This is a genomic window from Paraburkholderia phenoliruptrix (assembly GCF_019511605.1).
In the GTDB taxonomy this organism is placed as follows: Bacteria; Pseudomonadota; Gammaproteobacteria; order Burkholderiales; family Burkholderiaceae; genus Paraburkholderia; species Paraburkholderia phenoliruptrix_A.
In genome coordinates, this window is the sequence record NZ_JAEUAV010000001.1 from 343,143 (window position 1) to 400,813 (window position 57,671).

General features: G+C 60.6%; 51 protein-coding genes (1 of these 51 only partly in view). 27 read left to right on the forward strand and 24 right to left on the reverse strand.

From position 1 onward, the window contains the following. Positions 1-153 precede the first annotated feature (153 nt). Positions 154-816, reverse strand: a complete 663-nt coding sequence (locus JNB89_RS01455; protein WP_220360971.1) for a LysE family translocator — start codon at positions 814-816, stop codon at positions 154-156. Between the two features lie 155 nt (positions 817-971). Here JNB89_RS01455 and JNB89_RS01460 point away from each other — a divergent pair, with 155 nt between their 5' ends. Together JNB89_RS01460 and JNB89_RS01465 are read left to right on the forward strand one after the other, a co-directional pair. Further along, positions 972-1,439, forward strand: a complete 468-nt coding sequence (locus JNB89_RS01460) for an Lrp/AsnC family transcriptional regulator (protein WP_135891868.1) — start codon at positions 972-974, stop codon at positions 1,437-1,439. 66 nt (positions 1,440-1,505) lie between these two features. Beyond that, positions 1,506-1,748, forward strand: coding sequence for a hypothetical protein (locus JNB89_RS01465; protein WP_013341404.1), 243 nt, complete (start codon positions 1,506-1,508; stop codon positions 1,746-1,748). Between the two features lie 238 nt (positions 1,749-1,986). On the opposite strand, the gene JNB89_RS01470 is transcribed toward JNB89_RS01465, so the two are convergent. Together JNB89_RS01470 and JNB89_RS01475 are read right to left on the reverse strand one after the other, a co-directional pair. After that, positions 1,987-2,463 carry an OsmC family protein gene (locus tag JNB89_RS01470; protein WP_220360972.1) on the reverse strand — a complete coding sequence of 159 codons (477 nt, stop codon included), beginning with the start codon at positions 2,461-2,463 and terminating at the stop codon, positions 1,987-1,989. A 103-nt stretch (positions 2,464-2,566) separates the two neighbouring features. Continuing rightward, complete coding sequence (locus JNB89_RS01475; RefSeq protein WP_013341406.1) at positions 2,567-2,950, reverse strand: hypothetical protein; 384 nt, start codon at positions 2,948-2,950, stop codon at positions 2,567-2,569. Between the two features lie 210 nt (positions 2,951-3,160). Between JNB89_RS01475 and JNB89_RS01480 the strand changes: the two genes are divergently transcribed. Continuing rightward, a complete protein-coding gene (locus tag JNB89_RS01480; protein ID WP_220360973.1) occupies positions 3,161-3,886 on the forward strand; it encodes a glycine zipper 2TM domain-containing protein in 726 nt (241 codons plus the stop codon). Positions 3,887-4,025: 139 nt separating this feature from the next. Beyond that, positions 4,026-6,029, forward strand: a complete 2,004-nt coding sequence (locus JNB89_RS01485) for a bifunctional DedA family/phosphatase PAP2 family protein (RefSeq protein ID WP_220360974.1) — start codon at positions 4,026-4,028, stop codon at positions 6,027-6,029. 6 nt (positions 6,030-6,035) lie between these two features. Here JNB89_RS01485 and JNB89_RS01490 read toward each other — a convergent pair whose 3' ends face one another. Further along, positions 6,036-7,052, reverse strand: coding sequence for a SphA family protein (locus tag JNB89_RS01490; RefSeq protein WP_223216667.1), 1,017 nt, complete (start codon positions 7,050-7,052; stop codon positions 6,036-6,038). Between the two features lie 68 nt (positions 7,053-7,120). Then, positions 7,121-7,570: a YMGG-like glycine zipper-containing protein gene (locus JNB89_RS01495; RefSeq protein WP_220360976.1), complete on the reverse strand. Its 450-nt coding sequence runs from the start codon at positions 7,568-7,570 to the stop codon at positions 7,121-7,123. A 593-nt stretch (positions 7,571-8,163) separates the two neighbouring features. Here JNB89_RS01495 and JNB89_RS01500 point away from each other — a divergent pair. The 7 genes from JNB89_RS01500 to JNB89_RS01530 all read left to right on the forward strand — a co-directional run bounded on the left by JNB89_RS01500 (position 8,164) and on the right by JNB89_RS01530 (position 16,036). Next, positions 8,164-9,435, forward strand: coding sequence for a DUF3300 domain-containing protein (locus JNB89_RS01500; protein ID WP_220360977.1), 1,272 nt, complete (start codon positions 8,164-8,166; stop codon positions 9,433-9,435). Between the two features lie 19 nt (positions 9,436-9,454). Next, complete coding sequence (locus JNB89_RS01505; protein ID WP_220360978.1) at positions 9,455-10,399, forward strand: DUF2950 domain-containing protein; 945 nt, start codon at positions 9,455-9,457, stop codon at positions 10,397-10,399. A 110-nt stretch (positions 10,400-10,509) separates the two neighbouring features. Next, positions 10,510-11,190, forward strand: a complete 681-nt coding sequence (locus tag JNB89_RS01510) for a paraquat-inducible protein A (protein WP_220360979.1) — start codon at positions 10,510-10,512, stop codon at positions 11,188-11,190. A gap of 15 nt (positions 11,191-11,205) precedes the next feature. Further along, a complete protein-coding gene (locus JNB89_RS01515) occupies positions 11,206-11,868 on the forward strand; it encodes a paraquat-inducible protein A (protein ID WP_220360980.1) in 663 nt (220 codons plus the stop codon). Continuing rightward, positions 11,861-13,489 carry an intermembrane transport protein PqiB gene (locus tag JNB89_RS01520; RefSeq protein WP_220360981.1) on the forward strand — a complete coding sequence of 543 codons (1,629 nt, stop codon included), beginning with the start codon at positions 11,861-11,863 and terminating at the stop codon, positions 13,487-13,489. The genes JNB89_RS01515 and JNB89_RS01520 overlap by 8 nt, the downstream gene beginning before the upstream one ends. Continuing rightward, positions 13,486-14,184, forward strand: a complete 699-nt coding sequence (locus tag JNB89_RS01525; RefSeq protein WP_220360982.1) for a PqiC family protein — start codon at positions 13,486-13,488, stop codon at positions 14,182-14,184. The genes JNB89_RS01520 and JNB89_RS01525 overlap by 4 nt, the downstream gene beginning before the upstream one ends. An 82-nt stretch (positions 14,185-14,266) precedes the next feature. Then, the gene (locus JNB89_RS01530) at positions 14,267-16,036 is read left to right on the forward strand and encodes a methyl-accepting chemotaxis protein (protein ID WP_220360983.1); all 1,770 of its coding nucleotides are present in this window, start codon (positions 14,267-14,269) and stop codon (positions 16,034-16,036) included. 169 nt (positions 16,037-16,205) lie between these two features. On the opposite strand, the gene JNB89_RS01535 is transcribed toward JNB89_RS01530, so the two are convergent. Then, on the reverse strand, positions 16,206-17,171 hold the full coding sequence (locus JNB89_RS01535; protein WP_220360984.1) for a helix-turn-helix domain-containing protein: 966 nt from the start codon (positions 17,169-17,171) through the stop codon (positions 16,206-16,208). Positions 17,172-17,433: 262 nt separating this feature from the next. On the opposite strand from JNB89_RS01535, the gene JNB89_RS01540 reads away from it, so the two are divergent. Together JNB89_RS01540 and JNB89_RS01545 are read left to right on the forward strand one after the other, a co-directional pair. Then, positions 17,434-18,249 carry an SDR family NAD(P)-dependent oxidoreductase gene (locus JNB89_RS01540; RefSeq protein ID WP_220360985.1) on the forward strand — a complete coding sequence of 272 codons (816 nt, stop codon included), beginning with the start codon at positions 17,434-17,436 and terminating at the stop codon, positions 18,247-18,249. A gap of 107 nt (positions 18,250-18,356) precedes the next feature. After that, the gene (locus JNB89_RS01545) at positions 18,357-19,889 is read left to right on the forward strand and encodes an amino acid permease (RefSeq protein WP_220360986.1); all 1,533 of its coding nucleotides are present in this window, start codon (positions 18,357-18,359) and stop codon (positions 19,887-19,889) included. A 120-nt stretch (positions 19,890-20,009) separates the two neighbouring features. Here the strand turns inward: JNB89_RS01545 and JNB89_RS01550 are convergent, their stop codons facing one another. The 4 genes from JNB89_RS01550 to JNB89_RS01565 all read right to left on the reverse strand — a co-directional run bounded on the left by JNB89_RS01550 (position 20,010) and on the right by JNB89_RS01565 (position 24,893). After that, positions 20,010-21,347, reverse strand: a complete 1,338-nt coding sequence (locus JNB89_RS01550) for an MFS transporter (protein WP_220360987.1) — start codon at positions 21,345-21,347, stop codon at positions 20,010-20,012. Positions 21,348-21,494: 147 nt separating this feature from the next. Beyond that, positions 21,495-23,174 (reverse strand): MFS transporter, encoded by a 1,680-nt coding sequence (locus JNB89_RS01555; RefSeq protein WP_220360988.1) that lies wholly within the window; start codon positions 23,172-23,174, stop codon positions 21,495-21,497. Between the two features lie 120 nt (positions 23,175-23,294). Then, positions 23,295-23,936: a 4-carboxy-4-hydroxy-2-oxoadipate aldolase/oxaloacetate decarboxylase gene (locus JNB89_RS01560; protein WP_013341423.1), complete on the reverse strand. Its 642-nt coding sequence runs from the start codon at positions 23,934-23,936 to the stop codon at positions 23,295-23,297. Positions 23,937-24,014: 78 nt separating this feature from the next. Next, positions 24,015-24,893 carry an NAD(P)-dependent oxidoreductase gene (locus JNB89_RS01565; protein ID WP_220360989.1) on the reverse strand — a complete coding sequence of 293 codons (879 nt, stop codon included), beginning with the start codon at positions 24,891-24,893 and terminating at the stop codon, positions 24,015-24,017. A 253-nt stretch (positions 24,894-25,146) separates the two neighbouring features. Between JNB89_RS01565 and JNB89_RS01570 the strand changes: the two genes are divergently transcribed. Together JNB89_RS01570 and JNB89_RS01575 are read left to right on the forward strand one after the other, a co-directional pair. After that, the gene (locus JNB89_RS01570) at positions 25,147-25,860 is read left to right on the forward strand and encodes a GntR family transcriptional regulator (protein WP_220360990.1); all 714 of its coding nucleotides are present in this window, start codon (positions 25,147-25,149) and stop codon (positions 25,858-25,860) included. Between the two features lie 33 nt (positions 25,861-25,893). Beyond that, on the forward strand, positions 25,894-26,757 hold the full coding sequence (locus tag JNB89_RS01575) for an amidohydrolase family protein (protein WP_220360991.1): 864 nt from the start codon (positions 25,894-25,896) through the stop codon (positions 26,755-26,757). A gap of 341 nt (positions 26,758-27,098) precedes the next feature. Here JNB89_RS01575 and JNB89_RS01580 read toward each other — a convergent pair whose 3' ends face one another. Beyond that, on the reverse strand, positions 27,099-27,950 hold the full coding sequence (locus tag JNB89_RS01580; protein WP_013341427.1) for a LysR substrate-binding domain-containing protein: 852 nt from the start codon (positions 27,948-27,950) through the stop codon (positions 27,099-27,101). A gap of 124 nt (positions 27,951-28,074) precedes the next feature. Here JNB89_RS01580 and JNB89_RS01585 point away from each other — a divergent pair, with 124 nt between their 5' ends. Then, complete coding sequence (locus tag JNB89_RS01585) at positions 28,075-28,779, forward strand: haloacid dehalogenase type II (RefSeq protein ID WP_220360992.1); 705 nt, start codon at positions 28,075-28,077, stop codon at positions 28,777-28,779. A 17-nt stretch (positions 28,780-28,796) separates the two neighbouring features. Then, positions 28,797-29,594 carry an aldolase gene (locus tag JNB89_RS01590; protein WP_220360993.1) on the forward strand — a complete coding sequence of 266 codons (798 nt, stop codon included), beginning with the start codon at positions 28,797-28,799 and terminating at the stop codon, positions 29,592-29,594. A gap of 2 nt (positions 29,595-29,596) precedes the next feature. Here the strand turns inward: JNB89_RS01590 and JNB89_RS01595 are convergent, their stop codons facing one another. Next, complete coding sequence (locus tag JNB89_RS01595; protein WP_220360994.1) at positions 29,597-30,418, reverse strand: TetR/AcrR family transcriptional regulator; 822 nt, start codon at positions 30,416-30,418, stop codon at positions 29,597-29,599. Between the two features lie 91 nt (positions 30,419-30,509). Between JNB89_RS01595 and JNB89_RS01600 the strand changes: the two genes are divergently transcribed. Genes JNB89_RS01600 through JNB89_RS01615 form a run of 4 tightly spaced genes read left to right on the forward strand, consistent with a single transcriptional unit; the run spans position 30,510 to position 35,029 of the window. Continuing rightward, positions 30,510-31,478 carry an HlyD family secretion protein gene (locus tag JNB89_RS01600; RefSeq protein WP_220360995.1) on the forward strand — a complete coding sequence of 323 codons (969 nt, stop codon included), beginning with the start codon at positions 30,510-30,512 and terminating at the stop codon, positions 31,476-31,478. Next, on the forward strand, positions 31,475-32,419 hold the full coding sequence (locus JNB89_RS01605) for an ABC transporter ATP-binding protein (protein ID WP_220360996.1): 945 nt from the start codon (positions 31,475-31,477) through the stop codon (positions 32,417-32,419). The genes JNB89_RS01600 and JNB89_RS01605 overlap by 4 nt, the downstream gene beginning before the upstream one ends. Continuing rightward, positions 32,416-33,558: an ABC transporter permease gene (locus JNB89_RS01610; protein ID WP_220360997.1), complete on the forward strand. Its 1,143-nt coding sequence runs from the start codon at positions 32,416-32,418 to the stop codon at positions 33,556-33,558. Before JNB89_RS01605 ends, JNB89_RS01610 begins: the two co-directional genes overlap by 4 nt. Before the next feature lie 10 nt (positions 33,559-33,568). After that, the gene (locus JNB89_RS01615; protein ID WP_220360998.1) at positions 33,569-35,029 is read left to right on the forward strand and encodes an efflux transporter outer membrane subunit; all 1,461 of its coding nucleotides are present in this window, start codon (positions 33,569-33,571) and stop codon (positions 35,027-35,029) included. Positions 35,030-35,052: 23 nt separating this feature from the next. On the opposite strand, the gene JNB89_RS01620 is transcribed toward JNB89_RS01615, so the two are convergent. Then, complete coding sequence (locus tag JNB89_RS01620; RefSeq protein ID WP_013341435.1) at positions 35,053-35,439, reverse strand: ester cyclase; 387 nt, start codon at positions 35,437-35,439, stop codon at positions 35,053-35,055. 190 nt (positions 35,440-35,629) lie between these two features. On the opposite strand from JNB89_RS01620, the gene JNB89_RS01625 reads away from it, so the two are divergent. Continuing rightward, positions 35,630-36,139, forward strand: a complete 510-nt coding sequence (locus JNB89_RS01625) for a phasin family protein (protein ID WP_220360999.1) — start codon at positions 35,630-35,632, stop codon at positions 36,137-36,139. Positions 36,140-36,187: 48 nt separating this feature from the next. Here the strand turns inward: JNB89_RS01625 and JNB89_RS01630 are convergent, their stop codons facing one another. From JNB89_RS01630 to JNB89_RS01645, 4 genes are all read right to left on the reverse strand, one after another. Further along, positions 36,188-36,511 carry a hypothetical protein gene (locus JNB89_RS01630; protein ID WP_220361000.1) on the reverse strand — a complete coding sequence of 108 codons (324 nt, stop codon included), beginning with the start codon at positions 36,509-36,511 and terminating at the stop codon, positions 36,188-36,190. Continuing rightward, a complete protein-coding gene (locus JNB89_RS01635) occupies positions 36,508-37,560 on the reverse strand; it encodes a sugar-transfer associated ATP-grasp domain-containing protein (RefSeq protein ID WP_135891837.1) in 1,053 nt (350 codons plus the stop codon). The genes JNB89_RS01630 and JNB89_RS01635 overlap by 4 nt, the downstream gene beginning before the upstream one ends. A gap of 112 nt (positions 37,561-37,672) precedes the next feature. Then, the gene (locus JNB89_RS01640; protein WP_220361001.1) at positions 37,673-39,049 is read right to left on the reverse strand and encodes an undecaprenyl-phosphate glucose phosphotransferase; all 1,377 of its coding nucleotides are present in this window, start codon (positions 39,047-39,049) and stop codon (positions 37,673-37,675) included. A 39-nt stretch (positions 39,050-39,088) separates the two neighbouring features. Beyond that, entirely contained in the window at positions 39,089-40,603 is a 1,515-nt protein-coding gene (locus tag JNB89_RS01645; RefSeq protein WP_431026572.1) for a mannose-1-phosphate guanylyltransferase/mannose-6-phosphate isomerase, read from the reverse strand. Positions 40,604-41,252: 649 nt separating this feature from the next. Between JNB89_RS01645 and JNB89_RS01650 the strand changes: the two genes are divergently transcribed. Continuing rightward, positions 41,253-42,500 carry an O-antigen ligase family protein gene (locus tag JNB89_RS01650; RefSeq protein WP_013341441.1) on the forward strand — a complete coding sequence of 416 codons (1,248 nt, stop codon included), beginning with the start codon at positions 41,253-41,255 and terminating at the stop codon, positions 42,498-42,500. Positions 42,501-42,575: 75 nt separating this feature from the next. Next, positions 42,576-43,211: a phosphatase PAP2 family protein gene (locus JNB89_RS01655; RefSeq protein ID WP_013341442.1), complete on the forward strand. Its 636-nt coding sequence runs from the start codon at positions 42,576-42,578 to the stop codon at positions 43,209-43,211. Here JNB89_RS01655 and JNB89_RS01660 read toward each other — a convergent pair. From JNB89_RS01660 to JNB89_RS01685, 6 genes are read right to left on the reverse strand one after another with little or no spacing between them, the layout of a single operon-like run. Further along, the gene (locus tag JNB89_RS01660; RefSeq protein WP_013341443.1) at positions 43,187-44,374 is read right to left on the reverse strand and encodes a glycosyltransferase family 4 protein; all 1,188 of its coding nucleotides are present in this window, start codon (positions 44,372-44,374) and stop codon (positions 43,187-43,189) included. The genes JNB89_RS01655 and JNB89_RS01660 overlap by 25 nt on opposite strands. Positions 44,375-44,426: 52 nt before the next feature. Beyond that, complete coding sequence (locus JNB89_RS01665) at positions 44,427-45,743, reverse strand: lipopolysaccharide biosynthesis protein (RefSeq protein ID WP_220361002.1); 1,317 nt, start codon at positions 45,741-45,743, stop codon at positions 44,427-44,429. 27 nt (positions 45,744-45,770) lie between these two features. After that, the gene (locus JNB89_RS01670) at positions 45,771-46,781 is read right to left on the reverse strand and encodes a glycosyltransferase family 2 protein (RefSeq protein ID WP_013341445.1); all 1,011 of its coding nucleotides are present in this window, start codon (positions 46,779-46,781) and stop codon (positions 45,771-45,773) included. Positions 46,782-46,823: 42 nt separating this feature from the next. Then, positions 46,824-48,284 carry a hypothetical protein gene (locus JNB89_RS01675; RefSeq protein WP_220361003.1) on the reverse strand — a complete coding sequence of 487 codons (1,461 nt, stop codon included), beginning with the start codon at positions 48,282-48,284 and terminating at the stop codon, positions 46,824-46,826. A 3-nt stretch (positions 48,285-48,287) separates the two neighbouring features. Further along, positions 48,288-49,403, reverse strand: a complete 1,116-nt coding sequence (locus JNB89_RS01680; protein ID WP_220361004.1) for a glycosyltransferase family 4 protein — start codon at positions 49,401-49,403, stop codon at positions 48,288-48,290. A gap of 46 nt (positions 49,404-49,449) precedes the next feature. Next, entirely contained in the window at positions 49,450-51,696 is a 2,247-nt protein-coding gene (locus JNB89_RS01685; protein WP_222858860.1) for a polysaccharide biosynthesis tyrosine autokinase, read from the reverse strand. Positions 51,697-52,885: 1,189 nt separating this feature from the next. On the opposite strand from JNB89_RS01685, the gene JNB89_RS01690 reads away from it, so the two are divergent. Next, positions 52,886-53,767, forward strand: coding sequence for a GlxA family transcriptional regulator (locus tag JNB89_RS01690; RefSeq protein WP_013341449.1), 882 nt, complete (start codon positions 52,886-52,888; stop codon positions 53,765-53,767). Positions 53,768-53,878: 111 nt separating this feature from the next. Next, positions 53,879-54,823 (forward strand): ATP-grasp fold amidoligase family protein, encoded by a 945-nt coding sequence (locus JNB89_RS01695; RefSeq protein WP_220361006.1) that lies wholly within the window; start codon positions 53,879-53,881, stop codon positions 54,821-54,823. 146 nt (positions 54,824-54,969) lie between these two features. On the opposite strand, the gene JNB89_RS01700 is transcribed toward JNB89_RS01695, so the two are convergent. After that, positions 54,970-56,298, reverse strand: coding sequence for a hypothetical protein (locus JNB89_RS01700; protein WP_013341451.1), 1,329 nt, complete (start codon positions 56,296-56,298; stop codon positions 54,970-54,972). A 1,266-nt stretch (positions 56,299-57,564) separates the two neighbouring features. On the opposite strand from JNB89_RS01700, the gene JNB89_RS01705 reads away from it, so the two are divergent. After that, positions 57,565-57,671, forward strand: the beginning of a protein-coding gene (locus JNB89_RS01705; RefSeq protein ID WP_346656180.1) for a hypothetical protein. Its footprint extends 898 nt past the window's final position; only the first 107 of its 1,005 coding nucleotides appear in the window; the start codon lies at positions 57,565-57,567; its stop codon lies off the right edge, out of view.

A 57,671-nucleotide genomic window follows, 5' to 3' on the forward strand; every position in this document is an offset into this window, starting at 1 on the left:
CCTGTCAATACAACCGTTGTAGCGCCCGTTATAGCGCCCCTTATAGCACCCGTCGCAGCAGCCGTTAAAGTGTCCGCTAAACCGCCCGCTCAAAAGCCCATTAAAGCGCCCGCTAAACGTCGGCTGCAGCGTCCGCTAATTCCCGGCGCAGCTTCAATCGAGCGACAGCCGCAGCGCGAAGCCGATCAGCGCGGCTGAGAACGTCCAGCGCTGCAGGGTCTGGGCAAGCGGATGCGCGCGCATCCAGTGTGCGATACGCGCGGCGCCCACTGCATAAGCAACGTCGAAGCACAGGCCGACCGCGAGCAGCACCGAACCCAATTCGACCATCTGCAACGCGACCGGCCCCGCTTCCGGACGCACGAACTGCGGCAGGAGCACTGAGCAGAACAGCAGCGCCTTCGGGTTCAGCAGATTGGTCAGCAAGCCCTTGACGAACGCAGCCCGCAACTCGGACATGCCGGTGCCGCGAGCCGGTTGCGGCGAGCCCGCCTCGTCGCGCGCCGCGCCCGCGTCGGGCAGCGCGAAGACAGGCGAGCGGAAGATCTGAATGCCGATCCACGCGAGATAAACCGCGCCGCCATAGCGCACCACGTCGTATAGCCACGGCGCATTGCGCAACAGCGCGGCCGCGCCGCAGGCGGACAGCGTCACGTGTGTGGCGCGCGCCACGCCGAGCCCGCCAGCGGCCGCGAAGCCGCTGCGCACGCCGCGCCCAATACTCGTTTGCAGGATGAGCGCCATGTCGGGGCCCGGCACGGCGTAGACGACCAGTAGGGCCGCGATATAGACGGCCAGCAGGTGAGCGGAGATCATGTGAGCCTCTCGTTGTTCAGGGCTCTATATTGCTATCGTCGATGGAGGGTTTGTTGGCGAATTTCCGGCCTCGCGGCACGCGTATTGGAGGAATGCGCTAACATGCGCACATTCTCGCAAGCTTTCCACCCGCGCAGAAATCGCCGCCGCCCACTATGACCACCGACCTCGATAAGACCGACCGCGCAATTCTCGCCGCGCTGCAAAAAGACGGCCGCATGTCGAACGCAAAGCTCGCCGAACTGGTCGGCCTGAGCGAAACGCCTTGCGCGCGGCGCCTCAAGCGCTTGGAGCATGAGGGCTACATCGGCCAGTATCGGGCCGTGCTCGCGCGTTCGGCGCTCGGCTTCGGCGTGGTCGCGTTCGTTCTGGTGCGCTTTGCCGTGCACGACAAGGATCTCGCCAACCGCTTCGAGCGCGAGGTGCAGGCAATTCCGCGGATCATCGCCTGTCACAACGTGTCGGGCAGCGCCGACTACATCCTGCAAGTGGTCGCGCGCGACCTCGACGACTACGGCACCTTCATGCGCGACCAGATGCGCAGCCTGCCGGGCGTGACCTCGGTGGAGTCTGCGCTATCGTTGCGCGAGGTAAAGGCCGACAGCGGCCTGCCGCTATTGTGAGCCCGAACATGGCATAGTCACGCCATTTCACGCGGCGCAAGCCGCACGGACGAACACGGAGTTCTCATGGACAACCTCGATCACGACAAGGCGCGGGCCGAAGAAACCGCCGCGATGGAACGCGTACTGACCGCGACACTGCGCGTGAAGACGGCGTTTGCGTCGTTGCAGTCGCAATTCCCGCCGGCCGGCAACGGCAAGCCTTCGCAATTCGCGCTGCAGACTTTCGACGCTGCGTTGCAGGAGCTGGAAGACGCGCAGGCCGCGTTTGACGAACTGCTGGGCGATCTGCTCGACGGCAACCGGTGAGCGTTGGCAAGTGGGCTGCGGCAAGCACGCCGCTTGACGCAGCGCAGCGGTAGAAGTCGCGCTGGCAAGTGCCGTCAGAGGCAAGAGTCGCGGCGGAAAGATGTCAGCGGAAGGGCTTTTCGGGGGCAACGCTCCCGGCGCGGCAGCGCTTTCCGGGGCAACGCTCGCGGTGGCCGCGCCATCGTCGGTAACGCTCCGGGCAGCAACGCTCCCGCCGGCACAACCCGTAGCCAAACGTTCAGGCTTCCCGCGTTTCGATCACCGGTTCGCACAGAATCGGAAAGTTGACCGAGTTCGCGATGTAGCACTTCTCATGCGCCGAGTGGTGCAGGCGCCGCGCCAGTTCAACGTCGCCGCCCGCCTGAATGAGCACGCGCGGGCGCAGCACGATCTGCGAAAAGCGGCCTTGTTGCGGACTGTCGAGCATCGTGCCTTCGGCATCGTCGCGGTAGTCGAGCACGACAATGCCGGCGTCCGAGCACAGGTGCAGGTACCACAGCTTGTGACACGCCGAGGCCGACGCAACCAGCAGGTCTTCGGGGTTCCAGCGGTCGGCGTCGCCGAGAAACGCGGCGTCGGACGAGCCAGCAATGGCCGGTTTGTTTCCTGAGGCGATTACATGATCGCGGCCATAGTCGCGATAGCCGGAGGTGCCGCTGCCGCGGTTGCCTGTCCACTGCACCGAAACCTTGTATCTGTGCTCACCGTATGCCATACGCGCTTCCTGTATTTGAATCGACCGGTTGAGGAAGCGTCTATCTTAAACCGCCGGCTCCGGGCACAGAACAGCGGTCAATCTGCGGTTCCCGCAGGTGTTGCTACCGCGGCGCCGCGGGCCTGCCGCCCAGGCTCGGCACTCGCGGATCGGGGTTCTGGTTCAGACTCGTGCCGTTTGCCCGCATGTTGTTGGGGACGCGGGACGGATTGACGGTAATGCCGGTGCCGAGACCCGTGCCGCTGCGCGTGCCAGTGCCAAGGCCACCGCCGATTGCACCGCCAGGCGTAGCAAGCCCTGGCGTCGGGCTGAGCGTCGCGCCCGCGGCTCCCCCACCGCCTGTCGGATTCACGTTCGGTGCAGTCGCGCTCAGGCCGCCATTGCCGGCGCGGCTGCCAGGCGCCTGCGCGCAAACCATTGTGCTCATGCCGCACAGGCATGCCGCGATCATCACAGTTGATGCAACACCGCCAGTTGCGATTCTCATTGCTCCGCTCCGTCAGATAACCCGCTGCTCAGTCCATATGACGAGCCGGTGCGTGCTTCGTTCACGGTCGTAACAGGTTCTATCAATGTCGGCGCCCGAGCGGCGTTCCATCGTCCAACATCGTACAAATGCTTACAAAGCACCCACCGGCAGCGTGCACCGCGCGCTTCGTGCAAGCGTTATTGCAGGCATCTACCCGCGGAGCCCGCAATGAACACGAACCTCACGCCCAGCACTTCACCCCGCAGCCGTATCCATCCGTTGATCGCCGGCGCGGCAGTGGCCGTCATCCTCGCAAGCGCGACAGGCATCGCCGCGATGACGGGCTTGCTGCCCACGTCGCACGCGCTCACGGAACCCGCGTCTTCGCCGGTTGCGCTGGCCGCGCAGCAGCCCTCGGCTCAGCAAGCGGCTCAGCAAGCGGCTCAACAGCCCGCGCAGCAGCCCATCGAGCAAACGGCGCAGCAGCCGGCCCAGCACATGGCGCCCGCAAAGCCGCCGGTTCATCGCTCACATACTGGCGCCACGCCGGCCCCGCGATATGCAAACAACGGCGGCTACCAGACAGCCAACGAACCCACCGCGGCGCGCCCGGTTCCGGCCGATCCGTACGCGGGCGAAGTGGTCGCCATCAACACCGTGCAATCGCCCGAGCCGACCACCGGCCTGGGCGCACTCGGCGGCGCCGTTGCGGGCGGACTGGTCGGCAATCAGATTGGCGGCGGACGCGGCAAGATCCTGACCACGATTGCCGGCGCGGTAGGCGGCGGACTGGCAGGCAACGGCATCGAGCACGCCGTGCGCAAGCAGACCACCTACCAGGTTCAGGTGCGCATGCAGGACGGCAGCTACCGCAATTTCGACTATCAGACGCAGCCGCCCCTTCAACCCGGCGAACGCGTGCACGTGTCGGGCGACACGCTCACGGCTTACTGATGGGTCGACGAAAACTCCCGCGCGAGTCGGCGCGCGAGAAATGAGCCTGACTGGAGCCTGACTGGAGCCTGACTGGACCATCCAAACCCATCGTGCGCGTTATGATCGGTCGTTACGCCAAAACGGCTCGTCGCGCACGATGGAGCAAGCCTACTTCCACCTTCTGCATCTGCTTGCCGGTCATCCGGAATGGATGCTCACGGTCGTGTTCCTCGCGGCCTTTCTCGAGTCGGTCGCCGTTATCGGCACGTTCGTTCCCGGCAGCACCGCAATGTTTCTCGCGGGTGCGCTCACCGGCACCGGCTCACTGAGCCTCGGCTGGGTGCTCGCGTGGGCAATAGCGGGCGCCATCGCCGGCGACGGGCTCAGTTTCTGGCTCGGCAGCCGCTACAAGAGCCGCATCGTCAAACTGTGGCCGTTTTCCCGTCATCCCGAAGTGCTCGAAGCCGGTTACCGCTTTTTCGGCAAGCATGGCGCAAAGAGCGTGGTGCTCGCGCGCTTTGTCGGACCGCTGCGGGCAATCGTGCCGGTCGTCGCCGGCATGCTCGGCATGTCGCCCGTGCGCTTTTACGCGATGAACGTGCTCTCCGCGCTGCTGTGGGCGCCGGCGCATATTCTGCCGGGTGTGGTGTTCGGCGCGTCGGTGCTGCTTGCGGGCGCCGTGTCGTTCCGGCTCGTCGTGATTCTTGCGTTGTTGCTGGTGAGCATCTGGCTCAGCTATCGCGCAGCGGCCTTGCTGCTCTCGCACGCCCACGCATGGTCCGTTGCGGCCGGCCGGCATCTGGGCAGTTGGGCTTGCCGCCATCCTGGGCCGCTTGGCCGCGTCGCGCGAAGAATGCTCGACCCGGCCGCGCCGGATGCGACGAGCATTCTGGCCGCATCTGTCATCGTTCTGGTATGCGGCGCACTCTTCTTTGGCGTTCTCGAAGACGTGATTACGGGCGATCCGATCACCAACGTCGACCAGTCCGTCTACCGTTTCATGCAGTCGGTGCGCACGCCGTGGGGCGATGCGGTGCTCGCCGGCCTCGCGACGCTCGGCAGCACCGGCACGCTGGCCGCGCTGATCGCCACGGTCGCGTTGTGGATGGTGTGGGAGCGGCGCTGGCGCACCATAGGCTACTGGCTCGCGGCCGTCGTCTTTTCGCAGATGCTGATCTTTGCGTTGCAATTCGCGATGCAGCGCGCGGCGCCCAACGGGCTGCTGCCCGACGCCTACGTATTCCCGAGCAATCACGTGGCGGCAACCGTCATCGTGTATGGCTTCCTCGCTTTTCTGCTGGCGCGCCGGGTCGGCATGCTCGAAGGACTGCTGGTGGTCACGGTGACAACGCTCATCGTGATTCTGGTCGCGCTAGCGGGCGTGTACTTTGGCCGCTACTGGGTGTCGGACGCGATCGGCGGCGCCGCCCTTGCCTACATGTGGGTGGCCATTGTCGCGCTGACTGCGATGTTGCGGCATCCGCAGCCGCCGCCTACCCGCCGCTGGATGCCGGCAATCGTGCTGGCGGTGGTGCTCGCGAGTGTCGGCCTGCAATCCGGCCTCGGCATGATGACACCGCCCGGCGCTCTCGCGCCGCTGCCGCTCGCCCAGGTCACGCGGCAACAGTGGACGCAGACGGTGTGGAAGCAGTTGCCCTGCTATCGCTCGGATATGGGCGGCGACCGCAAGGAGCCGCTCACGCTGCAATGGGTCGCGCACAGCGAATCGCTGCGCCAGCAGTTGCGCCGCGACGGCTGGCTGGAGGGCACGGATCTGTCCGCCCACAGCCTGCTCTCGCTCGCCTCGCCTGATGTGGCCGCGACCGCGTTGCCCGTCCTGCCGAAGCTGAACAACGGCGTGCTTTCGTCGCTCGTTTTTATGCGCCCTGGTGCTACGCGCAACGAGCGCGACGTGCTGCGCTTCTGGCCCAGCGGCTATGCGGTCGGCGACGGCGCAGCCGGCGTGCCGCTATGGGTTGGGTCGATTGCGCATGAGCGGCTCGCGCACGCCTCGTGGCCGCTGAACGTCGTGCGGGTGGACAAGCATCTGTCCACCTATGACATCGGCATGAAGCTGAGCGCCGACTCAGTCGCGAGCGTGGTGGCAACTGGTAACTGTCATGGCGTGCCCGTCGCGCTGCTCGCCTCCGTGGCGCAGTGACGGCCGTTACTCGAACGTCGCGCTGATCGAAAGCTGTACCGAGTTGCCCCGCGGACGGTGGCTCGCCTCGACTTCGTTGACCCAGCGCAGCGCGGCGGAAACCGGCGTTTTCGACACTTTGCCCGACCAAGTGATCATCGGACCCAGGCCCCACACGTGACCGCGCGCGCCGCCGATCCGCTCTGCAATTCCGCCGCTGTCGTCGGCAAGCTGCTGGATATAGCCGCCCACCACGCCCACGCCCCAGCCGTTCTGAAAACGCTTGAGCGCAAGCAGATCGAGCACGCTGACAGGCGCGTTGTGGTAGTGCGTGCGGCTATTGGGCGTATAAAAGCCGATGCCGTAATTGACCGTCAGTTCGATGTTTTCCGAAGGGATCAGATGCGTGTACGCAATGGTCGGCGTGAAGGTCCACGTGTTCTCGCCCGCATTGGCAAGGCGGCTCGTACTGTATGAACCCGTGGGCGCGAAAATCTGCACGCTCAACGCCACGTGGTCCGTCTTCGTGAGATGGTAGCCCGCGATCACCGGCACGAAAAACAGGTCGGCGAACTCTGTCGAGTGATCGTTGGGAAGGATGCCGTTGAAGCTCGACGCGTGGGTGTACTGCACGGGCACGCCGACGAGCGAAGCGAAATTCCAGCCGCCCCACGTGACGCCCCAGGGTTTCAGCAGGTCCGCGATCGTATAGACCACCTGATAGTTCAGACCCTGTGTGACCGTTCCCGACACCGGCAACGTCTTCGTCGCGCCAAGCGAACCTTCGTAGTAGATCGTTGCGAACGAAACGATCCACTCGGAGGTAGGCGGCACCACGCCTGCGTACGGCGAGACCTGCTGACCGGTCACGGGCCTGCCGACGCCGCCTTCGGTTGCGACGCACTCGTTGGCGTAGACGCAGGCGAGCGCCGCCACGGCGCGCACGAGGCGCGAAGCCTTCGCTCGCGTGGAAGCGCGGCGCAAGGCGGCCAACGAGGTTGCCGCTCGCCTGGAGCGGCCTAAAGCGGCTGCGACAGTCGCCATATGCGAGCCGCAGTGGTTCTCTCGCGCCAACGCGCGCGGCTTCCCTGCGCTTGTCTTCATGTCGCCCCCTATTGGACCGTGTAGCCCTTGCCTTGCATGCACGCGCCGTACGCATGCCAATAGGTGTTCATCGCCGCTTGCTGGGACGACGCCGCGGCCTGCGCCTGGGCGGCATGCTGCTGACGGCTGCGCACGCCGCCTGCGAGCGCGCCGGCGGTTGCGCCCACCGCTGCGCCGTGGCCGGCATCATTGCCGCTCACCTCGCCGACGAGCGCGCCCGCGGCCGCGCCTCGTGCAGCGCCTCTGACGCGCGAGCCGGTCGGGCCCGCTGCGGGCGGGGGCGTCTGCGCGACGACAGCCGGATCGATGCCGGTAGTCTGCTTCGCCCAGGCATAACAGGCGCCGTCGTCCGACATCTGCTGCTGTTGGCTTTGTCCATGCGCGGGATAAGTGGCGGGTTTCTGAGCATAGGCAAGTGCGCTCGCACTTACGATAACCACTGCGGCGATTCGCTTCATTGGGAATCCTTGTCCTCAGGAAAGCTGATGAGTTTCACGTTGGCGTCATGGCCGCAGGCCCGCGCCGCTCACACGTAAAGCATCTTACGTAACAGAATGCCTGCCACCGAGAACACATCGGCTAAACGCGAACAGTTTTACTTAACACTGCATGCGCCGCTTGCTGCGCTACGATGCACGTCACCAGCACTACCTCTCGCATGGAAGATAGGAAAGCACCCTGCCAAAAGCAAGCCTATGATTAGATATACATACGTTTTTCCGGACTCCCCTTTCCCGCGTGGATGCGGTTCGTGAACGGCACTGCCTTAGTTCATCTTCCTGCCAACTTCAACCTGAATTTGTTTGGCTCGAGCATTGCATTTCCGTATGGAAGGGAGCTAATAATCTCGCCATTGAAAGAACGGAGTCATTTGCGAATAAAGGCCTGACGTCTTGCCGAATAACATTCCATTCAAACCCGTTGCATTTCGCAGTGCGATGTTTGTCACGCCGCGCACGGCGCCCGCAGTGCATACGCGAGCGTACAAGCCGGGTTCGCTCTCACCCGCATCACAACGAGACGTGCAACTTCGAAACACGGAGATTTCATCGTGAAACGCTCAGGCGCACACCAGAGGGCAACGCTCATAGCGCTTGCCATCCTGGCCGGCTCGCCGGCCTTGTTCGATACCGCGGTTCCCGCAGCTCATGCGCAAACCGCCGCGAAGATATCGAATCAGCAACTCGATTCGCTGACTGCTTCCGTTGCGCTCTATCCCGATGCATTGCTCGCGCAGGTGCTGATGGCGTCTACTTTTCCGCAGGACGTGGCGGCCGCGGCTGCGTGGTCGCGAGCCAATCCGAACGTCAAGGGCGACGACGCGGTGAGAGCGGTGGCGAGCGAACCGTGGGACCCGAGCGTGCAATCGCTGGTCGCGTTTCCGCAGGTGCTCGCCGCGATGGCCTCCAAGCCCGACTGGGTCGCCCAGCTTGGCAATGCGTTTCTCGCGCAGCCCAACGACGTAATGGACTCTGTGCAGCGTTTGCGCAGACAGGCGCAACAGGCCGGCAACCTCAAGACCAGCGAACAGCAAAAGGTCATTGTCGAACAGAGCACCATTCAGATCGTGCCGGCCAACCCGCAGGTCGTCTACGTGCCCACCTATAACCCGACCGTGGTCTACGGCACATGGCCCTACCCGGCGTATCCACCGGTCTATGTGCCGCCGCCTCCCGGCTATGCGGTGGCGAGCGGCCTCGCTGCCGGGCTCGCGTTCGGCGTGGGTGTCGCGATTACGAGCGCGCTGTGGAGCGACGTCAACTGGAACAACCACAGCGTCAACATCAATGTGAACCGGTACAACAACATCAACGTGAACCGGCGCCTCGACGTGAACAGCAGCACGACCCGATGGAATCGCGATACCACGTTCAATCGCAACACTTCCGCCAACCTGGGCGGCATGCAGCGCGACGCCTATCGCGGGCGTGACCTGTCCGGCTCGCGCGCACAGGCGCAACAGGCATTGCAGAACCGCACCGGGCAGAATCTGGGCGGCAGCGCGAGCGAGCGTGTGCACGGCATCCAGCACGGCGGTACGAACGCTCCCAACATTCAGGCTCGCGCGCAGAACGTGAATCGCGACAACGCGCTGCGCGGCGCAGGCAACGGCGCGGCGGCGCAGCAGGACATTCAGCGCGGGCAAGCGAGCCGCGAGGCGCAGGCCCGCGCGCGCAATAACCTTGGCGCAGGCGCTGGAGCGGAACGTGGTGGCTTGGACGGCGGGCAAGCGCGCAACCTGCCGGGTGCGGGCGGTACAGTGCCACATGGCGGCTTTGGCGCGGGCGGCGGCGGACAACGCCACTTCGGACGCCAACGTTGAACGATACCAGGAGCCGCTCATGAACCGCATTCAATCCATTCGCGCTTGTGTCGCGAAAGTTACCGCACTGCCCTTGTCCCGTCAGCTTGCCCGCGCGGCGCTCGCACTGTCGGCGCTGTTCGTCAGCACCGCACCGGCTCACGCGCAGGCCGTCTATCCGACCCCGGAAGCAGCCGTGAACGCCTTCGTGGACGCACTTGCCACCAACGATCACGCGGCGATGCAGCGGGTGCTCGGCAAGTACTACAACCGCTTCATTCCGTCGAAAGACGTAGGCGAAGAAGACATCTACGACTTCCTCGGTGCGTGGGCAGCCGGCCACCACATCGTGGACGACGCCGCGCCGCTTCACGGGCGTCCAAGCAAGCATCTGTCCGTCGGCACGAGCGGCTGGACGCTGCCCATTCCCCTTGTGCAGGCCGAAAGCGGCTGGCGCTTCGATCCCGCAGCGGGCAGCGACGAAATCCTCACGCGCCGGATCGGCCGCAACGAACGTGCGGCGATCATGACCTCGCTCGCCTATCTCGACGCGCAGCGCGATTTCCGCGCGTTGACGGGACACTATGCGCAGCGCCTGATCAGCACGCCGGGCCAGCATGACGGACTCTACTGGCCCACCGCTGAGGGCGAGGCGGAAAGCCCACTCGGTCCGCTCGCGGCCACCATGCCGAAGGTCGGCTCGATCAGCAAGGACGGTTACCACGGTTATCACTTCCGCATTCTGAGCGCGCAGGGTCCGCACGCGAAAGGCGGTGCGCTCGACTATGTGGAGAACGGCGCGCTCACCCGAGGCTATGCGCTCTTTGCATGGCCAGCGGAATACGGCAAGACGGGCGTGATGAGCTTCATTGTCAATCAGGAGGGCCAGGTTTATCAGAAGGACCTCGGGCGCGATTCGTCGCGCAAAGCCGCGGCGCTCAGATCGTTCGACCCCGATCCGTCATGGCAGCCGGTAATGCCTTGAACTGGCCGTGAACAGGCCGTGAACACGCGATGAACGCACGGCGAGCGACGCAACGGGCGATGACGGCGGCGCCATGCCGTCGTCATCGCCGCTCCTGACGCCCAATCCGCATGAACGACGAGAACCTGATTGCCTGCCACGAGTGCGACGCGCTGTACAGCAAGCCACGGCTAAGCGGCAAGTCATGCGCGCGCTGCCTGCGCTGCGGCGCGATCCTGTATCGCGGTATGTCGCGCCGGCTCGACGGTATTTGCGCACTGACGCTCGCGTCGTTGGTCACGTTCGTGATCGCGCTCGGCTCTCCCATTCTCGAGCTGGAAACGGGCGGCATTACCTCGCGCACAAGCCTCTTCGGTGCGCTCGTCACACTCTGGAACGAGGACATGCAACTGGTCGCGGCCATGGTGTTCTGCTCCACCGTGCTGTTCCCGCTGACCGAACTTGCCGCGCTGCTATACGTGCTGATCGCGATACGTCATGGCTATGTGCCGCCCGCCTTCAATGGCATCTTGCGCGCAATCCAGTTCGTGCGACCGTGGGGCATGATCGAAGTCTTCATGCTCGGCGTGCTCGTCACGATCGTAAAGATGGTGAGCCTCGCACGCGTCGTTCCGGGCGCGGCACTGTTCGCATTTGGCGCGCTCACGCTAATGCTGTTGCTCGTCGTGATGTTCGATCCGCGCACGCTGTGGGATCTCGCAGACGACATTTCGAATGCCGCGCGCCGCGCAAACGAAGCGCATGCGCCGCCACCCGCCGCGCATCGCCCTGCCGCGCGCCCCACGGCATAAACACGGGCCATCGCGATGAAGACACTCACCGCCTCCCACGCCGGACTGCTCGCGTGCCACGCTTGCGGGCGCGTCGAGCGACGCAGGGCCGGCCATGCGCGGCAGCACTGCCGGCGCTGCGGTGCCCCGCTGCATCGACGCAATCCGGCCAGCCTTTCGCGCACCTGGGCATTGCTGCTCGCGGCCGCGATTCTGTATGTGCCGGCCAATCTGCTGCCCGTCATGCACACCGCTTCGCTGGTGGGCTCGGAAGACGACACGATCATCAGCGGAGTGATCTACTTCTGGACCTCGGGGTCGTGGCCGCTTGCAATCGTCGTGTTCGTTGCGAGCATTCTCGTGCCGATGCTCAAGCTTACGGTGCTCGTGCTGCTCGCCGCCAGCGCGCAACGCCGCTCAGCCTGGCGCCCGATGGAACGCGTGAAGCTGTACCGGATCGTCGAGCGCATTGGCCGCTGGTCGATGCTCGATGTGTTCGTCATCACGCTCACTGTCGCGCTGGTGCGCTTCGAATCGCTCGCGGTCATTACCGCAGGACCCGGCGCACTCGCGTTCGGTTGCGTAGTCATCCTGACCATGCTGGCTTCGATGCAGTTCGATCCGCGACTGATCTGGGACCACGTCGAGGGCGGCAACCCGCCCACGGCCAGCACCGCCACGGAGCCGCCTCATGAATAGCCCGCAAGATCCCGACCCGCGCGCCGAGCTTCCGGACGCGCCCGATCCCGGCATCGAGTCGCGCCGCGGCTGGCTGCCCTCTCTGGTCTGGGTGGTGCCGCTCATCGCGGCGCTGATCGGCATTGGGCTCGTCGTCAAGTCGATCACCGAACGCGGACCGCAGGTCACCATCAGCTTCAACAACGCGGAAGGTCTCGAACCCGGCAAGACTCAGGTCAAGTACAAGGAAGTGGTAATAGGCGCGGTCAAGTCGATCACGCTTTCGAAGGATCATTCGCACGTGGAAGTAGCCGTGCAACTGAGCAAGCAGGCCGAAGACTTCGCGGTGAAAGACACGCGCTTCTGGGTAGTACGCCCGCGCATCGGCGCGAGCGGCGTGAGCGGAATCGGCACGCTGCTCTCGGGCGCCTATATCGGCGTGGACGCGGGCCGCTCGAAAGAATCGCGCGACACCTTCGTCGGGCTGGAGGCGCCGCCGCCCGTTACCGCCGACCAGAAGGGCCGCCGCTTCACGCTGCATGGCGATTCGCTCGGCTCCATCGACATCGGCTCGCCGATCTTCTACCGGCGCGTGCAGGTAGGCCAGGTGTACGGCCTCTCGCTCGACAAGGACGGCAAGGGCGTGACGATGCAGGTGTTCGTGGCCGCGCCCTACGACCAGTACGTCGGCACCAACTCGCGCTGGTGGCATGCGAGCGGCGTCAACGTGCGGCTCGATTCGAGCGGTTTTGTCGTCAACACGCAATCTCTCACGTCGATCCTGGTGGGCGGCCTGTCGTTCCGCGCGCCGCCCGGCCAGGAGCGCGGACCGCAGGCTGCCGACTACACGAGCTTCCGACTTGCGTCTGACGAAGACGAAGCGATGCGCGCACCGGACGGCCCGCCCCTGCGCGTCGTGATGAGGTTCAATCAGTCGCTACGCGGCCTCTCGGTGGGCGCCGCCGTCGACTTTCGCGGCATCGTGCTCGGTCAGGTGATCGACATCAGCGTCGACTATGATCCGCAAACACGCAGCTTCACGATGCCCGTGACGGTCGAGCTGTATCCCGACCGCCTGAAGCGCCGCACACACGGCGCGCCAGCTCCCGATCTGGGCTCCGCAGAAAGCCAGCAACTGCTGCGGCATCTCGTCGAGCGTGGTCTGCGTGCACAGTTGCGTACCGGTAATCTGCTGACGGGTCAGCTATACGTCGCGCTCGACGTTTTTCCGAAAGCCGCGCCTGTCAGCTTCGACGCCACGCGCGACCCGCTCGAGTTGCCGACCATCCCCAACTCGCTCGACGCATTGCAAACCCAGGTGGCCGACATTGCGAGAAAACTGGAGCGAGTTCCATTCGACCAGATCGGCGCGAACCTGAACAACTCGCTGAAGAACGCCGACAGGCTCTTTGCGCAGCTCAGTACGGAAGTGATGCCGCAGGCGCGCGACACGCTGGCGGCGGCGCGGCAAACCTTCAGTTCGGCCGAGGCCACACTCAGACAGGATTCGCCGCTGCAGTCCGACATGCATCAGGCGTTGCAGGAACTGACGCGCACGCTGCAGTCGCTCAATGCACTGGCCGATTATCTGGAGCGTCACCCGGAATCTCTCGTGCGCGGCAAGACGGGAGACCAGCCATGAACCGTTATGCAAGCCGCCGGACAATGTCAGGCGTGCGCCGTTCGCTCGCTGCGTTGGCTGCGTTCGGCGTATGGGCGGGATTGACGGGCGTGGCCGCGCTTAGCGCATGCTCGTCGCCGCCAAGCGGTTTCTACACGCTGGTTGGCGGAATGCCGCTCAGCACGAGTCGCGCCACCGCACCACCGCCCGCGCTACTGATCGACGTGGCTGCTGTCGACGTTCCCGCGCAAATTGCCAGAACGGCCTTTGTCGTGCACACCGGCGCGAACCGCGTGAACGTGCTGGAGCAAACGCGTTGGGCCTCGTTGCCCGCCGACGAAATCCGTCAGGCGCTCTCGCAGGAACTCGCGCAGCGTCTCGACACGTTCGACGTCGCGCGTTCGCCGCGCCCCGCCGGTGTGCCGGTCTATCGCGTCACCGTGAGCGTGCAGCGCTTCGAATCGTGGCCAGGCTCGCATGCGCTGATCGATGCGGTGTGGAGCGTGCGCGCGCTGGCCGACCAGACCGTGGTGACCTGCCGCAGCGTCGTCAGCGAACCGGTAAGCGCGGGCAACACTGCGCTGGTCGTCGGACACCGCCAGGCGCTTCAGCAAATTTCGGCAAGTCTTGCCGACGTCATCCGCACTCTCGACGCCAAAGCGCGCGCGCCGCGCCTCTCGTCGACGCAAAGCGCGGCGCCGTGCCCCGCGACCTAGGACGTTCAATTACAAATGCCCTTCAGTATTCCGGGAGATGGACGTAAACCAGATGTACGCCTCTTCTGGATACGGAACTGAAATGGACAACATGAAGGTATCGACCCGCTTGCAGGCCGGGTTCGGACTATTGACGGCGCTCATGCTCGTACTCGCCGCGCTCGCGTTCTATGGCTTGTCGGCACTCGACAACTGTCTGGACGGCATTGCCCGCGTGAATAACGAAGAAACCCGTCTGGCGAACGAATTGCGCGCGTCGATCCAGGACCGCGCGATTGCCATCCGCAACCTTGGGTTGATCACCGATCCGCGCGACGTCGCGGAAGAAGCGGAACGTATAAAGAAGCAGGATCAGATCTATGCGGACGCGTACCAGAAACTCACGCGGATGTTCGCCGAAGAGCCCAGCACCACCGCAAAAGAGCGCGCGCTGATCGACCAGATCAGGCAGGACGAAGCGGCGGCCATGCCGCCATTGCGCCGGGCAATGGAACTGGCACTGGCGCAGAACACGGCGCTCGCAACCCAGGAAATACTGCAGAACGCGCGTCCGCCGCAACGAGTGTGGCTTGCCCATGCAACGGAACTCGCCGGCTTTGAAGATCAGATGAACAAGGATGCGCAGAAGAGCGCCGCCGCGACCTATTCGACGGTACGCAACATCGTCGCGGTGATCGCGGCAATTGCGGTCCTGCTGGGCATTGCGACTGCCACGCTGATCTCGCGCAGCATTCTGCGGCAGTTGGGAGGCGAGCCGCGCGCCGCGCAGGAAATGGCCGCACAGATCGCGCAAGGCAACCTCACAGTCCGCGTGCATGTCGCGCCAGGCGACCGGACGAGCTTGATGGCCTCGCTGGAATCGATGCGCGAGAAGCTGACGGCGATCGTGTCGGGCATCAAGACCTCGGCGGAATCCATTTCCGTGGCCGCGGGCGAGATCGCGCAAGGCAATCAGGATCTCTCGCAACGCACCGAGGAGCAGGCCGCCTCGCTGCAGGAAACCGCGGCCAGCATGGAAGAGTTGACTTCGACCGTGCGCAACAACACCGACAACGCGCGCCAGGGCAGCACGCTCGCAGCCGCGGCTTCCTCGACAGCCGCAGCGGGCGGCGACGTGGTCGAGCAGGTTGTGGTAACCATGCGCGACATCTCGTCGAGCTCGGCGAAGGTCACGGAAATCATTTCGGTGATCGAAGGAATTGCTTTCCAGACCAATATTCTGGCACTCAACGCCGCAGTGGAAGCCGCTCGCGCAGGCGAAGAAGGCCGGGGCTTTGCAGTAGTGGCCGGCGAAGTGCGCACGCTCGCGCAGCGCAGCGCGACGGCGGCCAAAGAAATCAAGGACCTGATCGAAGCGTCGGCCTCGCATGTGACAAGCGGCTCGCAGCTCGTCGAAAACGCCGGCAAGACGATGAGCGAGGTTGTGCGCTCGGTGCAACAGGTGACCGACATCATGGGTGAGATCGCTTCCGCATCGTCCGAGCAAACGAGGGGAATCGAGCAGGTGAACGTGGCCGTCACGCAGATGGACGAAGTCACCCAGCAAAACGCGGCGCTCGTCGAGCAGGCCACCGCCGCCGCGCAGGCCATGGCGGATCAGGCCGAAAACCTGCGCGCCGCAGTGTCCGTTTTCACGGTCGCCGCAGGCGGCCAGGCTGTGCATAGTGTCGCGAGCACCGCACAGGCAAAGCCGCGCCCCGCCGCCGCGCCGCAGAAAAAAACCGTCCCATTGGCGGCGAAATCGAAGCCGGCGGCCGCGAGCGCGCAACCATTGCAGCCGGCCGCAGCGCAGCCGCGCAGCAAGGAACGCGAACTGCAAGACGCCGGCGCGGACAGTTGGGAAACCTTCTAGACGATGCCTTTCCATCAGAACCGGCGCTTGCGCGCCGGTTTTTTTTTTCGCTGGAGCGATCCTGGCCGGCACTTGCGCCGTGAGAAGTCGTTTTTGCGCGCGTCCGGCCGATGTCTGTCACGCCTGCACGAGATGGTGTTCGACATCTCTTGTTTAGAAGACGCAGCGGCTAACCGCGATACCTTCGAAGCGTTTCTGACGGGAGTTCGCCAAACTGTTCGCGATACTCCGCGGAGAAGTTGCCTAAATGCCAGAACCCCCACCGCGTCGCAGCTTCCGTTACCGAGGCGGCGCTCTGCAGCTCGCGTTGTACCTTCCCGAGACGAATCGCACGGGTGTACAAGAACGGATTCATGCCCAGCGCTTCTTCAAAAGCGTACTGAAGCGTGCGACGGCTGGCTCGAAGCCGAACGCACAGTTCCGCAACCGTGAGTGGGCAGTCGGGCGACGCCTCCACCAATTCACGGACCGCACGAACAAGCTGCCAGTGCCGTGACGTTCGCGAAGCGCTTTGTGTAAGCAACTCTGGTTCAGAATCGAGCACGTCGGCGAGCCCGAAGACAGCGCTTCGCTCGAACGTTTCAGCGATGTTCGCGTCCTTCGTGAGATGCGGCATCCTGGTGAGGATGTTAAGCATGCTCTCAAGTGCGACACGGAACTCCTGCAACCTGGTAGATGCCACCGGAATGGGTCCCGCTCTCCTCGTAAGTCGGGGGCGGAGCAAATCAAGGTGTTCCCGCGCGGCACGGTTTGAAATGTTCTCTGGGCAAATTTCCAGGTTCACAACGAGGTGCTGGTCAGGCGACAAAAACTCGAATCCACCTTCTCCAGAGAAAACGTGGAGTGCATCGCGATGGCTCGGCTGTCCACATAGTAATGCGTGTCCCTCCAACTGAAAGGGAATGCCAACCGCGATTTCCTTGGCCGCCACCTCGCCGCGCTGGTAGACCGTTCTATTGAGTCGCTCGATATGCACACGGAAGCCGCCGATGGCTAGCGTGGTGACTGAGCCATCGAACGCGCCGCGCGAAATTTGACAATAGCTCTGATTCCACGTGTCCAGAAGCGCTGCTTGCTCCTCAACACTGTGGCAAGTCCGCACCGCGACCGGCGTTGTTAGTTCGCATGTTGACATTTTTCGCATCCTCGACGAACGCTTCAGCTTTCCCCTCTCCAGTGTAAGGGAAGAAAAAACTAGCGACGAGCCTCCGACGACTGCGCCTAACCCGCCATAAATTACAAGTTCCTTCCACCTCGGACGCGGGGTTCAGTCTACAAGCCCAGGCATCAAGTTGGTCCTCCAGACGCCAGGCTTGGCGCGATTTTGCCAATTTTGGATAGTCTCGGGATTTCGGCGAGCCTACCTTCTCCGAACTCACACGACAAGGAGCGTCCAGATGGCTGAATACAAGGGCTTCGCCGAGAGTGATACCACCGCAAGCGCAGGTAGAGGACGTCTTGCCGGGAAGATCGCCATCGTCTCCGGCGGCGCAACCGGCGCAGGCGGTGCAGCCTCCCGGTTGTTTGCGAAGGAAGGAGCGAAAGTCGCGGTAATTGACATCAATCAGTCAGCCGGCGAGCAAGTGGTCGACCAGATTCGCGCTGAAGGGGGAGTTGCCGAATTTTTCGCCGCAGACGTCTCAAAGCGCGCTGCAGTGGAAGATGCCGTTGGCAGCGTCGCGTCCCATTTCGGACGAATCGACACGCTCTTTAATCACGCGGGCAGCATCGTCGTCAAGCCCTTCCTGGAGACGACCGACGACGACTATGACTGGCTCATGGATGTGAATGTCAGAAGCATGTTCATGATGACGAGAGCCGTGCTTCCTCACATGCTGGCTTCAGGCCGCGGTTCGATCGTCTGCACCGCGTCGATCTCGTCAGTCGCGGCTACTCCGCTGGAGGTGTTGTATTGCACGACGAAGGGAGCATGCGCGATGTTCGCGCGGGCCATTGCGCTCGAATATCGCGACCGCGGCATCCGTTGCAACGCTGTGAACCCCGGGTTTATCGATACCCCGCATGGTCGACGGGAAATCGATGCTCTTGCGAAGTACGGGTTCGACGCTAGCGAAGCGGCTTTAGCTGTCCAGCAGGGCCGGCTATGCGCACCGGAGGAAGTGGCGCAGGCTGCTCTCTTCCTTGCGAGTGATGATGCGTCTTTCATTAACGGCGCTCACCTGTACGTCGACAACTGCTTCACAGCTGCATAAGCGCAGGCCGGCCGAATTGCGCACACGAAGACATTCCCGGTGCTCGCACATTATGCGAGCAGATAAACAGCGCCCGACATGAGTGAATTCTTTAACAAGGAAGCGTCATGGACACGAAACGAACTACGCACGCGACGGAATTCGTCGATGACGACGTAAAGCTGCTGCACGAGATGGGCTACGCTCAAGAATTGTCCCGCCGTATGGGGGCATTTTCTAACTTCGCGGTGTCGTTCTCGTTGATTTGCATTCTCTCCGGGGGCATCACGTCCTTTCAGTTGGGTCTCTCCGCGGCGGGAGGTGCCTCAATCGGCCTGGGGTGGCCACTTGGCTCGCTGTTCGCCCTGATTGTCGCCGCGGCGATGGCACAAATCGCTTCGTCGTATCCGACTGCCGGCGGCCTCTATCACTGGAGCTCGATTCTCGGGGGCAAGACGTGGGGATGGCTGACGGCATGGCTGAACCTTCTAGGCTTGGTCTTCGTTGTCGCCGCAATCAACTATGGAACCTATGACCCGTTCTTCAGGACCATCATTGCGCCCATGTTTGGGGTCGCGCCGGAGTCGCTCGGTTGGTGGTCGCAGACCGTTTTTCTCACCGTCATCACTGCCTCACAAGCATTCTTGAATCATAAAGGCATTCGCATAACCAGTCGAATCACTGACTTGTCCGGATACCTCATCTTTGTCGTAACCATTTTGCTCGTCGTGTCTTTGCTCGTTTATTCGCCCGTCAAGATCGACCTTTCGCGGCTGTTTACCTTCACAAACTTTACCGGTGTAGACGGTGGTATGTGGCCGAGGCAAACGATGGCGATGGCCTTTCTCTCAGGTCTTCTGCTTACGGCATATACGATTACCGGGTTCGATGCATCCGCACACACGTCGGAGGAGACACATGAGGCCTCCCGAAACGTGCCGCGCGGCATCATAGGCTCGGTCTTCTGGTCCACGACGTTTGGCTACGTGATGGTCTGCACGTTCGTGCTGGTGATGCCCGATGTGGGTGCTGCCGTAAAGCAGGGAACGGGCTTCTTTCAGGCAATATTAGCGCCGATTCCTGGGCCTTTGCGCTTCGTCATTGAGATCTTGATGTTCTTCATCAACTACGTCTGTGGTCTCGCAGCCGTGACCTCGACCTCACGAATGATGTTCGCATTTGCTCGCGATGGCGGGCTGCCTGGCTCCAGGTGGATGCGCAAAGTCAATTCAGAGCATCGGACCCCGGGCATCGCGATCTGGGTTTCCGCAATCCTCGCGATTGTCGTGACGCTTTATGGCGACGCGTTCTCTGTGTTGAGTGCCGGAAGCGCCGTTTTCCTTTTCATCTCGTATGCAATGCCGATAGCCGCTGGTATCTTTGCTGAAGGACGTAGCTGGAGCGAAAAGGGGCCTTTCCAGCTTGGCTGGCTGTCCAAGCCATTTGGCGTGCTGGCCGTGTTCGGAGCGTTAGTGTTAGCTTACGTCGGCATTCAACCGCCGAACGAGAAGGTCATCTACGTCATAGCTGCGCTACTAGTTCTTCTTCTCGCGGTATGGTACGTGGGCGGTGTACGTAAGAGCTTTGCAGGCCCTCCTGTCGGCGGCCTGTCGAAGGACCGGGAGCGCGCCCTCGAGACCATCGAAGGTCAGCTCGAGTAAGTTACCAAGGGTACAGAAGCGAGCGGCTGGACTGCCATCACAGTATCCAGCCGCTCTCCCCTGCCCTATCGCGCGTAGCCACTCAGCCACTGCGGACCGCCCGACAATACGGGAGAGCCATCAGGTAGCCACTGTCGGCCTCAACTTCGCGCGTAGGCGTCGCTCTGCTTCCTTCACAAACCTCAGCCTCACGACGAGGATGCCGGCCGCAACGAGCGTCAGGCTCACGAAGGCTAATCCGGCGTAAATGGAGCCAGTCGAGTCTTTCAGCGCGCCGAACGCGACCGGGCCGATGAATCCGCCCAGGTTTGCAATGGAGTTGATTGCTGCCAGACCGACGGCCGCCGAGGAGCCCGTTAGGAACAGTGACGGCATCGCCCAGAACGGACCGTAAGGTGCATAGATGGCCGCGGTGATAACGGTCAGCAGAACAATCGAAACCCACAGATTGCCTGCAGAAAGCGCCATCAAAACGAGCGCAATGCCGGCAACGAAGAGCGGCAGCGCAACATGCCACCTTCGTTCTCCGGTTCTATCCGAGCGTCGAGCCCACCACACCATGACGAGCGTCGCAACTGCATATGGCAGGCCATTCACCAATCCCACTGCTGTACTGCTGAGCGTGTGGCTCAAACCCTTCACGATTTGCGGCGAATAGAAAGCGAGTACGTACACGGCGACCGATTTGGCGTAATAGATGAATGCAAGCAACCAGATACGGACGCCGCCCAGGCTGCTCCAGAACGACACCGTTCCGTGCTGCTTCACCTTTGCCGCCGCTTCGGATTCGAGGACACCGGCCAGCCACGCCTTTTCTTCCACAGTCAACCACTTTGCGTCGCGCGGGTTGTCGACCAGGATGCGCAGGGCAAGGAACCCGAGGAGCACTGCCGGCAAGCCTTCAAGGATGAACACCCAACGCCAGGAAGCAATGCCGTTCCAGTGCACGTGGTCGAGGATGAGTCCCGACAGCGGCCCTGCGATAAGAGTGGCAATCGGCAGCGCCAACATAAAGAGCGCCACGACTCGCGCACGCTGTCGCTCCGGGAACCAATACGTCAAATAAAGCAGAACGCACGGGAAGAAGCCCGCCTCTGCGATGCCCAGGATAGTCCGAACAATGGCGAGCTGAAGGTAGTTGTTCACGAAACCGGTGCAGGCGGCGACGGCGCCCCAGGTGAACAGGATGCGTGCAATCCATTTACGCGCGCCATATCGATGCATCAATATGTTGCTCGGCACCTCGAACAGGAAGTAGCCCACCGTAAAAAGGCCCGCTGCAATGCCAAACTGTGTGGACGTGATGCCCAGGTCCGGGTTCATCTTCAGTGCAGCGAATCCGATGTTGGAGCGGTCGATGAACGCAATGATGTAGAGCACAATCAGGAATGGAAGAATGCGCCATTGAATCTTTTGGATCGTGCCATTGATGTGGTCGGTCTGTACTGCCGCGGTCATGCTTTGCCTCCGTCTGGCGATGGCGCCCCGACCCTTCGGATAGCGCCTGCACCTGAGCTTTAATTGATTTCTGTTGAAAGGACGTTCTGTTCGCTCCTGGCCCCTCCACAGCGGTAGTTCCGCAAAAGCGCCAGATGCTGGTGGTCCTTATGTTTCCGCACGGACCGGGTCAGCCGCCACCTCTTCCGATTCCTTTATGAAGCGCGATTCGGGCAGGAAGAAAAAGCCGACGACCGCAACCGCGCCTGAAACTACAGTTGGGTACCACAGCCCGAAATAGATATCACCTGTCGCTGCCACCATCGCGAAGGCGGTCGCAGGTAGAAATCCACCGAACCAGCCATTACCGATGTTGTAAGGAAGGGAAGTCGCGGTGTAGCGAATCTGCGGAGGGAACAGTTCGACAAGCCAGGCGGCGGCTGGACTGTACACCATGGTCAAATAAATGACCGGAATCATGATGAGCAGAACCAGCATCGGTTTATTGACTGCCGATGGGTCGGCACTCTTCGGGTAACCGTGCTGCACGAGCGCGGCAGATAGCGATTCAGTGAATAACTTGATACGTTCAGTGACCTGCGCCGCGCCAAGACCCTGGAGGCTGCCGAGTTCGACAACCTGGCTGCCCACGGTCACGACCGTGGCTGGTCCATTCGACTGTGACGCGGTGTAGTTCACTGCATTCTTTGCCAGTGCCGCTTTCGCCACGTCGCACGGCTTGTTGAAAGTGCTTGTGCCAACAGGGTTGAACTGGAAACTGCACTCGCTCAGGTTCGTATCGAGCCTCACGGGCGAGGTGGTCTGAGCGTATTCGAGCGCCGGATTCGCGTAGTGCATGATTCCCTTGTAAATCGGGAAGTAGGTCAGCGCGGCGATTGCACAGCCCGTGAGAATCACCGGTTTTCGGCCAATACGGTCGGACAGCCAGCCGCACAACACGTAGAACGGAAGGCACAGCACCAGCGCGATGGTCAGGACCTCGTTGGTCAACTTCCCGTCCAGCTTCACCGCTTGCAGCAGGAAGAACTGAATATAGAACTGTCCGGTGTACGCAACCACGCCGAGCCCTGCGGTGCAGCCGAGCAGCGACGCAATCACGAGCTTCCTGTTCCTGGCGTTGACAAACGTGTCGCGCAGCGGCGACTTCGATTGCTCGCCTTTCTCCTGCATCCGCTTGAACTCCGGGCTCTCGTTGAGCTTCACCCGAATCCATAACGAAATGCCCAGCAGGACGATGGAGAACAGGAACGGAAGACGCCATCCCCACGCTCCGAACGAGTCTTCGCCCACACCCGAACGCACGCCCAGAATGACGAAGAGGGAAAGGAGCAGACCGAGCGTTCCGGTGGTCTGAATCCACGACGTGTGCAAACCGCGTTTCTCGGCGCTCGAGTGTTCCGCCACATAGGTCACTGCACCGCCATACTCTCCGCCCACGGCAAGGCCTTGCAGCAGTCGGAGCACAATTAGGAGAATTGGAGAGGCGATACCAAGAGTTTCATACGAAGGCAGCAGCCCTACAATAAAAGTCGGCAAACCCATTAACACAATGGTGACGAGGAAGGTCCGCTTTCTCCCGGCGATGTCGCCAATCACCCCGAACACGAGCGAGCCGAACGGCCGAACGATGAACCCTGCCGCGAAAGCCAACAGAGCAAAGATAAAAGCGGCCGTTGGATTCACGCCAGAGAAGAACTGCTTCGCGATAATTGCGGAGAGCGAACCGTACAGATAAAAGTCGTACCACTCGAACATCGTCCCTAAGGATGAGGCGATGATGACTTTTCTCCGTTCGCTCGACGATGTTCGGGATTTCAAGGCAAGCATTCCAGTCTCCTACTATCTCATTGCAGCGCCGGAGCCTGGTGGAAGGCACAGATTCCGGCCGGGTCGTTTCACTGACGACTATCTGATGACTATCTGATAACTACGGCAGAGGAGCGCTCGTCAAATCATCCCGAACTGCTCCAGCTTGTCGCGCAAGCCAAGCAGTTCCACCATGCTCTTGCCAGCAGCGATTCCTTCGCGGATTCCGTTTTCCTTGTCTTCGCGCGCACGGCTGAGGCGAATGACATCTTCAACTTCATCCTGAGCGACCACGACCAGTCCATCACGGTCGCCGACGACAATGTCGCCCGGATTCACGACAACGCCGCCGATGCTGACGGGAACGTTGACCTTGCCGGGTTGGTTCTTGTTGGTGCCCTTGATCGAAAGGCCGCGCGAGAATGTGGGAAAGCCCATCTCGATGATGGTGTTTGCATCGCGGACCGAGCCATCGATAACCAGGCCGGCAATGCCGAGTTTCTGAGCGGCCATAGTAAGCAGGTCGCCCCAAGGACCAGCTTCGGTGAAGCCTTTGGCGTCTACGACGAGCACGTCGCCGGGCTTGGCCTTGGTCAGCGAGTAGTGAATCGCCAGGTTGTCGCTCGGTCGAATGTCGACGGTTAGCGCGCGGCCGGCCAGCCGCACGGACGGGTCTATCGGGCGCAGTGCGCCGTCGATTGCGCCTTTCTGACCTTGCGCTTCATGAATCGTTGCGGTGCCGAGTTGCTTGAGCGCTTCAATCTGTTCATTGGTAACGGACATAACCTTCTCCAGAGCAATAGGGTAAGCAGGGGCCGGGCAGTCGAACTGCCGGACGACTTCAATGTTCGTGATCGAGGCTTAGGCCGAGACCTTCTCGGGCTCCGACGAGAGCCAGTTGAGCGCATCCGCCAGTGCGGGCATTTCGGTGGGAAGCGGAGATGCTTCGAGCTTGTCCGCTGTACGAGCGAAGCGATGCTGCACACCGTCAAGGACGTCCGAGACGATGCCAATGGCAGCAAGTTGACGTTCGGCCTCTTCGACCTCGTGCTGGCGACGACGAGCATGAATAACGTGAGTCGTGACCAGCATTTCGAGGAATTGCGGCAACGAGGCCTTATCGATGTCCTGCAGCACTTCGTAGAGCGCGGGGCGCAATCCTTGCCTTTCCGCTGCCATGAGTACCTCGACCGCCAACGCCTCCATACCCTTCGTAAAAACGCTGCGTAGAATCTTCAGCGACATTGCGTCGCCAGCGCGGCTGCCCGGAAGAACGCGCGGCGCTACATCTGCGGCTTCAGCCAGGATCGTTGAAAAGGACGCCGCGCCATCGCCAGCGCAGAGTAGCGGTGTACGTGCACCCAAGAGCGCAATGGCACCCATGATGGCCACGTCTGCATACGCGATTTTCTGCTCGCCAGCTAGCGCTTCGCCCTGACGTTTCGTCTCCGGAGAAGCGGTAGTGAAGTCGGCGAACGAGGCTCCCGGCTTCATGAACCCGAAGCAACTCTCGGCGACCTGCAGGGATTTCGTGCCCACTACGCACGAAAAGACCCAGTCCGCCTCCCCGAGCCATGGTCCGACCGCCTCGTTGATAGGTACGTCGATGTCACGAGCGAGATTTGCCGCCAGTTGGGACACCCGCTGCTCGCACAGCAGGAGCTTATTTCCCGCAACACTCGCCAGTGCGCTCGCGTAGCATCGCCCGACCTCGCCCAGACCAACAATTGCAATATTCATCAATACCTCCTTGGACGGGTAAACAGTACAAATAAAATACAATCGTCACAAGCAAAGTTTGGACATCGCCGGGAAAACCCCTACTTTTCGCAATCGACGCTTGCGAACTGGCCACGACAAGAACAATGAAAAGACAATAAGTCATGTAAAATGGGCGACAGAGGGCGCTACGTCCATCGCGGGCCCTTCGTCCCGCGGACGTCTTTGGGCTGACCCGTTGCCAGTCGAGCGAGCAAGACACGTGAAAAAAGGAATGGAATTCGCCTACGACACGATGCGCAAGCGCATCCTGTCAGGCCAGTACGAGCCGGGCACCCAACTGAAAGAAGAACGCCTGGCGGAAGAGTTGGGCATGAGCCGCACACCGATACGGGCGGCGCTTAAGAAGCTCGCTGAAGACAAGCTCGTATCCGTCGAGGCAAACAGAGGTGTTTTTGTTGCAGGCTGGACCCGCTGGGACATTGAAGAGATGTTCAGTCTGCGCGCGCTGCTGGAGCCGCATGCCGCCCGGCTTGCTGCCGCGCGTGCCACGGAAAGCGACATTGGCAAGCTGAATGAAATCAACGCCGAAATGGCCAGCGCAATTAAAAGTCGAGCGGACGATGCGGTGCTGCGAATACAAGCGGCCAATCGGGCCTTTCACATGCACCTGCTCGATTGCGCCAAGTCGCAGCGCTTGAAGTCGATGCTCGTCACGCTTATCGACATGCCGGTCATCACGCGGTCGTTCTTTCTCTACTCTGCACCGGACTTCGCGCGAAGCCTCCAGCAGCATGAGGACATTGCGTACGCAGTCCAAACCCACGACGGCGAACTTGCCTGCAATCTTATGGAGTCGCACATTCGGCTGTCGTATCGTCGATTCATGAAAGAACGTATCGACTCCGGCCACGTACCCGCCGAGGACAATCAGGCGGCCAGAGGCGCGAGTACTCAAGCGGCCGACAGCGACTTACCTGAGAAGTGAAATACAAAGGAAGAACAATCTCTGCGAGTGCCCATGACGCCTTTTTCTGCCGGCGAATGCCGCCCCACCGTCGTCCTGCCTGACAACTCTTGCGACTGCCACATGCACGTGTTCGATGACACACGGCTACCTGTGGCTGGGGCTACAGTTACGCCGCCGACCGCAACGGTCAACGACTATCGAAAATTGCAGGAGCGGCTCGGGACCAGGCGCTATGTGCTTGTGCAGCCCTCGACGTACGGCACCGACAACAGCGTGATGGTGTCGACACTCGTCGAGAATCGCACCAATGCGCGAGGTGTCGCGGTGGTGAACGACAAGGTGCCCGATGAGGAACTGGTTGCTCTAAACGACGCGGGAGTGGTCGGCATCCGCTTCAATCAGGTTCAAGCCGGAGCAACCTCACTCGCCATGCTGGAGTCGCTTGCTCCCCGGATACAAACGCTGGGCTGGCACATCCAGCTACATGTGACTGGGCAGCAGTTCATCGATTACGCCGAGCTGCTATTGCGTCCCGGCGTCCCGCTTGTTCTGGACCACTATGCACGCTTACATCATGTCCCGAGCTTGGCGAATGCAGTAACGGAAAGGCTGATGCGGCTCATGGACTCTGGCCGCGTTTGGCTGAAACTGTCCGCGCCGTACCTATCAAGTCAGGCCACGCATCCACCGTACATCGACCTGGGCCACAGTCTTGAATCCTTGACCCGCAACTTTCCCGAAAGGCTCGTGTGGGGCTCGGATTGGCCTCACGCGACGGAAGCAGACAAGCCGGATGATGCGCAAATGCTGGATTGGCTGACAAGTCAAATTCCGTCTCGCAAGCTGCAGGAATCCGTATTCGTCGAGAATGCAGCGTCACTGTACCGGTTCCAGGTTGCCCGGGAAGCACTGTAAGACAACGGTGATTCGGACAAGACCGTCGGATCTCGGCAAAGACTCGCTTACAGCATGGGAGCGTTAGGTCGGGCGTCAAATGCATTCAAGGCACTGCCCGCGCTCCTGTGATGCATGCATGTTCGTGTCGTCCAAAGCGTCCTTCAAACCCGAACGTGCGTATAGACGTCATTTGACGAATTTCTTTCGTTGCTTAACGCAGGCTATTGCGTAACGCTGAGCGACGCACAACGCGTGACGATCGACCATCGCGTGGACAAGCACAGCCCCCTCGCCTTCATGCGCGCCGGACTCTATGTTGGCTCTTGCTGGCCGGCCGGCGCGTCGTTTCGCCGGCCCTGCTACGCACTCATTTCCTCGACCAGAAAGTCGACCAGCGCGCGCTGATGTGCATTGAGCACACCGCCGGAGCTGACCAGAGCAAGTTCTGTGGGCGGCAAAGGCGGAAAGCCATTGCATAAGCGATGCTCGGGCAGCACCGCTGTAGTGGGCAGAACCGAAATGCCCAAGCCCGAAGAAACCGCTGCCTGAATGCCCGTCAGGCTGTGACTCCCGAATGCCACGCGCCAACGCCGGTGCGCTTTGTCTAGACCGCGAATCGCGCGCTGCCTGTACACGCAGCCTTGCGGAAACAACGCGAGTGGAATGGGTTCGTCAGAAGACGGTTCCGGCGCCTGAGCGTTGGCACCCTGCACCCACACGAGCGACTCCGGCCACGCTGCAAGACATTCGCCGCTTGCCGGCTCGCGCTTGACCAGCGCGATTTCTATCTCACCGCTGGACAGTCTGCGTTGCAGGTCTGCACTCATGCCGGCCACAGTTTCGAGCCTGACGCCCGGCTTCGTTTTGACGAAGCCGGACAGCATCGCCGACATGCGGCGCGCGTCGAAATCTTCCGGCACCCCAATGCGAAGCGGCGTGACTGCCACATCGCTCGTGAGCGCGTCTTGCGCCTCCTGCGCCAACGCAAGCAGGCGCCGAGCGTACTGCGCAAGCAGTTCGCCATGCTCGGTTGCCGTCACCTGATTGCCGGTGCGGTCACGCAACAGCAATGTACGGCCAACCAATTCTTCGAGCCGCCGAACCTGTTGGCTCACGGTAGATTGCGTGCGATGCACGCGCTCGCCCGCCCGCGTGAAGCTGCCTTCGTCCACCACGCAAATGAGCGTATTCAGCAGATCGAGATCAAGCATGATGAGCTCGCTTGGTTATTTGCAATGCAACTGATGTCGAGAGATTAATTTAATTTTCCAATAACCGTCAATGGACTTAACCTTGAGGCCATTCACGCATCGACTCATTTCTGGAGCACAGTTCATGTCACTGGATAACACTGCGCGGCCGCACTGGCTTACGTTCGACTGCTACGGCACCTTGATTCAATGGGACGAGGGCCTGCAGGCCGCGGTACGCGACATTCTTCAGACCAAGGGTGCGGATCAGGTGGATCCGGCAAAGCTGATCACCGTATACGACCGACACGAACATGCGCTCGAGCAGACTGCGCCGCACCGCCCGTTTCGCGAAGTGGCCGCCACCGCACTGCGTCTTGCGCTCGCCGAACTCGGCTTGCCCGGCGACGCAAACGACATTCGCACCTTGACCGATCGCATTTCGGCAATGCCGCCGTTTCCGGAAGTAGTCGACACATTGCGGCGACTCAAGCACGATGGCTATCGCCTGTGCATTGTGTCGAATACCGACGACGACATCATTGCCGGCAATGTCGCGCAACTGGGCGATTTGATTGACCGCGTAATTACCGCTCAGCAGGCGGGTGCGTATAAACCAGACCGGCGGCTATTCGATTACGCACACGCTCAGTTGGGCGTGACACGCGAGGAGGTCGTGCATATTTGCGCGAGTCCGCATCTCGACCATGCGGCCGCACGCGACGTCGGTTTTCGCTGCGTATGGATCGACCGTGCAACGGGCCGCAAGCTACTGCCCGATTACACGCCCGATGCAACGCTCTCTACACTGGATCAGGTACCGGCGCTGTTTGCTTCGCTCGGCTGGTGACTCTCAGGAACGACAATATGGCGCATACACTTTCCGCTACTGGCTCGTCTGCATCATCCTCATCAACTGCGGCGTTGCAACTCGACTCCGACGCCGTCAACGAGGCACGCATACAACTCGCAGCGTGCTTTCAACTGGCGGCGCAATATGGTCTGGAAGAAGGGATCTGCAATCATTTTTCAGCCATGGTGCCGGGACACGACAACCTGTTTTTCGTCAATCCATATGGCTATGCGTTCTCTGAAATCACCGCATCGCGACTGCTGATTTGCGATTTCGACGGACAGGTTCTCGCGGGCGAAGGCAAGCCCGAAGCAACGGCGTTCTTTATCCACGCGCGCTTGCATCGGCTAAAGCCGCGCGTAAAAGCAGCTTTTCATACGCACATGCCGAACGCAACTGCGTTATGCCTGCTCGAAGGCCCACCGTTGTTGTGGCTGGGGCAAACCGCACTGAAGTTCTACGGCCGCACTGCTGTCGACGAGCATTACAACGGCCTCGCGCTGGACGATTCAGAAGGTGATCGCATTGCCGCCGCGGCCGGCGACGCAGACGTCGTGTTCCTCAAGAATCACGGCGTAATGGTCATGGGCGAAAGCATTGCAGAAGCATGGGACGATCTGTATTACCTCGAGCGCGCCGCGCAGGTGCAACTCAAGGCAATGAGCAGCAATCACGCCTTGAAGGCCGTACCGCATGAAATAGCGCAGCGCACGTATGAACAGATGCGTGCCGCCGACAAGGAAAGCGCACAGGCTCATCTGGAAAGCGGCATGCGCGAGTTGCACAGGCGCGGAATTGGTTTCGATCAATAGCACTATTTGCGCACTTTATGCGCGGCGGCGACTGCATCGAGTCCCGCCATCACGAAGCGGGTGAAGTCCTCCACGAGCGCCGCCCGGTCTTTTGCAACAGCGGGCAGCAAAGTTGCCTGCACCTGGCGCGGCGCGATCATCAGTGCGATGCAAGGCAGCACGCTAAACATCAACGCTCTCTGCACCGCCGGCTCGTGCGGATTCAACTGCAACACTTCTCCAATCAGTCGGAGCAATACGGCGGCCTTGGGACGCACCGCCTTTTCTATGAGCGCGGGCATGGCCGGTGAGGGCGACAACACCTCCCGCAGCATCAACATGAATCCCCACGGCGCGCTCGTACTGGTGGAAAGACCGACGAATCGCGAGATGACCGCGCGCAGCTTGTCCCGCGCATCGCCGGGCGCCTCCGTCAGCGCAGACAATTCGTCGAGGCTCACCACCTGACGGTGCGCCTCGACGAGCGCCGCCTCGTAAAGCGCCTCCCGACTGCCGAAGTGATAGTTCACCGACGCCATGGGCGTGCCCGCACGCTCGCATATTTCCTTGCTGGTGGCATCGGCGAAACCGCGCGCGGCGAATACCTGCCCCGCAGTGTCCAGTAGATGCTGGCGCGTCGCCGCACCATCGGGCCGGCTCGCGCGCTTCACACGCACTGACTCCTCGGCTCGTGCGCGCGGTTTCGGCTCTTTCGCCTCTTTCGCGTGTTTGGCATGTTCCGTACGGGCCGCGCGTACCGAGGCCGCCGTGGGCTTTCTGGCAGTTTTTGCTTCCGCGCTCCTGTCCGTTATTTTCGCAGCGATGGTCGCTCGTTTGGTCGGCATGGCAAGGGCAAGGGCAAGCCCGAAAAATAGTTTGAATTCAAATTTCAATTCACCTATATTTCATTGTACTTCATTTGCGCGGGCATTACCCATGAAGCACCTTGTCACCTGGATCAGACGGCCGACCTGCGCCCTGCTTGCCGGTGCGTTGCTCACAGCATGCTCGCATCGCGAAGAGACCACATACCAAGGTTATGTGGAAGGCGAATTTGTCTATCTGGGGTCGTCGCAAGCGGGCAAGCTCGTGCAGTTGCAGGTCGCACGCGGACAAACCATCAAGGCAGACGCGCCGCTCTTCGCGCTGGAATCTGTCGACGAAACCGCTGCATTGCAACAGGCACAACAACAGCTTGCGGCGGCCCGCTCACAACTTGCGGACATTCAGACCGGCAAGCGCGCGCCCGAAGTCAACGTGAACCGCGCGCAGCTTGCACAGGCTGCGGCTAACGCCCGCAAGGCAGCGCTTCAACTCGCGCGTGACGAAGCGCAGTACAACGCAGGCGGCATTTCCAAAGCACAGCTTGACGATTCGCGAGCGAATGCCGAGGCCGCCTCGGCACAAGTTCGCGAACTCACGAACCAGGTGGCAGTCGCGCGGTTGCCCGGGCGCGCACAGCAGATCACCGCACAGCAGGCGCAGGTCGCCGCGGCCGAAGCCGTCGTCACGCAGGCCAGGTGGAAACTGGATCAGAAGCGCGTAGCGGCGCCGGCTGACGGGCTTGTCTACGACACGCTTTACAGGAACGGCGAATGGGTGTCGGCTGGAAACCCGGTGGTGCAAATGCTGCCGCCGCAGAACATCAAGGTACGCTTTTTCGTGCCCGAGACGCTGGTCGGCGCACTCTCGCCTGGCCGCGCTGTGTCTATCCACTGCGACGGATGCGCAGCGGATCTGCCGGCAAGAATCACCTACGTGTCGAGTAAAGCGGAGTACACGCCTCCGGTCATCTACAGCAACGAGAGCCGTGCCAAGCTCGTGTTCATGATCGAGGCTCACACTTCCGTTGCGGACGCAACCAGACTTCACCCCGGGCAGCCAGTAGCGGTGACACTCAAATGAGCGCCAATGCTCCCGAGTATGTGATCGACGTGCATGGTCTGAACAAGCACTTCGGCGACAAACATGTAGTCAACGACGTTTCATTGCAGGTCGCACGCGGCGAAATATTTGGCTTCCTCGGGCCCAACGGCAGCGGCAAGACAACGTCTATCCGTTTGATGTGCGGACTGCTCACGCCGGACTCCGGCACCGGAACCTGCCTCGGTTACGACATCCGCCGCGAAAGTGCGCAGATCAAGCGCAATGTCGGCTATATGACGCAGCGCTTTTCGTACTGGGAAGATCTGACCATTCGCGAGAATCTCGACTTCGTCGCGCGCGTCTACCAGATGCGCAACCGCCGGGAGGTGGTGGACAAATCGCTTGAAGCGCTCGGACTGCAAAGCCGCGCGAACCAGCTCACGGGCTCGCTGTCCGGCGGCTGGAAGCAACGTCTCGCGCTCGCGGCATGCATGCTGCACGAACCGAAACTCCTGCTGCTCGACGAACCGACGGCGGGCGTCGACCCTACCGCGCGGCGCGACTTCTGGGAGGAACTGCATCGGCTTGCCGCGCGCGGCATTTCCGTTCTCGTCAGCACGCACTATATGGATGAAGCCGAGCGCTGCCACAAGCTCGCCTATATCGCTTACGGAAAACTGCTTGCGCAAGGCACGTCAAAAGAAGTGATCGACTCGCAGAACCTCGCCACGTGGTCTATTCAGGGCGAGCATCTTAGCGAACTGTCTGAGAAGCTGCGTGCCACGCCCGGCGTCGATCAGACCGTCGTGTTCGGCGCCGCGCTGCACGCGAGCGGTCGTGACCACGCTGCACTGGAGCGCGCGCTCAGGCAAGCGACCGCCGGCACGAACCTGCGCATGGAGCCGATAGAAACCGGACTCGAAGACGTGTTCATCTACCTGATGAGCCATTCGCAAGACAACTTCGGAGCGCAATCGTGAGCGCAGTGACCGCTTTTTCGTTGACGCGCTGGTGGAGCGTAGTCCTGAAGGAGTTTCTTCAATTGCGGCGCGACCGCGTGACGTTCGCAATGATCGTCGGTGTTCCGATCGTTCAGCTTGCGCTATTTGGCTTCGCCATCAATACCGACCCCAAGCATCTGCCCACCGCTGTCATCGTTCACGACCAGAGTCAGTTCTCGCGGAGTTTCATTGCCGCAATGACCAACTCCGCATATTTCGACATTGTCGAAACCCTGCCCGACGAAGAGGCGGGTCACCGCGCGCTCGCGCAAGGCCGCGTGCAGTTCGTGATGACCATACCCGTCGATTTTTCGCGGAGGCTGCTGCGCGGCGAACATCCTTCACTGCTAGTCGAAGCAGACGCAACCGACCCGACCGCGACACACGCAGCGGTCGCCGCCCTGCCCAACCTCGTGCAGCCTGTGGCGGACAAGGACATCAAGGGGCCGCTCGCGCATCTGAACGGCGGGCAAAGCGCGTTCGGCGTTCAGGTTCATAACCTGTACAACCCCGAAGGGATAACGCAGTACAACGTGGTTCCCGGACTCATGGGCGTCATTCTGACCATGACGCTCGTGATGATGACCGGCCTCGCCGTTACGCGCGAGCGTGAACGCGGCACGATGGAAAACCTGCTCGCTACGCCGGTTCTACCTGTGGAGGTGATGACCGGCAAAATCGTGCCCTATGTTGCGATTGGGTTGATGCAGGCGTCGATCATTCTGATCGCGACACGCTTCGTGTTCCATGTGCCTTTCGTGGGGAGTCCGCTCGCGATCTATCTGGCCGCCCTGCTCTTCATTGCCGCGAATCTCACGGTGGGCATTACCTTGTCGTCGCTCGCGCAGAACCAGTTGCAGGCCATGCAGCTAACTGTGTTTTATTTCCTGCCGAATATCCTTCTGTCGGGTTTCATGTTCCCATTCGCCGGCATGCCGCAATGGGCGCAATTCATCGGCAACCTGTTGCCATTGACGTATTTCAACCGGCTCATCCGCGGGATCGTGCTCAAGGGCGACGGTTGGACGGACCTATGGCCGTCGGTATGGCCCTTGGCGCTTTTCACTGTCGTTGTCATGGCGATCGCACTGCGCTTCTACCGGCGCACACTCGACTAGGAAGACTTTTATGAAAGCACTTCTTGTTGTGTGCGCAATCGCATTGAGCGGCTGCGCAGTAGGCCCCGATTTCAGAGCCCCTGCAGCGCCAGACACACAAACGTATATGCCTCGCGCGCTCCCCGAACGTACGGTGTCTTCCGACGGCCCCAATGGCGCCTCGCAAACGTTCGACACGGCACGCGGCGTCATGCCGATGTGGTGGCACGAATTCAAGTCCGACGCACTGAACCGTCTCGTGGACGAAGCGTTGCATCAGAACCCCACGCTGGCGCAGGCGCGCGCGAGGCTCATTCAGGCGCAGCAGAATTACACAGCCCTCGCGGGCAACACACAATTTCCTGGTATCGATGCGACACTGTCCGGCGCGCGGCAGAAAGTAGATCCGGCCGCGTTCGGCATTCCGCATGTGGAGAGCGCCGGACCGTTTTCGTTGTTCGGTGCATCGGTCAGTGTTTCATACGTGTTCGACATTTTCGGCGGCAACCGTCGTGCGCTTGAGGCAAGCATGGCGCAAGTCGATTACGAGTCGTATGAACTGGATGCCGCGCGCCTGAGCATTGCAGGCAATATTGTTCCCACTGCGGTGCAGCGCGCGTCGTTGCGGGAGCAGATAGCGCTGACAGAGCGCCTCGCCGATGCGCAGGCGCAGCAATTGTCGATCACCGAGGCGCGCTTTGCCGCCGGTGGCGTTTCGCAACTCGATGTACGCAGCCAGCGTACGCTGCTCGCACAAACGCGCGCCTTGCTGCCGCCGCTTGCAACACAACTGGCGGCTGCCGATCACCAACTCGCCATTCTGCTTGGGCGCGCGCCGTCGCAAGCGGATTTCGAGCACCTCACTTTCGATAGCCTGCACTTGCCTCTGCATATTCCCCTTACATTGCCATCGGCACTGGCGCGTGCAAGGCCCGACATCAAAGCAGCCGAGGCATTGCTGCACGAAGCGAGCGCCAACGTTGGCGTTGCAACCGCCAACCTGTATCCGCAATTTGCGCTGTCGGCGGGAATCGGCTCGCAGCGCACGCGCGTCGGCGACATCGTGAATGGCCTGAACATCTGGAATGTCGGCCTGAATCTCACGCAGCCCGTCTTTCACGGCGGAGAATTGCATGCGAAGAAGCGCGCAGCCGAGGCCGCCTATGACGGCGCCTTCGCGAACTATCGGCAAGTCGTGCTGCAGGCGCTGCAACAGGTGGCCGACTCGCTGAGTGCCGTACAAAACGACGCGCGCGAATTGCAGGCTCGCACCGAGGCCGCACAGGAAGCGCAAGCGAGCCTGAACGTAGCGACTGAGCGGTACGCGGCGGGCGGTATCAGTCAGCTCGCGCTCCTGGACGCCGAACGCCAGTCGTTGCAGACCACACTCGATCGCACTCGCGCACAGGCAAACCGTTTCTCCGACACGGCTGCCCTGTTTCAGGCGCTTGGCAGCAGCGTGACAGAGACGTCCGTGGGCAGCATTCCTTGAACGGAGCGCAGCCCGTCTCGCGGCTACAGTTGCGCTTCGATAGCAGCCTTGTCGATAATCGACCACACTTGGCCGATTCGTTCGCCGCGAAATTCGTAGAACACGTTTTCGGTAAAGCTCACTGTTCTGCCGTTGACATCGAGGCCGAGGAATTTCCCTTTCGGCGAGCAATTGAATCGCAGCCGCGCCGCAACGTACGCCGGGTCGGCAAGCAGCAGTTCAATGTCGAAATGAAGATCTGGAATCTCGCGGAAATCTCGCTCGAGCATGGCGCGGTAGCCTGAATAACCGATGCGCTGGTCGTTGTAGTACACGTCGTCATGCACGAATTGCGGCAACTTCTGCCAGTCCTGTCTGTTCAGGCACGCAATATAGCCTCGGTAGATATCCGAAAGATCGGGTTGGGTCATGACAGACCTTCTACTCCTCGCCAAACAGTAGGACCGGGAAATCGCCAGCGCTTGTGCCACGACAGCAAGCCATGCTCCTGCGGCCTTCGTTCCGACATTATGCGGCTCGCTTGAGAGGAGGAATAGGCGTTGCTAAATGAATGCCTGTTGTCGCGGATTTCCTTCCACTCGCACTGAAACGGAGCACCTCATGAATGCAATCGTCCTGAACCAGCCGGATTTTCCTCAGCAGAGCCATCCAATCGCCGCCTATGAGTTTGCCGCAAAAGCCGTTGCCGGGCTTGAAAAAGTTGTCGAGCTAAACGTGCAAACGGTGAAGACTTCATTGTCCGAGCAACAGGCGCTGGTCGATGCGGCGCTTTCGGCCGCCTCTATGGATCAGATAATCGACTTGCAATTCCAGCAGGTTCCCGCCGCAGTAAAAAAGACCTGCGCCTATTGGGGACACGTCGAGGACATCGCCGTAGACATGCACAATGATTTCACAAGCGTCGTGCAGGCCAGTTTGCAAGGCTATCTGTCCAACCTGTTTTCGTTTCTGGACAGCGCTACGTCGTTCGGCATGGCTTCCAGTGGCCGCACGAATATCACGAGCCCGCTCGCGATCGAACAGCCGCCTGCTCCGCGCAACGAGCCTGTCGTAATCGTGGACAGTTCGGGCAACGTGGTTTCGTCCAGCCCCCGGACGGATCTGCACTAAGGGAAACAGGCGGCGCAGCGAGGCGGCGGCGCGCCGCCGCCCGTTATTTCAGGCACCGCGCGCCACGTCGATCAATTCCTTCACTCGCCGTGCAATGTTCGTCAGAAGGTTCGGCGACGAAGCCGGTTGTTGCTTGCGATGCGGCATGCGCTGCACATCTTCCCAGTCGCTTTCCAGCGCGCGGGCGTGACTCTCCGGCGTGAACGGCCACTCCATTGCGACTGCGCGCACCGGCGCGTCGCGACGGCCTTCGCCCGACTGCTCGATGTACGCATTGATCGCCGATGCCTCGCGCTCGGCCGCCTCTTTCGACTCTGCGGCGAGGAAGTCGTCAGGCCCTTCAATATGGACACACCACAGTTGTTCGCTCACGCGATCTTCCTTGCCGAATACTGTCGTAAAGGACCGGAATTCAGCAGTTCCCACTTCAAGTCGGAAAAACATGGGCCTTGCGTCGCCTCACTGAACTTCACGTCATTGTGCTCGCCATTCCATTCCATCACCTGAACCTTGCTGTCGTTATCGACGGTCACGTCCCACCCTATGCAGCGCGCGAACGGCACCTTGCGATGAAGATCCAGCACCGTCTCGACGCAAGCGTCGAACGCTGGCATTTTCAGGCCGGCAAACCGGACTCGTGAATCGGGATGTTCCTCAGTTGCGCCCCAATCGGTCAGAAAGCCTTGCCGGGCCAATTCGCCTGTCATGAGATCCACGGGCACACAAACCTCGTCATCGACACTGATGTGCGTATGACGCGCTCTGCCGAGGCGCAGGAACGCGGCGCGAAGGGAAGCGCGGCCCAGGTCGTCGACCGTTGTCGTTAGGCGCAGGGTGGCAACGGAGTTCGGCGCAAACGTGCTAAGCAGCGGGTGCTGAACGATGAACTTCTGGATGACGCCGTTGCCGAGCGATTTGATCCTGGCGCAGTCGAACGATGCGCGGTCGAAGAAATGAATGCCCTTGCCTTGGGCCGAACCGTCGAGCTTGAAAACGATTCTGTCGCACTCGCGAAAGACCACATTTTCGAGCTCCTGCTCAGGCACCACGACATTGCGGTCAGTGAAAAAGAGACCGTTCGCGAAGTAAGCAATGTCCGGAAAGGCGTCACAGCCGAAAATAACGCGTGACATCGGCTTCAGATTCGAGATCCGACCGTAGCCGCCCTTCATGCTCGGAACTACCACGCCACCGTAGTAGTTATCGGGAATCCAACCCTCCTTGAACGTCCCGGTAAACGCCGCATAAACGCGCAGCCAGGGCGCGTAGATCGCGTTGCCAAAAACATCGCGCGCGTAGGTGTCGGCGAGCTTCAGATTGGCGGGGTCGGGCGGCCCGTACTTCTTCTGCAATAACCGCAAAACCCGTTTTGCCTGTGCGCCATGAACCTGGTGGAACGCGTACTGCCCCACCTTTTTCATCGAACGCCTGACTACTTTTTCAACGTCGTTTAGTTTCATAGCCGCTCAGCGATCAGATTCACGTTCCGCAACTCATGCACCGCACGATCGGCGCCCCGATCCCGAGAGCGGATCAATAAGCGTTCGGATGATGCAGACCCTTGAATATCGTCGCGCAAATGATCTTGACGTCGAGCGCGAACGACCAGTTCCTCAGGTAGTACAAATCATGCGCCACACGGCCTTCCATTTTTTCGATGCGATCGGTCTCGCCGCGAAAGCCGTTGATCTGCGCCCAGCCGGTGATACCCGGCTTGATACGGTAGCGATGAATGTAGCCTGAGACAATGCCTTGATACAGGTCGTCATGTTCGAGCGCATGCGGCCTCGGGCCCACCACCGACATGTCTCCGCGCAGCACGTTGAAGAATTGCGGCAATTCGTCGAGGCTCGTGCGCCGCAAAAACCGCCCAACGCGCGTGATGCGCGGGTCCCCCCGCGTTGCCTGTTCGAGTACGCCCTGCTTCTGTTGATGCAGACGCATGCTGCGGAACTTGTAGATCATGAAGACGCGTCCGTCCGCGCCTTTGCGGCACTGCTTGAAGAAGATCGGACCGGGCGAACTCAGCTTGACCGCTATGGCGCACGCAAGCAGTATCGGCGAGACGGCGATCAATGCGACTAGCGCGAAGACGCGGTCGAACAGTTCCTTTTTCACCATCGCATTCGGCGGCAATGGCGATGCGGCCAGATTGATCGTGGGAAAGCCGAGCAATTCGGTTACGCTTCCGTCGAAGAGCGCGAGAGCACGTACGTCCGGCATGAAACGCACGTTGATCAGGTCGTTGCGAAACTCGTCAACCAGCTCGAGAATGGCACGTTCTTCAGATAGAGGCAGCGCGAGCCACACTTCGTCGACATGCTGCTCGCGCACGTACTTTGCGAATGCCGCGCGCTGCTCGAACACTGGTACGGAACTAGTCGATTCTCTCGCGGGGCGCAGATTGTAGACGGCGCTGGGCCGGAAGCCCGCGGCGGGCTCTTTCTCCATCTTGCGCAAGATCTCGTCGCAATGGTCGCCGCATGCGGCCACGGCGACTTTCTGCAGGTTCAAGCCCGCGTTGCGAACGCGTCCGAGCAGAACATGGGTCACCATGCGGCCTGCAATCATTGCGCCGCCCGCTATGCCGGTCCAATACGCGAACCAGAGACGCGACACCAGGTCGAGGCGATGCAGTGAAAACATCAACGCAAGTGCGCACGCCTGCACGATCAGCCAGCCGAGTGCCACCTGCCCCACCAGCACGCGTTTGGACCGACCACGCCACGACTGGTAGACGCCCAGCGCAGGAAACACCGCGAGCGAAAACGCCGCCGCGAAAGCGACGAAAGCCAGATAAAAATTGTGTTGAGCGAGATCGTCGAAACGGATATGAGAAGCGGCGACCGCACCGCCGAGAATCATCGCCACATCGAACAGCCTGGCCAACAGACCGGTAATCAATCGCATAGCAGACCCCTCGAACGCGCTCTGGTTCACCACCATCGATCAACCTGCACGGCCGTACTTGTCGTCGAAGCGGACGATGTCGTCCTCGCCCAGATAGGCTCCTGACTGCACCTCGATGATCTGAAGCGGCACGCAACCGGGGTTCTCCAGACGATGACGAATGCCGAGCGGGATATACGTCGACTCGTTCTCGCCAAGCAGGAATTGCTCGTCGCCACGCGTGACGAGCGCGGTGCCGCTTACGACGATCCAGTGCTCCGCGCGGTGGTGGTGCATCTGCAACGAGAGGCGCGCGCCCGGCATCACGACAATGCGTTTCACCTGGAAACGGTCGCCGTGATCGATGGAATCGTAAAAGCCCCACGGGCGCCGCACTTTCCGATGCGCTTCCGCTTCCGGCGATTTTTCTGCCTTGATTCGCGATACGAGACCCTTGATGTCCTGCACATGCGAGCGGTCGGCGACCAGAACCGCGTCATCCGTTTCGACGACGATCAGGTCGTGCGTACCGACACAGGCGAGCAACCGGCCACCTTGCGAACGTGCATAGGTTGCCGTCGCGCCTTCGAACAGAACGCGGCCGCTTGCTGCGTTGCCGCACTCGTCCTTTTCCATTGCCTGCCACACGGCGTCCCATGAGCCCAGATCCGACCAGCCCGCCTGAAGCGGCACGACTATGCCCGCGACCTGCGAGTCAGACTTGCCGAGGTGTTCCATCACCGCGTAGTCGATCGAATCAGATGGCGATTGCAGGAAGGCCTCGGCATCGGGCACGACGCAGCCCTCAGTGACTTTCGCGCCTGCGTAGGCGCGCACGCAGGCGTCGTGAATTTGCGGCTGGAACTGCTTGATAAGCGCAAGCCATACGGATGCGCGAACCACGAACATGCCGCTGTTCCACCAGTAATTGCCGGACTCGACATACTGCGCCGCGAGCTCGGGTGCCGGCTTTTCCACGAATCGTTCGATGCGATAGGCGCCATCCTCCAACGCAGCGCCGAGGCGGATATAGCCGAAGCCAGTATCGGCACCGGTAGGCGGAACGCCGAGCGTCGCAATGGCGCCTGCATCTGCATGAACCGCTGCGGTCTGGATTGCCTCATGAAGCGCGGGGAGGTTCTCGATCGCGTGGTCCGCGGGCATCGCAACGAGAATCACGTCATCGCCCCCGGAAGCTGCGGCGAGCGCAGCCAGCGTCAGCGCGGGAGCCGTGTCGCGGCGCCCCGGCTCGACGACAATGCGCGCGTTCACACCGCTTTCCCGAGCCTGTTCGAAAGTTGCGAAGTAGTGTTCAGCACCGCATACGATCACCGGCTCCGGTGTTACTGTCCACGACGGGCTGAAGTTGTCCATGCGGCTCATCGTGGCTTGCAGCAGCGTCTTGTCGCCGATTACGTCGATCAGCTGTTTCGGAAATTGTTCTCGCGAGACCGGCCATAGACGCGTGCCGGAGCCGCCTGCGAGAATGACCTGCGCGAGGGGCGGGCATTGCTGCGAGACCTCGATGCGAGCCTCGGTGGTCATCTCGCCGGCGGTTGCAAATACTTTATCCATTTATATCGCTCCTCTCCACGGAGGCCGTAGCGCGATTAATCGCATAAGCGCCGACGAACTACGCTGCACGTCGGCACTGCTTCGGTCTCACATGTGATCAATGACGGGGGTCGGCATTAACGGGCTCGGCGAGCCACGCTGTCCGCGCAAAACCAGGAATGTGCGCTGCAACTGCAACCTCTTGCGAGGAAAACCGCACACATATCGGCGTGGCGCCGGAAAGCCGATGCCACTCAAGCATTACTCGATGTGATCCATCATAGTCACCTCACGCTGCACCACAGCAATGGTGGCGCGTTCAGTTGAGGTTTTGGCCAGCGTCGTGGCATCACTGTGCGCACACACGCATTCAGGCTTTCTTCATTCGCGCGAGTGTGTGCTGGCGCGTGGAAATGAGTGTCTATACGTGGTACCTTCGCGTGGTACCTTCGCGTATTACCGTCGCGCGGCATCTTCGCGTCGTACGTTCGCGTGGCAAATTCGCGTGGTCCGTCTTCATGACAGATTGGCAATCCTTCATTCAAACGTAGGACCACGATCCTGTTCGGGCGCACCGCCATGTTGGCGCGCCGTATCCAACCACGTTGTGTTCGCACGTAATGGCACTGTCATTGCAAGCTATGCGCCATTTGTTTTTCCGGGAGTCGCAATGGCTTACATTTCGCTACTCGCACTGTTCCTGACGGTCACCAACTTCGTGCCTGTCAGCGCGGTCGGCTTGGTGCCGATCTTCCTGTACTCATGGCGCTTTTTCGGTCGGCGCTATCCGGCGTTCATCACGCCGCTCACCGCGTTGACGGCGCTTATCGTCGTCTCCACGCTGCTTTACGATCCAAAATCATTCGCGGAGTTTGAGTTCTATCGGCGCGACGGTAACTTCTTCATTTCGTATGCTCCCATTTTTGCCGGTTGCCTGTACGTGCATCGCCTCGACCTGAACAAAGTACTCCGCACGTTCTTTATCTTCGCGGTGGGCATCAATATTCCGCCGTACGCGCTGTACATCGTCGGCACCGGCTTGCTCGGCATCTTCACGAATCCTGACAACAGCTTCGGCAGCTACTTCATTGCGCGCAATGCGGCGGGTGGGTTCTTTGCGATGCTGTTCTGCCTGGGCGTGGGTTGCTATCTGCAAAAGCGCAGCATGCTGCTACTGGGGCTGCTCGCAATGAACGCCCTCATGCTGTTTTCCACCTACAGCCGCGGCTCGCTGCTCGGCGCCGCCGCGGTACTGCCGTACCTCTATTTCGGGCGCAAACGCTGGTTGCTGGCCGTGCTGATGGGCGGCCTCATAGTCGGCTCCCTTGCGGTGGCGGTGTACCACACAGACCCGACCGTGGACTACATGGGGTATCCGTTCAGCATCCACAACCAGGATGCCAAGGTGGCCAACCTCAACATCCGCTATGAGTGGCTGTGGCCGCGCGCCCTCGCCTATTTCGAGCAGAGCCCGATTCTCGGCCTCGGCTTCGGTTCGTTCGACGACCACATCGGCCGTGTCGTCTCGTACTTTCACCTGTTCGGTGCGCCGTCGGACGTTCTCGTCGAGCATAGCGATTCGCACGCTCACAACTCGTACCTGAATTTTCTAGCCGAGACCGGCGTGATCGGTCTGTTCCTGATGCTGAGCTTCTTCTGGAAACTCGTGGAATGGAGCAAGCTCGGGGCAGCCGCGGGCGCGTTGGTAGGCGGCGGTCAAAACTTCGCGGCATTTCGCTTTGTCGAGATATCGTCCGTGTGCCTGCTGGTCATGGCGGCAACCGAACACCGCCTCGTGTCTCCTTCGAATGTTCTGATCCTTTCGCTCGTCATCTCGCTGCTGCTGGCCTCGCAATCGGCCAATGCAATCTTCGCGGAGTTTCGCAGGCGGAACTCGCTCGTCCGCTCGCGCGTCTGACCATCTTCAAGCCCACCTCGATGCAGCGGGACGCCGATCTCCCGCTGCATCGACCAGACAAGAACGAGAAACCCTATGTGGACTGTATTCACCAACATAGGCGATGCGGCCGTCACTTTGCCTGTGGCGGCTGTCTGCGCCTGCTGGATTGCTTTTTTCGACATCAGGCTGGCCTGCCGCTGGATGCTAATGCTCGCAGTGGGCATTGCTATCGTGGGCGCAAGCAAGGTCGTTTATGCCGGCTGGGGCATATCGTTTCCGGCCTCTCATTTCCGCGTGATTAGCGGCCACGCGATGCTGTCCACCTCGGTCTGGATGGTAGCAATCGCACTGCAACTGAAATGGTGGCGTTTGCCGCCATTGTTGGGCATTGCGGCAGGTCTGGTGATCGGCGCACTGACCGGCATATCGCGTTTGATGGACCTTTCGCACACCGTGCCCGAAGTGGTCTCCGGCTGGATGCTCGGCGCGCTCGTCGGCCTGCTATTCCTCCACAAAGCGCTGCACGCGGAATTCGAGCGCGCGCGGCCCGCATGGTCGGCCGCGAGCGTGCTGTGCGTGTGCGTGCTCGCTTATGGGCATCAAGCGCCGCTTCAGCGGCTCATTGAAACACGCTCCCCGCAGCTGCATAGCCATGCTCACTCGATCATGGCGCTCGCCGGTCGCGTCAAATACCGCATTCAGTCTTACGAGGGTACGCTCGCCAGGTGACGTTCCTGAGCAGTACGCTCGCGTACCAGATAGGGACGAAGCTGTTCAATCGAGCTGCGCAAGAGTCGCGCGTCGATGAAGTCGGTCAGAGCGGTCTTGAAGTTTTCGGTTGAGAATCTCTCGGCGTTCTGGCGGCAATTGAGCGGATCGAACAGAGACGCATTGCGCTCGAAGCGCGTGACTGCTTCGAGCAGAGACTCCGCGGTTTGCTCGTCGAAGAACACGCCTGTTGGCTGTTCGAGAGGCAAGCCGATAACCGACTCGAGCGCGCCGCCCCGGCCGAACGCGATAACCGGCGTACCGCACGCCTGCGCCTCGACGACGGAAATGCCGAAATCCTCTTCCGCTGCGAACACGAAGGCGCGCGCGCGCCGCAAATGGTCCACCAGCACTTCCAGAGGCTGATGACCGAGTATGGTCACGTTCGGGCCGGCAATGGCCTTGATCCGCTTCATTTCCGGTCCGTCGCCTATCACTACCAGCCGGCGCTCGGGCGTCTGCGAGAAAGCACGCACGATCAGGTCGATGCGCTTGTAAGGCACCATGCGCGAAGCCGTCACATAGAAATTTTCTTTCTGCGTGCACACGGTCATGTTGTCGAGATCAACCGGCGGATAGATCACAGTGGCGTCCCGCTGATATGCCTTCCTGATTCGCCGCGCGATGAAATGCGAATTGGCCAGCAGATGATCGACGCCATTCGCCGAACGCGAATCCCAACCGCGAATGTAGTGCAGTAGCGCGCGCGCCATGATGGATTTCAGCCCCTTGTTCAGGTGCGATTCGCGCAGATACTGATGCTGCAAGTCCCACGCGTAACGAATGGGCGAATGCACATAGCTGATGTGGATCTGATTCGGTCCTGTCAGTACGCCTTTGGCCACCGCGTGCGAACTCGAAATAACGAGGTCGTAGGCCGACAGATCGAGTTGCTCGATCGCAATCGGCATGAGCGGCAGATAGGCACGATAGCGCTTACGCGCAAAGGGCATCTTCTGAATGAACGACGTGTTGACGGGCTTTCCTTTGACGCAGTCGCGGTCCTCGAGGAAGTCGACGATCGAAAAGATGTCCGCTTTCGGAAAGCACTCGATAATGCTTTTCAGAACCTTCTCAGCGCCGCCCGAAACCACTAGCCAATCGTGAACAATAGCGACTTTCACTTCTACCTCCTGTGAGATTACGCGCCGGACGCTCGCATTCCGGCAATCCGGTTCACTCGTCTTTGGCCGCACCTGCCTGTGCTCTTGCGCCCCACGCAAGGCCGAGCATGCCGGCGGCGCGCCGCGCCCCCGGCACCAGTCCGACCAGCTCGAGCCGGACCATCATGACCATCAGGATCACCGCGAGTGTCGCTTCGCCGAATACGCGAGCGAAGGCCATGCCCATTGCGCCGAAGCGCGGCGCAAGAATGAGCGCTGCAGCCAGGTTGAACGCACCGGAAGCAAGTCCGGCAAATGCGAGCAGGCGGTCTTTCTTGCGCGGCACGATAACGTAAAACGCGACGAACTCGTTGAAGGCGACGAACGGGAACATCCATGCGAAACATTGAAGAATGCGTGCGGCAGGCTCGAATTCAGCGCCGAGAATCAGCGGCAGGAGAAGAGGCGGCAGCACTATTGCGCCGCAAAACACGAGCAGACCGTAGCCGAGCAGAAGCGCTGCGCCCCGGCGGGTGGTGGCGTGTGCCCCCTCCTTGTCACCGTGAGCAAGCTGCCGCGAAATGGTCGGCACGAATACCTGCGACGCGGGTCCCATCAGACTGAGAGCAATGGTTGCAAAGCGCTCGGCCGCGCCGAAATAGCCGACCTGGTCGGGCGTGGACAGCAGCGTCAGCAAATAGGTGGAAGACGCCGTCAGCACAACGGAGCCCGACGAGTAGCAGAACAGCATCGTAGAGCCGCGGATGAGCGGCATCACGCCCTGCACGGTCAGGTGCGGCAGCCCCAGTTGCGATGTGGTGATGCCATACGAAATGATCGACGACGCCACGCCGGCAATCAGCAGGCTCGCAAGCACCCATACGGAATCGGCGGGCACCCTCACGAGACTCAGTACCAGGACGAGGCTCACGGCAAAGCCGAATACCTCGATCATGATCGGCGTACGGAAACGCTGGCGTCCCTGGAACAGCCAGCCGAGATTCATCGCGGAGACAATACCTAGCAGCGTGGCAAGAATGCCGATCAGCGGCCGCTCGGACAATGTCGGGGAGCACAGGGTGGCGATCACGCCAATGCATCCACCCAGCACCGCCAGAATAAGCCGCGCACTGACATGCAACGAGTAGATCGCATTGCACTCCTTCGCCGATTGCGCTTTTGCGACTTCGCGCATTCCAACCAGACTGAAGCCGTAGCTCACAAGCATCCAGATGACGTTCATGAGTGACATGGACGCTAGCACACGCCCATACTCCGCGACGCCGAGAATTCTTCCGTAGAAGGGCACCACGATGATGAGATACACGTACCTCATCAGATATCCGCCATAAACAAACGCAATCACGCTTGCGCTGTCTTTTCTTTCCATTTCCTTGTCCAAAAGCGTTCCCCGCCCTTAACGTTGCGCCACGCGTTGGCGAGCTAGTGGGTTCGAGATGTAGCGAACCACAAAGTCGGAAAGCGGCGAGTACGGCACGAGGCACAAGCCGGAAAGCACCAGGGTGCCGAACTTCTTTTTCACACTCCAGAACGGATTGGCCAGGATGGCGTGAAAGTAGCCCCGTGAGTCGCGCATCATCCAGCGCCAGCGGTGTGCGAGCGTCGCGCGATATACGCTGGAACAGAAAATTGCCTTTTCGTGGCCGAAATCGTGAAACGTGGGCGACAGTTCAATGCCTAGGCGCGACTTCGCGATATTGCGCAGAATCGCCCAGCGCATACCGAGCGCCTTGGGTGCTTTCGATATCTGCTCGGAGTTCGCGAACGAAACCGTGCCGCCGTCGGCGTTATGCACGCGATAGCCCCCTAGCGATTTGCGCAGCGTGGCGACGGGCCCCACCAGCGCGGCGCCGTAGATCGCGAAGAAGTCCGCGCCATAGCGATTGATTCCCGGCGCGGGAACCGGGAAGACCTGCCTGAGTGCGCTCACCCGATAGGCATTGCCGGACGCGGGCGGCGACGGATACAGCCAGCCCGCCTGCAGGAGTTCACCGCAGTTGGCGGGCGGCTCGGTATTCGGCACGTAGGCTCCCGTGTGTCGTCCGGTTGCATCCATCACGTCGAGCCGGAATTGCACTTTTGCCCATTGACCACTCGAGAAGATTTTCATCACCTCGGAGACGGCGCTCGGATACAGAATGTCGTCGGAGTCGAGAAGGATCGCGTACTCCGTCTGCAATGCGCTGATCGCGTGGTTATAGGCGGATACCTGGCCGCCGTTTTCCTGGAAGATGGCCGTAATGCGGCTGCCGTACTGCTCGATGATCGCTCTCGAGCCGTCAGTCGAACCGTCGTCGAGCACCACGACCTGCGTGCCCGGATAGTCCTGATCGAGCGCGGAATCGATCGCGGCCGCTAGATAGCGTTCGTAGTTGTAATTGCAAATGACAACTGTGACCTGGTTCATGGCGTTCGGCGCTATCTGAAGTGTTTCGGTGAATCGGAGTTGCTAGGCAAGGGAACGGACTGCGATGTAAGCAAGGTGCGTCGGCGGATCGTTGCCAGCTCCATTGACACGCTCAGGCACCTTGAAATTCAGCTGCAAACCGTCGTCATTCCAGGTAGTCGTCACCGTACCGGGTGCACTTACCGTGCCTGTCAACGCATCTATGAACTCAACTCTTACTTCGCGCGACGCCGGCCGCCTGAGGCCCGCCAGTGCCACGCTTCGCTCGCCCGCCGCCGCCTTCACCTGAAGCACCACGTCATTACCGGAGCGCAAGCCACCGCCCGACGCACCCGGACCGAATTTCAACGCATTGGGCAAACTTGCCAGCGGGCCGGATACCGTGTGACAAAGCACGACGAGGCTCCTGCCGGAGACGTTGTAGGTCCGCGTCGGCGGACCCCGATGAGTCAGACGAAACGGCTCATAGCCGTCCCAGTGATAGATCATGGAGACGTATTTGTTTGGATCGTCCCAGTTGTGATCGAGCGCCCATACCGCGAAGTCGAAAAAGTACTCCGGCAGGTAGTGCGGGTCCTTCATATACGCGTCGCCGATTTCGGTCTGCCAGATACCTCTTGCCGGCCCGTTTTTCACGTACCGCTCGTACAACTGGTCGATGTCGCTGACACCCAGGTAGTGCGTGTCGAGATAGTCGACCCAATCCAGCATGCGTTCATTCGAGGCCGGACTTCTGTACTCAAGCCACTTGTAGTAATTGGAAAGACCGCCCTGGTCTGGCCATCCGCCATACACGACATATGCGTTGTACTTGCGGATGATGCGTGCGGCCGGCAGATGCACTCGCTCCACGTAATCCTGCATCGCGCGCTCGTATGGCTTTACCTTGCGATCGTCCTTGCTGAAGTTCGGACCATGCCAGAACGTCGCCTGCTGCGCGCCGCCCGAAAGCTTTCCGGCTGCCTCGTTCCAGATCTGGAAATAGCGCAAATTGAACGGCGGTGCGGAGTACTTGCGCACTGCTGCCTCGACGTAACGCGTCCACGCACGCACGTCCCGCGGTGCGGAATTGCTGTCGCCGGGCACAGTCGCATTCCACGGCGCCGTATAGCCGAGCAGTAATAGCGACTTGATGCCATTGCGATTGTTCAGAAGCAGCGCCGGCGCTAGATCGTTGTCGAACTGCGATCCCGTCTTGTCGACACGAACGGGTTCTGTGGGCGAGTCCGGCTGGCCGGGGCCGACGGAATCCCGTCCCCAGCTAATGCCCATCTGCCGCCACATTTCCACGTCGCGGCTTGCGCCTGCCCATCCATTCGCACCGATCATGTCGGTAATCCTGCGACCGCCGCTGCTGCGCCCTTGCGTGCCCGTGCCGCTCGAAGGTGACGTCTTGCCATACGCAAGGGGTATCGCGGCGCTAACGAGCGCCGCAAGGGTTCGCAACGCCCGACGTCTACCGGCACGCGCCAGACCGCTATACATTCGCCCGCCCACCGACATGCGCTAGCCCGCCGACGCGCTGGCCGGCACGCCCGACACACGAACGCCCGCCTGCCCCTTGAGAAGCTCCAGCACCGCTTGCGCCGTCATGTCCCAGCGGAATTCGCGTGCACGCTCGTATCCCATTGCCTTATAACGTTGCCGCAGTACGTCGTCTGTCATCATGAGCGAGATCTTTTCCGCCATGTCGTTTGCCGAAGTAGCGTCGCAATACAACGCCGCATCCCCGCACACCTCGGGGATGGAAGTGCGCGACGAGGCGACAACCGGACAACCGCAGTACATGGCTTCCAACGGCGGCAGCCCGAAACCCTCATAAAGCGAGGGGAACACCAGACAGCCGGCGTTTTCGTAGAGTGCTTTCAATTCGCCGTCCGTGACGAAACCGGCCCACACTACTCTCTCTGACTGGGGTTGCTGTTCGCTGAGATCGCTGTTGAAAATGCGCGCGTTCTTGCCGCCCACCACCACGAACTTCACGTGGTCGAGATGTCCCAGCTTTTCAATCGCCTCCAGCACGCGTTGCAGGTTCTTGCGCGGGTCGAGACTGCCTACCACCACGCAATAGACGTCCTTGACCAGATTCAGGCGTTCCAATACGGCCGGATCCGACGCGACGCGATCCAGATGATCCGCGGCAGGATGCACGACAGCCACGCGCGACTCGTCCACTTTCAGGTGATGGCAAATGCGCGACCGGGAGAACTTCGACACGGTGAGAATCATCGGCTGCATTCGCGGCAGCACGAAAAAGCACAAGCGATACCACAGCACGAACTTCTTCGAGAATCCGCCTGGCACGTCGTACACCGCCATGTCGTGAACCATCACGACCTGGCGTCGTTTGAAGAGCGGATTCGTATTGCACAGGTTCAACAGCCTGACGCCACGCGAAACAAGCGGCAGCGTGATCTGCTCCCAAAGCGTGCCGCGCAGCCAGGGAAATCGCCGCTGCCATTTCAGTCGCGCGCCCGGTTCCCTCGTATCGCGGGGGACATAGACCTCCAGTTGCTCGCCTGGCGGAACGCGCATTTGCATAGCTCTAGTCAACTCATACGCGACTCTCTGCACACCCGTTACCGGCTGTGAAGTGAACTTCCCGTTAATTGCAAACGCCATCAGCTTCTCCGTTTTGCGAATGATTCGAACGACGGTGGCAGTGCGCTCACGTTCGCAGAGGTCCACCGGTTGGTTCGGCATCGCCGTAATCGCTGGCGTAGTTGGTTGCGTAGCCATAGGTGCGCGTACTGCGTCGAAGCGGAATACCGTTGAACACGGCACCCGCAATGCGGCCCTCGGCGCGTTCCATCTTCTTGATCGTGTCTTCGATCTCCTCTTCGCTTTGCATGCCCGAGCGCAGGACCAGCAGCGAAGCGCCGGCTTCGCTCGCAATGATCGACGCGTCGGTGACTGCGAGGAACGGCGGCGTATCGAAGATAACCAGATCGAATTGCGCGCTCAGACGCTCGAGAACTTCCTTGAAGCGCGGTCTCGCCAGCAACGCAGCTGGATTGTCCGGGCGCGATCCGCACGAGAGGAACGACAGATTCTCGATACCCGTATGACGAAGTGCATTGCGCAGCGGCATGCGGTCAGAGAGAACTTCCGAAAGTCCCCCGCGGTTGCTCTGGTTGAACAGCGAGGCGAGATGGCCGCGGCGCATATCCGCATCGATAAGGAGAACTCGAGCGCCTATCTCCGCCTGTAATGTTGCGATATTGGCCGCAACAAAACTCTTGCCCGCAGACGGCGTCGGCCCGATCACCATCAGAATGTTGTTGCGCGAATGCGCGAGATCGCGTGCCAGAGAAGTGCGCACTGCCCGCAGTGCCTCCACCGACGAATCGTTCGGAAAACGTTCCGCGAGTATTCGGGTGCCGCCGCTCGGTACCTGAATCTCCGGCACACCGCCCGTCGCCGGTTGCGGCAAACCAGCCCGGGCAGCGGCGCCGGGCAGTGATTTGGCGCCCGGATTGGTTCTGTCAAGCAACGACTGCTGCTGGCTGAACAGGATCTCTCCAAATACCGGCATGCTCATGCTGCGTTCGACATAACGCGGATCGGTCACGCCCGTGAGCACGTGGCGGCGCATGAACACCAGCACGATGCCCGACACGATGCCGAGTGCAAGACCGCCAGGCAGCACGAGCATCGGCTGCGGTTTCACTGGACGATGCGGCGTGATAGCCTGGTCGACGATATGGGCGCCGCCCGTTGTGCTCGCCCGGCGCACCTGCAACTGCTCGGCTTTTTGCACCATGCCCAGGTAGATGGTCTCCGCCACCTTCTGCGCGCGCAGAAGATCGACGCTTTCGCGCTCCGACGCAGGCATGCCGTTGAAGTGGCCGTTGAAATTCGCCTTCGCGCTGTTCAGTTGTGCGAGTTGCGTGTCTACGCTCTGTACCCAACGGCTTTGCGGCGTATAGCGCTCGAGCAATTGCGTGCGTTGCAATTGCAGGGTTGCAATCTGCCGGTCGATGTCCAGACCGCCTTGCAGATACGCCTGTGCCTCGGCAGTAGGCTGCATGGATTGCGAATTCGCGCGGAACGCCTTCAGTGCTTCCTCGGCCTTTCTCAAGTCGCCCAGAAGACGGGGAAGCTCTCCGTTGATGAACGCCAGCGTCGTCGTGTCGTTGGCCTGGCGACTCGCAATCGCCGTTGCGAGGTATTGCTGACCCAACGCATTCGCAACTTCGGCCGCCTTCGTCGCGCTCTTGTCCGTGTACTCGATCTGCACGAGACCCGAGTCCTTCAATTTGTCGCCAACCTTGATGGTGTTGTCAAAGCGCTTGATGGCATCCACTTCGTTCCAGCGAATAACCGTGAACTCAGTGTTGGGGCGCGCAACCAGTTCATCCACGCGCATTGAAATGCCATTGGCCGACACCGGTTTGCCCACGGTGCCGTGAAGGAAGACCTGGTCCTGGGGACCACGCAGTTCGTACGTGTTGTCCTCGCCTGCGACCAGCGTCATCTTTTCTTCTTCCAGATCTTTAGGGACGTCGAGTACACCGATTTTTACCTGCTCGCCTCCCCAAGCGTAGGACTTCATTCCGAGCCATGGGCGCGAGGGCTCGCCAGGCGTCGCGAACTTCTCCGCGATGTCGCCAAGCAGAGGCAGTTTGCGCGGCGTCACCGAGACGTCGAAACGAAACCGCTCAATGACCGGCTGCAGCACGGAACGGCTGCGAATTACGCCCATCTCGGTGACGGGCGACGGGGCCGGCGGCGGAAGGTTCTCCTGATTCTGCAGTGCGAGTCCGAGTGCGTTGGGTTCCGGTGGGTCGACGCGGATCAGCACGTCTGCAGAATAGATAGGCGACGCAATCAGCAAATACGCGGCAGCCAGGCTGAAAACGACGACCGTGGTCAGTACGATCTCCCAGACATGGTCGCGCATGAGACGGAGCATGGCGCGCGCGCTAAGCTGGCCACGCTCTGTGCTGGCACTCCCAGGGAGCGAATTCAGAGGATAGTAGTCCACCGGTTTGATCCTTCCATGTTTGATGGGCACAGTAATGAGTCGACACCGCCTGGCTGCACCAACGGTCCACGCTCCACATCCGTTGCCGGCAGGAACGCGTATGGCGTAGCCCGACGCATCGTCGGAGCTACGTCATGGTTTTGCCAAGCCAAGTGGCTGTCCACCTGCTTGAACGATCAAAGGCTGCGCCGCAAGCAGCACGGCTCGCCCCGTCTCCAGACTTCGAATCCCCCAGATAGCGGAACGACAGCGTGACGCCGGGTTCCGCGCTTATTTCGTACTACAAATAGTCAAGTGTTCGATACGCCGACATGAGGACAGTCTGCTCAAGATACGCGGCCCGGCCCCGGACTCATATGAGCGTTGCCTCGTCGAACTTCATCAGCGCAAAGCACTTCAGGACACGGCAATAACTACACCTGAATCGACTGGCTAAAGCGAAAAAGGCGAAGAAATTGCGCATTGCTGGCATTCGATAGCCACTGCAGGGGCAACCGCTATTGCTTCAGATGTTGCAGTGAAGCATAGCGCTCATCTGGATAAGCGCAGCGCTCACGGCATAAATTCGGGTGCTATTGGCCGAATCCGCCGAAGCGATTACAACGCAACACTGCAGGCGGAAAGTGTTGTAGCTATGTGCAATGGATGTAACAGAGTGATACGGAATTGGGGGTCCGCGGGCCATATACATTTAGTCACATTTCGCCGCGCCGCGACAAGCCCCAATAGTCGTTTGCCGACGGATCTGCCTTGTCTGGCGGGGCTTTTGGGCCGGAAGAACCTTTCGACCCCCAATAACCGCGCGCGAATTATGCGTAGCAAATCTTGCTGATTTCGCGGCCCATTTGTATGCCTTTATTTAGGCATTCGAGGTAACAATTTCCCCGATCATCACAATTGCGCCAAAACACCGTCGGATACCGGCCACGTTCGCCAGGGTGATTTGAGTACGCTAATCTCGTCACGTAGACAGTGATTCACCCTGTTTGGAGAACTAAGCGTGACGACTTCCACAGATTTTCTTACGTCGTATCTTGATACGCACCGCAGCGGTCCAAGAGTAGCGACGCGGAAGCCTGCCAGGCATATTGGGCTTCTAGTGTCGCAGGAATGCTCGATGGCCACAGCCGGAGCAATCGGCGACGCATTCCGGCTTGCAAACGAATTGTCAGACGGCGCTACAGATGACTCGCCGTATCGTCTTTCCGTGCTTTCCGAGAGCGGAGGGCTGGTAACCAGCTCGTCCGGCATTTCAATCTGGACCCAGAGCATCGACCGCAATCGGCTAGGCGATTTCCACGCACTATTTGTCGCGTGCCGGGACGCGGCGCGAGTGCTCGAGTCAAACGACCGTCTCCTCTCGTGGATAGCCCGGCAAGGCTCGATCGCATCATTCGACATTCAGCAAGGTGCGAACCTGGTGGTGGTCTGCAAGGACCCGTTGCATTCCACGGTCCCGATCTTCCTGTTTGATGATGCGCCGACGACCGCGCGTGCCAACAGTGCGACGCCCACCGATCTCGCCCTCGCGCAGATTGAACGCGACATAGGCACCGAAGTAGCGCGGAAGATCGCCGACATGCTGCAAACGACCTACGTCGAGTCCGACAGGTTCGAACTGGACGACGCGAGCATCACTACGACCACGGAGAAGATCCGCGAGTCGGCGCGTTGGATAAAGGAGAACTACAGCAATCCTATTTCCGTCGCAAAGGCGGCCGAGTGCGCGGCGATGAGCAAGCGCAACTATCAGCGCCGCTTCAAGTTCGAGTTCGGTATGACGCCGCTCGAGTATTTGTTGCGCACACGTTTCGAAGTAGTTCGCGCAATGCTGCGCAATACCGATCTGCCCGTCGACAAGATCGCGCGACGCTGCGGCATGGGGGACGGCAATCGCCTCGGCCGTCTCTTCAAGGAGCGCTATGGGATGTCCCCTACTCAATTTCGCGCCCAGCAACGCCTCGAAGTTGCGGAGCGATGCGTCGCAATTGACGACTGACGACGACTGACGGCTAGTGCCCGTGCGGGCGGGAAACGCGCGGCTTCAATAGCGCGGTGCCCGTTCGCGCCCGCGGGCCAAGCATCGCACGCTATTCTCAGGGATAGGACAATGACAACAACGAAGTCAGTGCAGTTTTCCCATGACGCGACAAGCCATCATCATAAGCAGCGTCATGAGTCGCCCGCAAGAAGGCTCAAAGAAGCGGTCAAATCCATGCTGCCGGCGCCATTGTTTCTTAGCCTGCTGCATCACAAGGAAATTGGCCGCTATCCGAACCTGCTGCGCCCGACCACCTTCAACGAAAAGATCCTGCAGAAGAGCCTGCGGCCGGACCCCTGGTTTGTCGAACTGACGGACAAGCTGACGGTCCGCGAGTACGTGGCGACAAAACTCGGCGAGGAGCATGTGATACCGGTGCTGGCAGTGCCGGACGCCTTCACGAAAGAAGTATTCGACGCCCTGCCCGATCAGTTCGTGATGAAGGCAAATCATGGCAGTAGTTATGTAGAAGTGGTCAGGAGCAAATCGGCAACGTCTTTCGAGCGACTGCGAGATCTTGCGAACTACTGGCTGTCGCTCGACTTCTACAAGATTGCACGAGAAAGACATTACCGGCAGATCAAGCCACGCATCTTTTTCGAGCAGCTGTTGCTCGACCACAGTGGCAAGATTCCCGCCGATTACAAACTGCACTGCTTCAACGGACGAAGCGGACGGCCGGCCATCTACATTCTGGTGATTTCGGACAGATTTGGCGGAAATACGCGGGGCGATGTGTACGACGTGGACTGGAATCACCTCGACATAGCAATTGGGTACTACAAACGCAGCCCGATACCGGCGCCGCGCCCAGACAACCTCGAGGCCATTCTTCATGCAGCCACGAAGCTGTGCGAGGACTTCGACTACGTTCGTGTCGATCTGTATGCGCCCGACAACAAGGTTTATTTCGGCGAGCTAACGTTTACGCCCGGCGCCGGCGTGCTGCCTTTCACGCCCGACCGAATAGATTATGAGTGGGGAAAGCTGGTGCCCGACACCTTCTGTCGTTGACAGCACGCAGCGGGCACGCCGTTGCAGCGTGCGCAGGCCAACGTAAATAAGCCGCTGTCGCCCTGCAAGAAGGGCGACAGCGGCCTGGCTGAGGGACGACTGAGACTCGGACCGAAGCTCGGACTGAGACTCGGACCGAGACTCGCTCAGGTGTCTGCGTGGCTGGACGTGAAGCTGGTGAACGCGTTGTACGGCGCGTCGATCACTTTGCCGTTGACCATGATGCCGTACGTGTTGTCGCCGCTATCCAGAACGTAGTACATGACCGACTGGATGTTGTGCGTCTTACGGGCGTTGTAGAACGCGTTGAGTCGGTCGGAAATGTACGTGCCGCGGTAGCTCTCGGACTTTTCCGGGCCAGTGTTCCACTCCGTGACGATGAGCGGCACGCCATAGCGGGCCTTGCAATAGGTCGCGAGGTCGAAGCCCGGACCAGCGCCGTCGGTGCCCACGTTGAACAGGTCGCCGTACACTTCGTAGTTGTGCCACGTGGTGATGTCCCAACGCACCTTCGGATAGCCGCCGCTGCCGTCCGGCTGCATACCATCCCATAGCGCGTCGGCGGCGCCCACGTCTGCGACGCAGAAGTTGATGCCGCACTTTGCGTCCGGCTGCGCCGACTTCACGCCGTCGATCATGCCGCGCATGACGCCGCGCATGATGGGCCAGTTATGATTATTGAAGTCGCTCGCCTTCGAGCCCGCAGACGTGAAGTCGACCACGGTTGCGTCCTGGCGCGTCAGTTCGTTGCCGCATTCGTAGATTGTCACACCGTAGGGCTTCAGCGCGTTGGCGACGGTCGAGCCGACCACGCGGCCGCGATCGTATGCAATGGATTCGCTCGCCATGATTCCGCCTGTCTCATAGACGCCCTGATCGATGAGCGCGAGCAGCGTGAGCCCTGCTGACTGAAACGCCTTCGCCAGTTTGATGACCGCGTCCAGATCCTTGGGATCGTCGGTCACGCCAACCCGGTAGCTCGTGCAGTTCATGCTCTTCAGGAACGACACGACCTGTTCGGGCGTGTACGTATAGTCGGCGTGCCCGTTTATGCCAAAGAAGCTTCCCGCAGTCGACGCAACGTCGATCCGTGGATCGCTGCAAGGTAGCCATTGCTCCGCGACGTCCGCGTTCACGTAGAACTGACCACCGGTGCCGCAATGCCATATCTTGCCGCCGTACCAGAGCACGAGCGACACGTTATACGTGTTGCCGACGGTCGAACCGTTGCGGTAGATCACGCCGTTGGCCAGCGTCCAGACGTCGCCATAGCCATCGGTAATGGAAGCGGCCGGGGGCATGGCCGTGCCGCTGGCCGATGCGGCTGCGGAGGTTACTTTGGCCACGGGGCTCGCGGATGCCTTTGCGCTCGCACTTGCGCTACCGTCTTCGGAGCCACCGCCACCGCAGGCGCTCAGCAGATAAGTACCGGCCAGCGCAGTCAGGCCTCCGAGAAATTGTCGTCGTTTAACCATGATTGTTTTTCCACTGTCGAGAAAATTCTCGATAAAAAATCAAAAGATTAGTTTTCGGTTCAAAATAGAACCGCGTTTCTTCGGAACAAGCTCGTTGTTAATTCGTTGTACTTATTGATGCACAATTGCACATTGCACCCTTCGCAATTCAATAGGTGCGGTCACATTGCCGGAGACAACGTGGAATGACCGGGTGGCGGCAGGGAATGCTCCGCCCATCGCGATGCGCTCGACGCCGCGATACGTGATGAACTTCTGGAAAGACGTTGGGCAAACTGCTGCCGCCGCAACCCGTTGCTGCGCGAACGTTGGCAGGAACCTGGAGCCGATCGCTGATCGGGAAAAACTGGTTCGACCTGTGTCGCAACGGGGTAAATCGTACCCGCTAATGCAGCGTGGGTCACATGGAAATTAGTACTTTTCGGCCAAAAAGCATGATTCTTTCCGAGAACTTCGCGTAACGCAAAAATTCCTGCTTTCTGACGATGATCGGAAGATTAGATGGACTTACCCTCTGGCCATCCGGCCCTAATGTCAAATTCTTCAGGGCCCGATGTTTGGAGTAATTATTTCTCGTCACCAATGAGACGAGTTAGAGAGGAGGAAAAAACACCCATCATCAGACGAAACCACCGGAGAACGCGGCGAATGCGTGGTCTGAGATGGATGGAATTTTCCTTAGGATATCTTCATACGAAATATCCTTTCTCGTGGTTAACTCTATCTCTCTCGCGGCAGCGCCCTGCTTGCGCCGACGGCCACACGGTAGGCCCGACGGCTTTCTGCGCTCCGGAATGATCGCCCCGATGCGCTCGTTTTCGACAGTACTCACCCGGAACAGACCGGACGGCGCACAGCACGAGTATTTTCTCAGGCGATTTTGGTTTAGCGACGCGGCCCTTCAAAATGCGGCCGTATTATTAATTCCCCGAGAGCATTGGATTATCAAGGCGAACCCAAGTGGCCTTTTCTCTTTCTGGCAAAAATAAAAATGCGTATTTAGAAACGCCGCGCGCCACTACGCATCACGCGAAAAAGCAATAGCTACGCAAAATAATCGCGACGAGGCAGGCTATTCGCAAATTCCAAGCGCGCGACAGTCGCCTGCGATACCCTACGATACGTGCGTCAGCACACAGCCGGCTCTACGCCGCATTGCTAATGTCGGTCACGGCGTGTCGAGCAAATCTCCAAGGAATGATCTATTCTTGAATGGCAGTCAGCCACCGATTACCTTGGTTTATCTACCCTACTCTTAATCGAATAGTGTCCACAAGACGAGGTTGCACGCGCGGTTTTGGCCCGCTGCTGACTCTTCTATCCGTTGCTCTTGCCTGCGCGGCTCCGTACGCGAAGGCACAGGAGTTCTCGCT

Coding starts and splice junctions, on each gene's coding strand:
- JNB89_RS01455 (WP_220360971.1), bottom strand. CDS start 816: ATGATCTCCGCTCACCTGCTGGCCGTCTATATCGCGGCCCTACTGGTC.
- JNB89_RS01460 (WP_135891868.1), top strand. CDS start 972: ATGACCACCGACCTCGATAAGACCGACCGCGCAATTCTCGCCGCGCTG.
- JNB89_RS01465 (WP_013341404.1), top strand. CDS start 1,506: ATGGACAACCTCGATCACGACAAGGCGCGGGCCGAAGAAACCGCCGCG.
- JNB89_RS01470 (WP_220360972.1), bottom strand. CDS start 2,463: ATGGCATACGGTGAGCACAGATACAAGGTTTCGGTGCAGTGGACAGGC.
- JNB89_RS01475 (WP_013341406.1), bottom strand. CDS start 2,950: ATGAGAATCGCAACTGGCGGTGTTGCATCAACTGTGATGATCGCGGCA.
- JNB89_RS01480 (WP_220360973.1), top strand. CDS start 3,161: ATGAACACGAACCTCACGCCCAGCACTTCACCCCGCAGCCGTATCCAT.
- JNB89_RS01485 (WP_220360974.1), top strand. CDS start 4,026: ATGGAGCAAGCCTACTTCCACCTTCTGCATCTGCTTGCCGGTCATCCG.
- JNB89_RS01490 (WP_223216667.1), bottom strand. CDS start 7,052: ATGGCGACTGTCGCAGCCGCTTTAGGCCGCTCCAGGCGAGCGGCAACC.
- JNB89_RS01495 (WP_220360976.1), bottom strand. CDS start 7,570: ATGAAGCGAATCGCCGCAGTGGTTATCGTAAGTGCGAGCGCACTTGCC.
- JNB89_RS01505 (WP_220360978.1), top strand. CDS start 9,455: ATGAACCGCATTCAATCCATTCGCGCTTGTGTCGCGAAAGTTACCGCA.
- JNB89_RS01510 (WP_220360979.1), top strand. CDS start 10,510: ATGAACGACGAGAACCTGATTGCCTGCCACGAGTGCGACGCGCTGTAC.
- JNB89_RS01515 (WP_220360980.1), top strand. CDS start 11,206: ATGAAGACACTCACCGCCTCCCACGCCGGACTGCTCGCGTGCCACGCT.
- JNB89_RS01520 (WP_220360981.1), top strand. CDS start 11,861: ATGAATAGCCCGCAAGATCCCGACCCGCGCGCCGAGCTTCCGGACGCG.
- JNB89_RS01525 (WP_220360982.1), top strand. CDS start 13,486: ATGAACCGTTATGCAAGCCGCCGGACAATGTCAGGCGTGCGCCGTTCG.
- JNB89_RS01530 (WP_220360983.1), top strand. CDS start 14,267: ATGGACAACATGAAGGTATCGACCCGCTTGCAGGCCGGGTTCGGACTA.
- JNB89_RS01535 (WP_220360984.1), bottom strand. CDS start 17,171: ATGTCAACATGCGAACTAACAACGCCGGTCGCGGTGCGGACTTGCCAC.
- JNB89_RS01540 (WP_220360985.1), top strand. CDS start 17,434: ATGGCTGAATACAAGGGCTTCGCCGAGAGTGATACCACCGCAAGCGCA.
- JNB89_RS01545 (WP_220360986.1), top strand. CDS start 18,357: ATGGACACGAAACGAACTACGCACGCGACGGAATTCGTCGATGACGAC.
- JNB89_RS01550 (WP_220360987.1), bottom strand. CDS start 21,347: ATGACCGCGGCAGTACAGACCGACCACATCAATGGCACGATCCAAAAG.
- JNB89_RS01555 (WP_220360988.1), bottom strand. CDS start 23,174: ATGCTTGCCTTGAAATCCCGAACATCGTCGAGCGAACGGAGAAAAGTC.
- JNB89_RS01560 (WP_013341423.1), bottom strand. CDS start 23,936: ATGTCCGTTACCAATGAACAGATTGAAGCGCTCAAGCAACTCGGCACC.
- JNB89_RS01565 (WP_220360989.1), bottom strand. CDS start 24,893: ATGAATATTGCAATTGTTGGTCTGGGCGAGGTCGGGCGATGCTACGCG.
- JNB89_RS01570 (WP_220360990.1), top strand. CDS start 25,147: ATGGAATTCGCCTACGACACGATGCGCAAGCGCATCCTGTCAGGCCAG.
- JNB89_RS01575 (WP_220360991.1), top strand. CDS start 25,894: ATGACGCCTTTTTCTGCCGGCGAATGCCGCCCCACCGTCGTCCTGCCT.
- JNB89_RS01580 (WP_013341427.1), bottom strand. CDS start 27,950: ATGCTTGATCTCGATCTGCTGAATACGCTCATTTGCGTGGTGGACGAA.
- JNB89_RS01585 (WP_220360992.1), top strand. CDS start 28,075: ATGTCACTGGATAACACTGCGCGGCCGCACTGGCTTACGTTCGACTGC.
- JNB89_RS01590 (WP_220360993.1), top strand. CDS start 28,797: ATGGCGCATACACTTTCCGCTACTGGCTCGTCTGCATCATCCTCATCA.
- JNB89_RS01595 (WP_220360994.1), bottom strand. CDS start 30,418: ATGCCGACCAAACGAGCGACCATCGCTGCGAAAATAACGGACAGGAGC.
- JNB89_RS01600 (WP_220360995.1), top strand. CDS start 30,510: ATGAAGCACCTTGTCACCTGGATCAGACGGCCGACCTGCGCCCTGCTT.
- JNB89_RS01605 (WP_220360996.1), top strand. CDS start 31,475: ATGAGCGCCAATGCTCCCGAGTATGTGATCGACGTGCATGGTCTGAAC.
- JNB89_RS01615 (WP_220360998.1), top strand. CDS start 33,569: ATGAAAGCACTTCTTGTTGTGTGCGCAATCGCATTGAGCGGCTGCGCA.
- JNB89_RS01620 (WP_013341435.1), bottom strand. CDS start 35,439: ATGACCCAACCCGATCTTTCGGATATCTACCGAGGCTATATTGCGTGC.
- JNB89_RS01625 (WP_220360999.1), top strand. CDS start 35,630: ATGAATGCAATCGTCCTGAACCAGCCGGATTTTCCTCAGCAGAGCCAT.
- JNB89_RS01635 (WP_135891837.1), bottom strand. CDS start 37,560: ATGAAAAAGGTGGGGCAGTACGCGTTCCACCAGGTTCATGGCGCACAG.
- JNB89_RS01640 (WP_220361001.1), bottom strand. CDS start 39,049: ATGCGATTGATTACCGGTCTGTTGGCCAGGCTGTTCGATGTGGCGATG.
- JNB89_RS01645 (WP_431026572.1), bottom strand. CDS start 40,603: ATGGATAAAGTATTTGCAACCGCCGGCGAGATGACCACCGAGGCTCGC.
- JNB89_RS01650 (WP_013341441.1), top strand. CDS start 41,253: ATGGCTTACATTTCGCTACTCGCACTGTTCCTGACGGTCACCAACTTC.
- JNB89_RS01655 (WP_013341442.1), top strand. CDS start 42,576: ATGTGGACTGTATTCACCAACATAGGCGATGCGGCCGTCACTTTGCCT.
- JNB89_RS01665 (WP_220361002.1), bottom strand. CDS start 45,743: ATGGAAAGAAAAGACAGCGCAAGCGTGATTGCGTTTGTTTATGGCGGA.
- JNB89_RS01670 (WP_013341445.1), bottom strand. CDS start 46,781: ATGAACCAGGTCACAGTTGTCATTTGCAATTACAACTACGAACGCTAT.
- JNB89_RS01675 (WP_220361003.1), bottom strand. CDS start 48,284: ATGTCGGTGGGCGGGCGAATGTATAGCGGTCTGGCGCGTGCCGGTAGA.
- JNB89_RS01680 (WP_220361004.1), bottom strand. CDS start 49,403: ATGGCGTTTGCAATTAACGGGAAGTTCACTTCACAGCCGGTAACGGGT.
- JNB89_RS01685 (WP_222858860.1), bottom strand. CDS start 51,696: ATGCTCCGTCTCATGCGCGACCATGTCTGGGAGATCGTACTGACCACG.
- JNB89_RS01690 (WP_013341449.1), top strand. CDS start 52,886: ATGGCCACAGCCGGAGCAATCGGCGACGCATTCCGGCTTGCAAACGAA.
- JNB89_RS01695 (WP_220361006.1), top strand. CDS start 53,879: ATGACAACAACGAAGTCAGTGCAGTTTTCCCATGACGCGACAAGCCAT.
- JNB89_RS01700 (WP_013341451.1), bottom strand. CDS start 56,298: ATGGTTAAACGACGACAATTTCTCGGAGGCCTGACTGCGCTGGCCGGT.